Source organism: Citrobacter sp. Cpo147 (assembly GCF_030332405.1).
Classification (GTDB): Bacteria; Pseudomonadota; Gammaproteobacteria; order Enterobacterales; family Enterobacteriaceae; genus Citrobacter; species Citrobacter portucalensis.
Map to the genome: position 1 here is coordinate 345,393 of NZ_JAOWHX010000030.1, position 57,671 is coordinate 403,063.

General features: G+C 51.0%; 52 protein-coding genes and 2 tRNA genes (2 of these 54 cut by a window edge). 31 read left to right on the top strand and 23 right to left on the bottom strand.

Translation table 11 applies throughout. The features are described from left to right. From OGY06_RS04270 to OGY06_RS04290, 5 genes are all read left to right on the top strand, one after another. On the top strand, window positions 1-243 hold the 3' portion of the coding sequence (locus tag OGY06_RS04270; protein ID WP_003832744.1) for a RidA family protein. 153 nt of this gene lie to the left of the window's left edge; the window shows 243 of its 396 coding nt (coding positions 154-396); its start codon lies beyond the left edge, outside the window; the stop codon is at window positions 241-243. Window positions 244-270: 27 nt separating this feature from the next. After that, on the top strand, window positions 271-1,239 hold the full coding sequence (locus OGY06_RS04275; protein ID WP_003832743.1) for a threo-3-hydroxy-L-aspartate ammonia-lyase: 969 nt from the start codon (window positions 271-273) through the stop codon (window positions 1,237-1,239). A 127-nt stretch (window positions 1,240-1,366) separates the two neighbouring features. After that, window positions 1,367-2,008, top strand: coding sequence for a helix-turn-helix transcriptional regulator (locus tag OGY06_RS04280; protein WP_008784655.1), 642 nt, complete (start codon window positions 1,367-1,369; stop codon window positions 2,006-2,008). Between the two features lie 410 nt (window positions 2,009-2,418). Continuing rightward, window positions 2,419-2,913, top strand: a complete 495-nt coding sequence (locus OGY06_RS04285; protein WP_286604796.1) for a putative pterin-binding protein — start codon at window positions 2,419-2,421, stop codon at window positions 2,911-2,913. A 17-nt stretch (window positions 2,914-2,930) separates the two neighbouring features. Continuing rightward, window positions 2,931-4,859 (top strand): putative bifunctional diguanylate cyclase/phosphodiesterase, encoded by a 1,929-nt coding sequence (locus tag OGY06_RS04290; RefSeq protein ID WP_148362023.1) that lies wholly within the window; start codon window positions 2,931-2,933, stop codon window positions 4,857-4,859. A 12-nt stretch (window positions 4,860-4,871) separates the two neighbouring features. Here OGY06_RS04290 and OGY06_RS04295 read toward each other — a convergent pair whose 3' ends face one another. After that, window positions 4,872-5,831 (bottom strand): YbgA family protein, encoded by a 960-nt coding sequence (locus tag OGY06_RS04295; protein ID WP_003832735.1) that lies wholly within the window; start codon window positions 5,829-5,831, stop codon window positions 4,872-4,874. A gap of 288 nt (window positions 5,832-6,119) precedes the next feature. Between OGY06_RS04295 and OGY06_RS04300 the strand changes: the two genes are divergently transcribed. The 7 genes from OGY06_RS04300 (at window position 6,120) to OGY06_RS04330 (ending at window position 15,079) form a co-directional block, all read left to right on the top strand. Beyond that, complete coding sequence (locus OGY06_RS04300) at window positions 6,120-7,229, top strand: AI-2E family transporter (protein WP_003832733.1); 1,110 nt, start codon at window positions 6,120-6,122, stop codon at window positions 7,227-7,229. Window positions 7,230-7,347: 118 nt separating this feature from the next. Then, window positions 7,348-9,132 carry a diguanylate cyclase gene (locus OGY06_RS04305; RefSeq protein WP_286604802.1) on the top strand — a complete coding sequence of 595 codons (1,785 nt, stop codon included), beginning with the start codon at window positions 7,348-7,350 and terminating at the stop codon, window positions 9,130-9,132. A 219-nt stretch (window positions 9,133-9,351) separates the two neighbouring features. After that, window positions 9,352-10,356, top strand: a complete 1,005-nt coding sequence (gene trpS, locus OGY06_RS04310; RefSeq protein ID WP_032943285.1) for a tryptophan--tRNA ligase — start codon at window positions 9,352-9,354, stop codon at window positions 10,354-10,356. 255 nt (window positions 10,357-10,611) lie between these two features. After that, window positions 10,612-11,097: a Csu type fimbrial protein gene (locus OGY06_RS04315; protein WP_003832728.1), complete on the top strand. Its 486-nt coding sequence runs from the start codon at window positions 10,612-10,614 to the stop codon at window positions 11,095-11,097. Window positions 11,098-11,119: 22 nt separating this feature from the next. Further along, window positions 11,120-11,836, top strand: coding sequence for a fimbrial biogenesis chaperone (locus OGY06_RS04320; protein WP_003832727.1), 717 nt, complete (start codon window positions 11,120-11,122; stop codon window positions 11,834-11,836). A gap of 151 nt (window positions 11,837-11,987) precedes the next feature. Next, window positions 11,988-14,141 carry a fimbria/pilus outer membrane usher protein gene (locus tag OGY06_RS04325; RefSeq protein WP_286604805.1) on the top strand — a complete coding sequence of 718 codons (2,154 nt, stop codon included), beginning with the start codon at window positions 11,988-11,990 and terminating at the stop codon, window positions 14,139-14,141. Continuing rightward, window positions 14,132-15,079 carry a Csu type fimbrial protein gene (locus OGY06_RS04330; protein ID WP_267395382.1) on the top strand — a complete coding sequence of 316 codons (948 nt, stop codon included), beginning with the start codon at window positions 14,132-14,134 and terminating at the stop codon, window positions 15,077-15,079. Before OGY06_RS04325 ends, OGY06_RS04330 begins: the two co-directional genes overlap by 10 nt. 571 nt (window positions 15,080-15,650) lie before the next feature. On the opposite strand, the gene OGY06_RS04335 is transcribed toward OGY06_RS04330, so the two are convergent. After that, on the bottom strand, window positions 15,651-17,030 hold the full coding sequence (locus OGY06_RS04335) for an aminotransferase-like domain-containing protein (RefSeq protein WP_164562837.1): 1,380 nt from the start codon (window positions 17,028-17,030) through the stop codon (window positions 15,651-15,653). A gap of 101 nt (window positions 17,031-17,131) precedes the next feature. Between OGY06_RS04335 and OGY06_RS04340 the strand changes: the two genes are divergently transcribed. From OGY06_RS04340 to OGY06_RS04375, 8 genes are all read left to right on the top strand, one after another. Then, entirely contained in the window at window positions 17,132-17,887 is a 756-nt protein-coding gene (locus OGY06_RS04340) for an AzlC family ABC transporter permease (RefSeq protein ID WP_286604813.1), read from the top strand. Next, window positions 17,877-18,179 carry an AzlD family protein gene (locus tag OGY06_RS04345; protein ID WP_226804163.1) on the top strand — a complete coding sequence of 101 codons (303 nt, stop codon included), beginning with the start codon at window positions 17,877-17,879 and terminating at the stop codon, window positions 18,177-18,179. Before OGY06_RS04340 ends, OGY06_RS04345 begins: the two co-directional genes overlap by 11 nt. 401 nt (window positions 18,180-18,580) lie before the next feature. Continuing rightward, a complete protein-coding gene (locus tag OGY06_RS04350) occupies window positions 18,581-18,913 on the top strand; it encodes an EmrE family multidrug efflux SMR transporter (RefSeq protein ID WP_193133959.1) in 333 nt (110 codons plus the stop codon). 33 nt (window positions 18,914-18,946) lie between these two features. After that, window positions 18,947-19,495 (top strand): GNAT family N-acetyltransferase, encoded by a 549-nt coding sequence (locus OGY06_RS04355; protein WP_286604816.1) that lies wholly within the window; start codon window positions 18,947-18,949, stop codon window positions 19,493-19,495. Window positions 19,496-19,663: 168 nt separating this feature from the next. Then, complete coding sequence (locus OGY06_RS04360) at window positions 19,664-20,146, top strand: glutathione peroxidase (protein WP_206160228.1); 483 nt, start codon at window positions 19,664-19,666, stop codon at window positions 20,144-20,146. A gap of 199 nt (window positions 20,147-20,345) precedes the next feature. Continuing rightward, window positions 20,346-20,422: transfer RNA gene (locus tag OGY06_RS04365), tRNA-Val, on the top strand. Window positions 20,423-20,426: 4 nt separating this feature from the next. Then, window positions 20,427-20,503: transfer RNA gene (locus OGY06_RS04370), tRNA-Val, on the top strand. Window positions 20,504-20,689: 186 nt separating this feature from the next. Continuing rightward, complete coding sequence (locus tag OGY06_RS04375) at window positions 20,690-21,412, top strand: substrate-binding domain-containing protein (RefSeq protein WP_286604818.1); 723 nt, start codon at window positions 20,690-20,692, stop codon at window positions 21,410-21,412. On the opposite strand, the gene OGY06_RS04380 is transcribed toward OGY06_RS04375, so the two are convergent. The 6 genes from OGY06_RS04380 to puuE all read right to left on the bottom strand — a co-directional run bounded on the left by OGY06_RS04380 (window position 21,399) and on the right by puuE (window position 28,980). Further along, window positions 21,399-22,151 (bottom strand): ABC transporter ATP-binding protein, encoded by a 753-nt coding sequence (locus tag OGY06_RS04380; RefSeq protein WP_003832716.1) that lies wholly within the window; start codon window positions 22,149-22,151, stop codon window positions 21,399-21,401. The two genes, OGY06_RS04375 and OGY06_RS04380, sit on opposite strands and share 14 nt — an antisense overlap. Further along, window positions 22,148-23,152, bottom strand: coding sequence for a FecCD family ABC transporter permease (locus OGY06_RS04385; RefSeq protein ID WP_168978317.1), 1,005 nt, complete (start codon window positions 23,150-23,152; stop codon window positions 22,148-22,150). Before OGY06_RS04385 ends, OGY06_RS04380 begins: the two co-directional genes overlap by 4 nt. Beyond that, window positions 23,139-24,194 (bottom strand): ABC transporter substrate-binding protein, encoded by a 1,056-nt coding sequence (locus OGY06_RS04390; protein ID WP_286604821.1) that lies wholly within the window; start codon window positions 24,192-24,194, stop codon window positions 23,139-23,141. Before OGY06_RS04390 ends, OGY06_RS04385 begins: the two co-directional genes overlap by 14 nt. A gap of 157 nt (window positions 24,195-24,351) precedes the next feature. Then, the gene (locus OGY06_RS04395; protein ID WP_267395364.1) at window positions 24,352-25,362 is read right to left on the bottom strand and encodes an ABC transporter substrate-binding protein; all 1,011 of its coding nucleotides are present in this window, start codon (window positions 25,360-25,362) and stop codon (window positions 24,352-24,354) included. Window positions 25,363-25,371: 9 nt separating this feature from the next. Continuing rightward, a complete protein-coding gene (locus OGY06_RS04400) occupies window positions 25,372-27,504 on the bottom strand; it encodes a TonB-dependent receptor (RefSeq protein WP_200920466.1) in 2,133 nt (710 codons plus the stop codon). Window positions 27,505-27,717: 213 nt separating this feature from the next. Then, window positions 27,718-28,980 (bottom strand): 4-aminobutyrate transaminase, encoded by a 1,263-nt coding sequence (gene puuE / locus OGY06_RS04405; RefSeq protein WP_003832711.1) that lies wholly within the window; start codon window positions 28,978-28,980, stop codon window positions 27,718-27,720. Between the two features lie 105 nt (window positions 28,981-29,085). On the opposite strand from puuE, the gene pdxR reads away from it, so the two are divergent. After that, a complete protein-coding gene (gene pdxR, locus OGY06_RS04410) occupies window positions 29,086-30,561 on the top strand; it encodes a MocR-like pyridoxine biosynthesis transcription factor PdxR (RefSeq protein WP_003832710.1) in 1,476 nt (491 codons plus the stop codon). Between the two features lie 43 nt (window positions 30,562-30,604). Here the strand turns inward: pdxR and OGY06_RS04415 are convergent, their stop codons facing one another. The 4 genes from OGY06_RS04415 to OGY06_RS04430 form a co-directional block, all read right to left on the bottom strand. Continuing rightward, complete coding sequence (locus OGY06_RS04415; protein ID WP_003832707.1) at window positions 30,605-31,813, bottom strand: c-type cytochrome; 1,209 nt, start codon at window positions 31,811-31,813, stop codon at window positions 30,605-30,607. Between the two features lie 3 nt (window positions 31,814-31,816). Continuing rightward, window positions 31,817-33,709 (bottom strand): NAD(P)-binding protein, encoded by a 1,893-nt coding sequence (locus OGY06_RS04420; RefSeq protein ID WP_286604825.1) that lies wholly within the window; start codon window positions 33,707-33,709, stop codon window positions 31,817-31,819. 88 nt (window positions 33,710-33,797) lie between these two features. After that, entirely contained in the window at window positions 33,798-34,271 is a 474-nt protein-coding gene (locus OGY06_RS04425) for an ester cyclase (RefSeq protein WP_003832704.1), read from the bottom strand. A gap of 11 nt (window positions 34,272-34,282) precedes the next feature. Next, a complete protein-coding gene (locus OGY06_RS04430) occupies window positions 34,283-35,710 on the bottom strand; it encodes a gamma-aminobutyraldehyde dehydrogenase (protein WP_003832703.1) in 1,428 nt (475 codons plus the stop codon). Between the two features lie 315 nt (window positions 35,711-36,025). Between OGY06_RS04430 and OGY06_RS04435 the strand changes: the two genes are divergently transcribed. Both OGY06_RS04435 and OGY06_RS04440 read left to right on the top strand, forming a co-directional pair. Then, a complete protein-coding gene (locus tag OGY06_RS04435; protein ID WP_008784630.1) occupies window positions 36,026-36,751 on the top strand; it encodes a FadR/GntR family transcriptional regulator in 726 nt (241 codons plus the stop codon). Between the two features lie 24 nt (window positions 36,752-36,775). Continuing rightward, window positions 36,776-37,474: a cache domain-containing protein gene (locus OGY06_RS04440; protein WP_003832700.1), complete on the top strand. Its 699-nt coding sequence runs from the start codon at window positions 36,776-36,778 to the stop codon at window positions 37,472-37,474. Window positions 37,475-37,495: 21 nt separating this feature from the next. Here the strand turns inward: OGY06_RS04440 and OGY06_RS04445 are convergent, their stop codons facing one another. Further along, window positions 37,496-38,977: an APC family permease gene (locus OGY06_RS04445; RefSeq protein WP_003832697.1), complete on the bottom strand. Its 1,482-nt coding sequence runs from the start codon at window positions 38,975-38,977 to the stop codon at window positions 37,496-37,498. 332 nt (window positions 38,978-39,309) lie between these two features. Between OGY06_RS04445 and OGY06_RS04450 the strand changes: the two genes are divergently transcribed. Continuing rightward, window positions 39,310-39,450 (top strand): hypothetical protein, encoded by a 141-nt coding sequence (locus OGY06_RS04450; protein ID WP_003832695.1) that lies wholly within the window; start codon window positions 39,310-39,312, stop codon window positions 39,448-39,450. 51 nt (window positions 39,451-39,501) lie between these two features. On the opposite strand, the gene OGY06_RS04455 is transcribed toward OGY06_RS04450, so the two are convergent. Further along, window positions 39,502-40,395 (bottom strand): LysR family transcriptional regulator, encoded by an 894-nt coding sequence (locus OGY06_RS04455; RefSeq protein ID WP_003832693.1) that lies wholly within the window; start codon window positions 40,393-40,395, stop codon window positions 39,502-39,504. A 305-nt stretch (window positions 40,396-40,700) separates the two neighbouring features. Here OGY06_RS04455 and OGY06_RS04460 point away from each other — a divergent pair, with 305 nt between their 5' ends. Genes OGY06_RS04460 through OGY06_RS04475 form a run of 4 tightly spaced genes read left to right on the top strand, consistent with a single transcriptional unit; the run spans window position 40,701 to window position 43,806 of the window. Then, complete coding sequence (locus OGY06_RS04460; RefSeq protein ID WP_063941523.1) at window positions 40,701-41,534, top strand: ABC transporter substrate-binding protein; 834 nt, start codon at window positions 40,701-40,703, stop codon at window positions 41,532-41,534. Window position 41,535: 1 nt separating this feature from the next. Further along, on the top strand, window positions 41,536-42,354 hold the full coding sequence (locus tag OGY06_RS04465) for an amino acid ABC transporter ATP-binding protein (protein ID WP_003832690.1): 819 nt from the start codon (window positions 41,536-41,538) through the stop codon (window positions 42,352-42,354). Then, window positions 42,354-43,139 carry an amino acid ABC transporter permease gene (locus OGY06_RS04470; protein WP_164562847.1) on the top strand — a complete coding sequence of 262 codons (786 nt, stop codon included), beginning with the start codon at window positions 42,354-42,356 and terminating at the stop codon, window positions 43,137-43,139. The genes OGY06_RS04465 and OGY06_RS04470 overlap by 1 nt, the downstream gene beginning before the upstream one ends. Further along, window positions 43,129-43,806, top strand: a complete 678-nt coding sequence (locus OGY06_RS04475) for an amino acid ABC transporter permease (RefSeq protein ID WP_003832686.1) — start codon at window positions 43,129-43,131, stop codon at window positions 43,804-43,806. The genes OGY06_RS04470 and OGY06_RS04475 overlap by 11 nt, the downstream gene beginning before the upstream one ends. Before the next feature lie 9 nt (window positions 43,807-43,815). Here the strand turns inward: OGY06_RS04475 and ydhT are convergent, their stop codons facing one another. The 9 genes from ydhT to ttrS form a co-directional block, all read right to left on the bottom strand. Next, on the bottom strand, window positions 43,816-44,628 hold the full coding sequence (gene ydhT, locus OGY06_RS04480) for a protein YdhT (protein ID WP_003832684.1): 813 nt from the start codon (window positions 44,626-44,628) through the stop codon (window positions 43,816-43,818). Between the two features lie 3 nt (window positions 44,629-44,631). Beyond that, window positions 44,632-45,417 carry a thiosulfate reductase cytochrome B subunit gene (gene phsC, locus OGY06_RS04485; protein ID WP_003832682.1) on the bottom strand — a complete coding sequence of 262 codons (786 nt, stop codon included), beginning with the start codon at window positions 45,415-45,417 and terminating at the stop codon, window positions 44,632-44,634. Continuing rightward, entirely contained in the window at window positions 45,414-46,082 is a 669-nt protein-coding gene (locus tag OGY06_RS04490) for a 4Fe-4S dicluster domain-containing protein (protein ID WP_063941522.1), read from the bottom strand. Before OGY06_RS04490 ends, phsC begins: the two co-directional genes overlap by 4 nt. A 64-nt stretch (window positions 46,083-46,146) precedes the next feature. Beyond that, the gene (locus OGY06_RS04495) at window positions 46,147-46,812 is read right to left on the bottom strand and encodes a YdhW family putative oxidoreductase system protein (RefSeq protein WP_206160221.1); all 666 of its coding nucleotides are present in this window, start codon (window positions 46,810-46,812) and stop codon (window positions 46,147-46,149) included. A gap of 10 nt (window positions 46,813-46,822) precedes the next feature. Then, complete coding sequence (locus OGY06_RS04500) at window positions 46,823-48,925, bottom strand: aldehyde ferredoxin oxidoreductase (protein ID WP_003832676.1); 2,103 nt, start codon at window positions 48,923-48,925, stop codon at window positions 46,823-46,825. A 120-nt stretch (window positions 48,926-49,045) separates the two neighbouring features. Continuing rightward, complete coding sequence (locus OGY06_RS04505) at window positions 49,046-49,672, bottom strand: ferredoxin-like protein (protein WP_003029338.1); 627 nt, start codon at window positions 49,670-49,672, stop codon at window positions 49,046-49,048. A 494-nt stretch (window positions 49,673-50,166) separates the two neighbouring features. Next, window positions 50,167-50,376, bottom strand: a complete 210-nt coding sequence (gene fumD, locus OGY06_RS04510; RefSeq protein WP_003029345.1) for a fumarate hydratase FumD — start codon at window positions 50,374-50,376, stop codon at window positions 50,167-50,169. A gap of 92 nt (window positions 50,377-50,468) precedes the next feature. Then, window positions 50,469-51,053, bottom strand: a complete 585-nt coding sequence (ttrR, locus tag OGY06_RS04515) for a tetrathionate respiration response regulator TtrR (RefSeq protein WP_003832672.1) — start codon at window positions 51,051-51,053, stop codon at window positions 50,469-50,471. Further along, a complete protein-coding gene (ttrS, locus tag OGY06_RS04520) occupies window positions 51,028-52,809 on the bottom strand; it encodes a tetrathionate respiration histidine kinase TtrS (RefSeq protein ID WP_286604829.1) in 1,782 nt (593 codons plus the stop codon). The genes ttrR and ttrS overlap by 26 nt, the downstream gene beginning before the upstream one ends. Window positions 52,810-52,988: 179 nt before the next feature. On the opposite strand from ttrS, the gene ttrB reads away from it, so the two are divergent. The 3 genes in view from ttrB to ttrA are tightly spaced (each overlapping or abutting the next) and all read left to right on the top strand, a layout consistent with a single transcriptional unit that may run on beyond the window. Then, on the top strand, window positions 52,989-53,723 hold the full coding sequence (ttrB, locus tag OGY06_RS04525; protein WP_226804182.1) for a tetrathionate reductase subunit TtrB: 735 nt from the start codon (window positions 52,989-52,991) through the stop codon (window positions 53,721-53,723). After that, a complete protein-coding gene (gene ttrC / locus OGY06_RS04530; protein WP_003832669.1) occupies window positions 53,724-54,746 on the top strand; it encodes a tetrathionate reductase subunit TtrC in 1,023 nt (340 codons plus the stop codon). Next, window positions 54,739-57,671 carry the 5' portion of a tetrathionate reductase subunit TtrA gene (gene ttrA, locus OGY06_RS04535; protein ID WP_286604831.1) on the top strand. Its footprint extends 133 nt past the window's final position, so 2,933 of the gene's 3,066 nt are visible here — the first part of the coding sequence; its start codon is at window positions 54,739-54,741; its stop codon lies beyond the right edge, outside the window. The genes ttrC and ttrA overlap by 8 nt, the downstream gene beginning before the upstream one ends.

Sequence of the window (57,671 nt, forward strand, 5' to 3'; positions counted from 1 at the left end):
GATCAAACCCGGCTGGTACTCAAGAATATTGATGCTTGTCTGGCTGGTGCTGGGGCATCACGTCAGCATCTGGTGTCTGTTCGCGTCTATGTGACGGATATGAACCAGTGGCCGACGTTTAACAAAATCTATGGAGAGTGGATCGGCGATTTCCGTCCATCCCGTGCAGTAGCAGGTGTTGCGGAACTTCATTATGGTTTTGCGCTGGAAGTTGAAGCTATTGCGTTGGCCCCGCAAGCGTGACGTTTAAAAACATACAGGTGAACAACAATGACTGAAATGACACTGCCTGATTATAACGATGTTGCCGCTGCGGCAGAGCGCATCGCAGATTATGCTAACAAAACGCCGGTGATGACCTCCCGAACGGTTAACGAAGAATTTGGCGCGGAAGTCTTCTTTAAGTGCGAAAACTTCCAGAGAATGGGCGCCTTCAAATTTCGCGGCGCTATGAATGCGCTACGCCAGTTCACCCCACAACAACGCGCTGCGGGCGTCGTGACGTTTTCTTCCGGCAACCATGCACAGGCCATTGCCCTGTCGGCAAAGTTGTTGGGCATTCCAGCAACAATTATCATGCCGCATGATGCCCCGGCGGCCAAAGTTGCGGCGACGAAAGGCTATGGCGGAAAAGTGGTAACTTACGATCGCTATACTGAAGATCGTGAAAAAATTGGTCGGGACCTGGCAGAGAAACAGGGGTTAACGCTGATTCCCCCTTATGACCATCCGCACGTGATCGCAGGCCAGGGCACCGCCACAAAAGAGCTGATTGAAGAAGTGGGTCAGTTAGACGCCCTTTTCGTGTGTCTGGGCGGTGGCGGCCTGCTCTCAGGATCCGCCCTGGCGGCCAGACATCTGTCTCCTGACTGCATCATCTATGGTGTCGAACCTGAGGCGGGTAACGATGGTCAACAGTCGTTCCGAAGTGGAAAAATAGTTCATATCGATACGCCCAAAACCATTGCTGACGGTGCTCAGACTCAACATCTCGGGAACTATACGTTTCAGATTATCAAGCAAAACGTGAACGATATTCTGACTGTTTCAGACGCTGAGTTAGTTGCCTCAATGAAATTTATCGCTGAACGCATGAAAATCGTCGTAGAGCCGACCGGGTGTCTGGGTTTTGCTGCCGCCAGAGCGCGTAAAGCTGAACTTCGCGGCAAGAAAATCGGCATTATCATCAGCGGCGGAAACGTGGATATCAGTCGCTACAGTGAATTTCTGGCCGGATGATAAACAGGGTATCTGCCATGCAGATACCCTACTTTTACTGTCTGTACACTCCCGTCTGGAAAAACGCTCCCAGGTCACTGTAAACTGCTCGCAATCATGGCAACAGACATCACCGCAGGAGACTGGCATGCCAAAAACCGACAATAACTCGCTTCTCAGCCAAATTGATACTATCGCCAGGGGATTGAGTGAGACCTTCTCTCCGTTTTGCGAAGTGGTGGTTCATGACCTCAAAAATCCTGAACATGCCATTTTGTCCATCCATAATAATCTGTCCGGACGTCAACCCGGCCAGCCAGCAACCGAGCTTGGCCTGGCGAGAATCGCATCACCTGACTTTCCCAGCATCATTGCGAACTACAGTAATCAGTTTGCCGATGGCCGCCCGGTGAAAAGTACCTCCATTGGCATCAAGGACGAAGACGGCAAATACGTAGCGGCACTTTGCCTGAATGTCGATATGACGCTGTTCCGTGGTATGCAGAGTGCTCTTGCGCGTTTTACTGAAACTGAAAATTCCCCCATTAAGGAACATATCGATCCCGGCAGTAATGAAGTCATCCGCCAGCGTATTGATGACTTTGCCGCTAAACGCGCGACGACGGCCCGAGCACTTAAACCTCAAGACCGTAAGCTGCTGATTCAACAATTACGCCAGGACGGTTTGCTGAACGTACGCAAATCTATGGACACAGTAGCGCAGCATCTGGGCGTATCGAGGGCCACCGCCTATCTGTATGCCCGCCAGTCAGCTCAGGCGGGTGAATAAACGGGTTCAGATAGACCACACTTGCCGCGTATAGAATTTCTGTCCTTGATTACCGACACGAAGCGTTCCCGCTCCACTAAAGGCGGCTTCGTGCCCGATATGGTTACCTACCAGTAAACAACCAAATCCAGCCGCAGTGAAAAAATAAACCTTTATTTTCGTGCGTATTTATTGGCACTGAGTAAATAGATGATTTATTTTTGTACATACATAGTGAAATTTAGCTTTACTCAAATAACACACCAGCATTTTTAATGCACCACAGCAGAACAGACAACAAATAACCCACTGATTTAAAAGAGTTAAAAAGCCATTGAAGTTATTACACCAATAATACCCATGCAATATATATAAATAGCGTGATATCTAAATTATAATTCTTTAACATCCGGCTGATTGGTGAGGTAAGAATGCGGTTAATGGTCATGTTGGTAAGCTTTGTACTCTCCACCCAGCTATGGGCAGGTGAACTTTCCAGGCCCACCGGTAAAGTGCTTTTAACGCTGTCGGGTAATATTGAAAATACAAATGCAGACGGGAAAGCCGTTTTTGATACCGCCAGCCTTGAGAAGCTGGGCATGGTCAGTTTCCAGACCACCTCCCCCTGGTATAATGGGCGCACTACCTTTACGGGTATTCCGCTAAAAAAGCTCATGGATTATGTCGGGGCTAACGGCTCTGTTGTTAAGGTCACTGCACTCAATGACTACACCACCGTTATCCCTCTTAGTGATTTCAAAAAATACAATGCTATCCTTGCGTTAAAAATCAACGGAAAATATATGCGCATCCGTGACAAAGGCCCGTTATTCATTGTCTACCCCTATGACAGCATGCCAGAACTGAATAATCAGATTTATTATTCAAGGTCTGCATGGCAGGTCAGTAGTATGGATATTGAGTAAGCGTTCAGGGGAACATCATGAACAGAATACTGGCTGGCATCATCTTTTTTCTTTTTATATCTACCGGGTATATCTCTTTCCTCGTGCATGAACGGCAACAAGAGTTACAGAAACTGACTCACTACACCGATTCCTGGTCTGCTGCTCAGCTGGTATCACAATATTACCGATTTGAATCGTTGCTTGGTCTTTACACTATCGATGATACGATGAATCTCGATGATGTACGTATGCGCCTCGACATTATGCTTAGCCAGAGTGATTTGATAAAAGAAGGAGACCTGGGGCGCTACATCGAAAGCAATATAGCCCACCGTGAACTGGCGGTAAAACTTGAAAATACCCTTAGTTTTCTGGATGTTAATCTAGAGAAAATGAACCGTTTAGCACTCCAGGCTTATCTGAAAAAAATGCATACTCTGGATGCGCCACTGGGTCGTCTTTCATCTGGTGCGTTAAACAAAGATGTTAACTCGATCAATAACGCCAACCAAAAAATTCAGACGCTGTACTATATTTATTCTGCTACCTCTGTGCTGCTGATAATACTGAGTGCGATTCTGGGCGTGCTCATTTTCTATCAAAACAGAAATATTCTGCGGGCGCACCTGCAGGTCAAGAGTCTTGCCGAAGAACTGCAGAAATCTAAAGAAAAACTGCAAATGCAGAATGCTAAACTGGAATATGACGTCTATCATGACTCTCTTACCGAGATGAATAACCGTCAGCTATTCTGGAGCGATTTAAATAAAACAATTGAGAGAGCAGAAAAAAATCACGATTCTGTGACTGTGATGTTGTTTGATTTAGATCGATTCAAAGAAGTAAATGATACGTATGGTCATGATGCCGGTGATATGTTGCTACGCCAGATATCTGACCGACTGGTTTCGATGAGCCTTACCTCGGATACGCTGTATCGCCTGGGTGGAGATGAATTTGCGTTTCTCTCAAGCGGCCTGACAGAAAGCCACGCCGTTTCGCGCGCCCAGAAAATATGTGAATTTATCAGCCAGCCCTACACTATTTATAACACGATTATCAACATAACCACCTGTGTTGGCATTGTTATCTCAGACACTGAACGTCGTTCCGACTATCTTTATAAATTTGCCGATCTGGCCCTTTATGAAGCCAAAGGTGAAGGCTCTGGTAAGATAAAAGTCTTCCGACAACGAATGTTAGAAAAGCTACAAGAAAGCAGAACGCTTGAGCATGATATGGCATTGGCAATAGTGAACAAAGAATTCGTGGTTTATTATCAGCCCATTGTTGACTCCTTCAGCCAGGAAATTTATAGCTATGAAGCCCTAATTCGTTGGCTCCATCCTCTAAAGGGCCTCCTGTCGCCGGATAACTTTATTCCTGTTGCTGAAAAAACCGGAATGATTAATGAGATGGGGAAAGCTGTGCTTGAAATTGCCTGCCGGGAAGCGGCTTGTTGGGCGATTCCGGCTAAAATTTCAGTGAATGTCTCTCCTGTCCAGCTAAGCAGCAAAGCCTTTGTCGGTATCGTACTGTCTATTCTGAAAGAAACTGGACTACCAGCCGATCGTCTTGAACTGGAAGTAACAGAATCCTCTATCTTCACTGAGAGTACCACGCCGATGAACACACTTAACAAACTCAGAGCCATGGGTGTAAAAATCTCCATCGATGATTTTGGCACCGGATATTCTTCCCTTTCGCGCCTGAGCAGGCTTGCCTTCGATAAAATTAAAATAGACAAGTCGTTTGTCCATTCAATATCCACACAGGAAGATGCACTTAATATCATCAAACTGATCACCGGCATGGCGAAATCCCTCAATATGAAGGCTGTTGCTGAAGGTGTTGAAACGCAGGAACAACTAAAAAGCCTTCAGGCGCTGGGCTGCGATTTCGCCCAAGGATATCTGTTTGGTAAACCTCAGCCTTGTATCGATGAGAAAATCAGAAACGGTTGAATCGCTCTCAGACTATTTGATCATCAACCGTAGCGCTAAATCATTCGGATAAGGATCAAAATAGTTCTGGGTAAGCAGATAGCTGTCTGGGTATTCAGCCAGATAGTGCTTGAGTAGCGTCAGAGGCGCCAATATTGGCAGCAGCCCACCGCTATAGTTGAGGATAACGTCACGTAACTCTCCGCGCTGGCGGGTGTTCAACCGTTCGCGGAAGTAGCCCTGGATATGCATCAGTACGTTGGTGTGATTTTTCCGTGAGGCGGGCTTTTTGAGGATTGTCATGAGCTTTTCACGATAGACAACGAAAAAAGCGTCCAAATCATCCCACTGGTGAAGCGAGGCTACGAATGGGCCGATTTCCCGGTAACCGGCCTGGTGATGAGCCAGAAGCTGGAGCTTATAGCGACTGTGAAAGTTGAGTAAGCCATGGCGAGTAAGACCATTGGCCCGCAGCCTATTAAGCTCATGCAATGCGAACACGCGTTCGACAAAGTTCTCCCTCAGCACCGGATCGTGCAAGCGGCCATCTTCTTCGACTGGCAACCACGGGTAGGTTTCCATTAATGCACCAGTAAACAGACCAGTCCCTTCTTTTCGCCCACGATTTCCCTTCTCGTCATACAGTCTCACTCTTTCCATACCGCAACTCGGTGATTTAGCACAGACGATAAAACCCGAGAGGCCACCAAGTCCCTGAAGATATGAGTTGGCGAAATCGGACATTTTATCGGTTACATCCTCACCAGGCGCATGGCTAAAACAGATGCGGACATTCCCTTGGGCGGTTTGAACCAGACGCAACGCGGGACGTGGTACAGGCAAACCGATAGACATCTCAGGGCAGACAGGTTTGAAAGTCACCCACTGAGCCAGCTCGTCCATCACAAACCCCATCCGTTTATGCCCACCGTCGAATCGCACGGCTGAACCAGTTAAACATCCACTAATCCCGATGACAGGCTGATTGTTCATAACGCCCCCCTCGTTAATTGATGACCCTTTTCGGGAAAAAATGACGGTTTCACTATTAAATCATAGCGTACGTTATCTGCTGTGAGATGGAAGAAAGACCGGAGACTTCAGTTTAGACTGGTACTGTTTTCAGGGAGGAGATCAAGGATAGCTCTCCCGCCAGTGAAGCAAGGACAATAAGAATGTAGCCTTAGTGCAACATCTTTATTCTAAATATCTGCAGCTAAAGTTGGTAAATCCCCTGAACGGTTCTATAGTCGGGACTGCTTCTCATTACAGGGTTCACTAATGCGATTTAACGGACTGACTAAAGGCTTCTTCATTTTCATACTTGCCCTCGTGACCTGGGCGTTCTTCGATGTATTGTCCCCCTACTTTTCCGCCATTTTGTGGGCCGCGATATTAACGACTATCTTTAACCCGGTAAAAAACAGACTGCGTAGCGCGCTTGGCGAACGCAACGGGCTGGCATCGTTGATTACCATCGTCATTATCTGTCTGATTGTCTTTATCCCGCTGATGGTAATCCTGTCATCGCTGGCCATTGAACTGAACGTGGTGTACACCAAACTGCAACAGAATGACACGCAGTTCCCGGAAGTCGTCACTTCTATTCTTTCGTACCTTCCTGACTGGGCCAGAGGGTTTCTGGCAGAACACAATCTGGATGATGTCGCGCAGATCCAGAAAAAACTGTCCGATGTCGTGCTGCAAGGCGGGCAGTACCTTGCTGGCAGTGCATTTCTGATTGGGAAAGGGACATTCGGCTTTGCTATCAGTTTTGGCATCATGCTGTATCTGCTGTTCTTCTTACTGAAGGATGGACCGTATCTGGTGCGCCAGATTCTGGACTCATTACCCCTTTCTGATTTTGCCAAACAGCACCTGTTTGCCAAATTCGTCGGCGTGACGCGGGCAACCGTCAAGGGCACGGCGGTTGTCGCTTTGGTTCAGGGTATTCTTGGCGGCATCGCGTTTGCAATTGTGGATATCGACGGCAGCGTTCTGTGGGGTGCATTGATGGCGTTTCTCTCCCTCGTGCCTGCAGTGGGCTCAGCGATCGTCTGGGTACCTGCAGCAATATTCCTGTTCGCCACCCACCAGCTATGGCAAGGGCTGTTTATCGTTGGCTTCTTCGTGATTATCGTTGGGCTGGTGGACAATATCCTGCGCCCGCTGCTGGTAGGTAAAGACACCAAAATGCCGGACTATCTGATTTTGATTACCACTCTCGGCGGCATGGAGATCTACGGCATTAACGGCTTTGTGATTGGCCCCCTGATTGCTGCACTATTCATAACCTGCTGGAACCTGTTTTCCGGGCGTGACCATGAAGGTAACGTGGAAGGAATCGACGAAGCCTTTATGGAGGAAGGAAAAAATCCTCCAGATTTATGATTGCAGGACGATAACAGAAGGCGGTTTCGGGACCGCCTTTTTATTTTCACGCAAAATCATGTGTTTCCTATAATTGCAATCATGCGTATTCATTAATCGTCGCAGAAGGAACTAATCAGTGCGAATTGCCACAATCACCAACTGGGCCTATAGCGCGACGGTATGCCTGACCATCGCTTCAGGCGTTGTCATGCTGATGGCATCCAGCGCCGATAACACAGAACGCCAGGTGGTAGAACAGCGTTATCAGTTCGATCAACTTACCGAAGAAGTCGAACTCGATGCCTGGTCGCTGTCCGACCTGGCGCGCGACTATGTTATTGCAAAAGATCCTGAGGTGCTTAACGCCTACCGTCAGAAAGAAGCGACGCTGAAAGCTGTTGAGCATCGGCTGTCAAAGCTCAAAAACCTTGGGGCAACGGATGAAGAGCTGGCGCTATTGCACGAAGGGCTACAGATTGTTGATGCCCTGCAGGACGAGCAAGCTGCGGCGCTTGCCAGCGTCGCGCGCGCAGAAGAGTCGCAGGCTATTGCCCTGCTCTATGGGAAAAGCTATGAACAGGAACTGGAACGCGCCCAGGACCGGATAGATCATTTCCGCCAACTGCTCGATAACCGCGTACGCAATACAATTGAAGATGCAACCCAGTCATCTCGCATGCTGCGGACAGCCTCTGAAGTGATGGTCGGTCTGACAGCGCTGCTGTTTTTATTCGTTCTCGGTTTCATTTTAAAGCGTCGCGTCCTGCGCCCCGTCGTGCGTTTGAGCGATGTCGTAAACCGTCTCGCATCGCAGGATTATGCCGTTGAGACGCCCAGCTTTAACCAGATAGATGAAATAGGCGACATGGCGCAGGCGATCCGGATATTTCGCGAGAACGGTCTGGCTCGTCAGAGACTGGAGAAAGAGCGAGATGCCGACTGGGCAATCCGCGATCTGCTGGCACGTATGACGCAGCGTCTGCAGGGCTGCGAGAATTTTGCCGATGTCATCAATGTGGCGGAGCTGTTTGCACCGAATATTGCCCCAGGGATTGCCGGGCGGCTTTATATACTGGACCGGGAACCCTGGCAAATGCGCTGCGTTGCACAATGGCTTTCACCGCAGGGCAAAGCGGATGCGTTCCACCCGGATGAATGCTGGGCTGTGCGCCGCGGCCAGAGCCATCCTCCGGTACAAGGCGAACCCGATATCGCCTGCTACCATCTGCCGGAGTCATGCCAGCAGCATACCCTGTGCGTCCCGCTGATTGCCCAGGGCGAAGCCATCGGCCTGCTCTCATTCCAGAACCTTAGCGATGATTCCGCCCCCTCTCGTGCGTATCTGGAGCTAATGGCAGAAGCACTCGGCCTCGCATTAGCCAACCAGCGTCTGCGTGACGCCCTGCTGGAGAAAGCGCTCTACGACCCGCTAACCGGACTGCGCAACCGTCATCATCTTGAAGATACACTACGTACTCAGATGAGCCAGGCAGTGCGTAACAAAGAACCGATCAGTTGCCTGATGATCGATATCGATCATTTTAAAAGTATTAACGACCGCTTTGGCCATGAGGCAGGCGACAGCGTGATTAAAAGTATCGCCGCGACTATTCAGCGCGTGGTCCACGACAACGGCATGGCCTTCCGCTATGGCGGTGAAGAGTTTCTGGTGCTGCTGGCCAATACGGATGAACAGGCCGCTAACCGCTTTGCGACGGAAATCTACAACGGTGTACGCGAACTGTCGCTGCGCTTTGGCGTTTCCGATATTGGACACGTGGATGTCTCTATTGGCGTCGCCAGTTACCCGCAGCACGCCCAGAGCGACAACCTGTTACGCGCCGCAGATGTCGCACTGTACCGCGCGAAAGAGTTGGGACGTTCGCGCATTGTGAGCTTTGGCATGCTGGAAGCAAGCTGATATGTCCCATCACTTCGGGCATTGCTTTACCTCTGCGCCAGCGGGTGATATGTTAACAGGATGAACACAAAACACGATATCAACGGTTTTAATCACAACCTGTGGTGGCTGCCTTCTTAAAGGCGGTCAGAATGTGTTTTTCCCATTTTTAGATAACCGCCGAAAGGCGGTTATTTGCATTTAGAGACCCCTTTCGGTTTTATGACTAAGGAGTCTTACATGAACAATAAAACCATCATCCTCACTGGCGATCGTCCCACCGGCCCGCTGCATCTTGGCCATTATGTGGGGTCATTGCGCCAGCGCGCCACGCTGCAACACGATTATCAGCAGTTTATATTGGTGGCTGACCTACAAGGGTTAACCGATAACGGCAGCACACCGCAAAAGATCCGCAACAATATTCCCGAAGTACTTGCCGACTATCTTGCCGCAGGAATAGACCCGTCACTTACTACCATCTGTCTGCAATCGGCACTGCCTGCTCTCGCAGAGTTAACCGCGCTTTATATGAACATCGTTACCGTGGCTCGCGTGGAGCGTAATCCTACGGTCAAAAACGAAATTGCGCAGAAAGGGTTCGCCCGCTCGTTACCGGTTGGTTTTCTGGTTTATCCCATCAGTCAGGCGGCAGATATTACGGCCTTCAAAGCCGAAGTCGTTCCCGTCGGCGACGATCAGTTGCCAATGATTGAGCAGACTAACGAAATCGTGCATAAGATGAATAGCCTGTTACCGGCCCCCGTCCTATCGCACTGCAAAGCGCTGCTGAGTGAAACCAGCCGCCTTCCAGGGATCGACGGAAACGCTAAAATGTCAAAATCGCTTGGTAACACATTGCTCCTGTCAGCCAGCGAAGAAACCATTCACCGCGCGGTCAGCGCAATGTACACCGACCCTAATCATCTGAAAGTGTCCGACCCAGGGCAAATAGACGGCAATATGGTATTCACTTACCTCGATGCTTTTCATCCGGATAAAGCAAAAGTGGCGGAAATGAAAGCGCATTACCAACGGGGTGGACTGGGTGACCGGACATGCAAAAACGAGCTGGAAGTGTGCTTGCAAGAACTCATCGCGCCAATGCGCGAGCGGCGTGCAACCTACATTCAGGATAAAGGCATGCTGATGGCGATGCTCAAAAAAGGAAGCGAGCAGGCGCACGAGATTACGCAGCAGACATTAAGAGAAGTGAAGCAAGGGCTGGGTTTGCCGGTGTTCTAATCTGGATTGATGTCTCTCCCGGTGGGAAATAACCACCGGGAGGGGTGACTCTTTATGGCGCTAATTCAACTCATATCACGTGACACCCGAGGTTATGATTCAATGATACCCTGCTGAATGTAAATACCCTTTCCAGCCATTTACATGATTTACACATAGCACAATTACATAATCAAAATTAACCAGTAATCTCTATCCTTCCTCGCCTTTCCCCACCCTTATAAAATCGATTATATAACCTTAGCGAGTTTTAAAATGATTAACCGTAAAGCCACTGCATTATCTCTGACTGCGATTAGCATTTTATTTTCATCCGCTGTCTTTGCAGATGATTCAGGCAGCGTTAGCGACCAAATGACGGTAAAACTGACCGTCGAAAAATCATGCAAGGTCAGCGTTGATGATATGGATTTTGGCTCACACGGTAGTAATGATGGGGCTGTTACAGCCTCTGCCAAAGCTTATGTAACCTGTACAAACGGCACAGGGTATATGCTCGGAACGGATAAAACTCACGATTTCGAAATGAGTTCTAACGACACCGCCGATGCAAAAAAAGTAGCCTATACCCTTTCTACCGACCATCCTGGCGGCACTTCTCTGGCTGATAATGGTATTTCAGCTATCGGTACCGGTGAACAGCAAGCATTGCCCATCTTCGGGAAAGTAACGGCAAATGCCCTGAAACAGGCCTCTGCTGGGGACTATACCGATACCGTTACATTAACAGTTACATATTGATTTAATATTAAAGGTGCAGCATATGAAGCGATTTATTTTATGGGTTGGTGTTAGCGTCTTGAGCCTGGCCTGCACAATAAACTCATACGCTGCCACCTTGCAGGTGTACCCGGTCACTCTGGGATTCTGTGGTAAAGAATCCGCCCAGGCTATCTATGTACGTAACACAGGTAGCGCCACTATCGGGGCACAGATCCGTGTCTATGCGTGGAAACAGCAAAATAATAAAGACAACTTGACCGAGACCCAGGACGTAATGGTTAGCCCTCCTATGACCACAATCCCGGTCTCCCGCCAGCAATTGATCCGGGTTATCTTAACAACGCCAGGTAGTGGTGATAACGAGCAGGCCTACCGTATTATCGTTGATGAACTCCCTGGTGAAAATAATATGGCTGATAAAGATGGGGTTCGTTTCTTGCTGCGTTATTCCATCCCGGTATTTGTTAATTGTAAAGATACCCAACCCATCAGTAGTCAACTAGATGTATCAATCGATCGTTCAGTTCATCCATTAATGTTAAAAATAAAAAACAATGGCACACAGCATGTTAAATTAAGCGATGTTTTTATTTTTTCTGGCAAGAGAAGTGTTGCCATGAGCAATGGATTACTCGGGTATGTATTACCACATAGTGAAAAGGAATGGCCGTTACCGAATGGAATAACTACTGCGTCATCTTTATCACTTAATTTGAATGACAATGCTAAAACGCAGATCATTAACATTACACCTTAAATCCATTGTTGTTTTTTTATTGGTATGTCCCTCTGTCCAGTCAGCAGAAAATGAGACACTGTATCTGACTGCAACGATAAATGTTCAACCAGTTAAGGGGTTTATCAAAGCCAAAAATAGCAACAATAAGATTTATATTGCTGCTCAAGATATGGATAAGCTTAACCTGAAAGTGTCATCCCTGCCGAAACAAAAGGGGTATTTTGATATCAGTTCACAAGATGGCCTCAGTGTTACCTTCGACAACCTGAATCAAAGCTTGATTATTACTGCCAGTAAAAACTGGCTCGACAGAGAAAGCCATCTTTCCAATAGCAATAGCTCGCGCCTTATCCGTATGTCCGAGTTATCACCTGAAGTGCGGGGTTTGGCACTTAACTACGATTTATTTGCCAGCAATGAAGACGGCATACAAGAGACTTCAGCCTATAGCGAATTTCGCACCTTTGGCGTTGGCCCAGGCTTTTTCTCGACCTCTTTTAACACGCAGGAGTCGAGCAGCAACGAGGCACAAACTGGTACTCATCGCCTGATGAGCAGTTGGAACTACGAAAACGTGGATAAACTGCTCACACTCAGGATCGGCGATGGTTTTACATCCTCGCAATCATGGACGAATAGCGTTCGTTTTGGCGGCGTTAGCCTTGCGCATAACTACAGTACCCAACCCACCTTCAATACGTCATCGCAGGATATCCTGACCGATAGTGTTACGCTCCCATCCACGGTTGATCTGTACGTCAGAGGAATCAGAACCTCCTCGCAGAAAGTTCAGCCCGGACAATTTACGCTTAACACAGCGCCGATTTTTACCGGGAGCGAAGGTGCGCAGGTGGTCATCACCGATGTGAATGGTAAACAACGCGTGGTGGATTTGAATCTGTACGGCACCAACCAACTCCTTTCTGATGGTCTTACAACCTGGGGTATGAGCCTGGGCTGGGTGCGTGAAGACTATACCTATCGTTCTTTTGCCTATGATCCGCAACTGATAGGTGTGGGCGACTGGCGTCACGGACTGAACGACAGTACCACCATCGGCATGCATACCGAACAGAGTGGCAGTCTGCATAATCAGGGGATCGGTTGGGACTATTTGCTCTCTCCGTCACTGGGGACGCTACATGCCAACGCAGCCACCAGCCGTTATCAGGCCAATAGTGGCAACCAATGGGGTTCCGGCTGGCAGTGGAACAATCAGATTTTTAATTTCTCGCTCTCACACTCACGGGCCACCAGAGGGTTTCGCGATATTTCATCTATAGCAGATAATGATATTGCCACCCGTGAAGATTCTGCATTTGCCAGCGTGTCGTTTGATATGACGGGTACTTTCGGTGCGAGTTGGGTCAGCCAGACATTCCCTCAGTATGCAGAACGCTATCTGGGATTATCCTGGTCAAAAAGTTTTGATAACCAGATCAACATTTCATCCAGCGTCACACAAGCACTTGGCGACGATCACAGCACTACCGTGTATGTCACATTCAGTATTCCACTGTTCCGTCATCAGGATTACCTCTCAATCCAGGATAACCATGATAAAGACGGAAATTCCGTACAAGCTAACCTAACGCGCTCACTGGAATCTAATAAACCGGGCTGGGGTTGGAATCTCTCTGCACAACAAGGTAAAAATAGAAGCATCCATGCTAGCCTCCAGCGCCGCAACACCTGGAGCGATCTGGCGTTAGGCTATAATCGTGATGAACAACAAAATAACTACTACGGTTCAATGACCGGTGCCATAGGTTTGTTTATGAGGCACTTTTACGCCACCCGCGAATTAGGTAGCGCTTTCGCCCTCGTAGATACGGCTAAGGTACCGAATGTGCCGGTTTATCTCGAACATCGCCCGGTTGGCCATACGGATAGTAATGGCATGCTGTTTCTGAACAACCTTAATCCGTACCAGGCAAACCATATCGACATCGACCCTCTGAGTCTCGATGAAGATTATCGCGCCCCCTACACTAATGAAATCCTGATCCCGCAAACCGGGCGCGGTGCCGTCGCCAATTTTAACATTTATCGCACACATGCCGTTCTGCTAACCGTCACTACGCGTGATGGTAAAAATGTGCCCTTCTCCGCAAAAGTTAGCGTGCAGGATACTCATGGACAGACGCCCAGTCAGGGTACCCCACAAACCATTGTTGGTTATGAAGGTAAAATTTATCTGGAAGATCCCCCGACAGGCGGAACGCTGAACGTTCAGTGGGCATCTAACTCTTGTTCGCTAAAACTGCCATCACAATTTTACGCTTCTCATTCGGTGGAGAAAATTAACGCACTATGTCAGTAACTCGTTCCCTTTGGTTTATCGCCCTTTTTGTGGTGATGATGTTTAAATTCAGCCCAGTAGCCGAGGCCGCTAACTGCTGGAATGGTAGCCCTTCTGGACTGGATTTTGGTACCGTCACCCCCGGACAAACTGAGACAACCGCAACCCGACTTTCGTTTACCTGTAATAATTACGACGGTCAGGTCGAGTATGTCCGCGCCTGTCTAAAGGTTATGGCGAACAATCCGCTGGCGATGAGCCAGAACGAACCTTCAAGTACCCCGCTCTATTTTTCGGTCTACTCGATTTACAATCAACATTCACCGCTGAGTCAAAACAACAACGTGTATGCTCAAATCGATTTTGCTTTGTCTACAGGCGGAACCGCTGAACATGACATACCGCTTATCGGCAAGATAAACCCTGGTCAGACTAATGTCAGCGCCGGGATATACTATGATTACGCCACAGCAATCCAAATTGCATACACCTCAGCCAGTTCATTACAAGCGCTCCCGGCCTGTGGCGCCCTGAATGGTACAACAATTACTGACCAGATTAGCGCCTCTGCTACGGTGAAAAACGGCTGTGAAGTTGTCAACGTGGATGATATGGCATTCGGCAGCAAGAGCCCCGCTCAGAGCGATTTGCTACAGGCGGCATCCACGGCGAATATTACTGTCCAGTGCCCAACCGGGACGGATTATTCCATCAGCATCGGTCATGGTCTGCACCCCAAGGGGAACCAGCGTTCAATGTGTCATAACGGTGAGTGCGTAAACTATGCGCTGTATCAGGATGCAGCACACTCCATGGAATGGACGCAGGGCAATCCGGAAAAACAGTATTCCGCTGATGGGCAAGCGCAGAGCCTGGTGGTTTACGGTTCCGTCCCAGCACAGAAATGGCCATCACCAGGGGGTTATACTGACACTGTAGTGATTACGTTAACTTATTAACTCACAGATTTTTCGGTCAGTGAGCCAATGCGCTGGGTGTTTTTTGCAATGACGCCCTGTTACGCTATTTGCACGAAAAACACGCTGCAATTACACAGGAAAAAATCAATCAGCCACAAAATTAAATACATATAGATCAGTAAGATATTAAACTTAAGGGTCAGGGTATAGCAGCTATTAATGTGTCCCTGTTTATGCTCCAATCTACCTCCAAAATCACGCCTTCGAATATGGTAAAACTACTCCATAACCACACAGATCATTCATTCCTCTCATTAACATATTTCCATAGCTCATTTCGAGCCATCGCACATTGTTCAGTCTTTGAGTTGTTGTATGCCTGCCTTTTGCACATCTCATTCTCATCACCGATTTGATCATCCGTACTTATGACCTTCAACTAATCAAATCTTACGTGATAAACAGTGCCCTCTCTTACGACAGCTTAGTGCCAGGAACGGAAGTTGCCAAGAGCATTATCCATGCCTGGATGATGAGGAACAGAGAGGGCAGACTTATAAGACCAATACTAACCACCGTCATCGGTTTTTTATTTAAGGCCATCTGTCATTCATAACCTGAAAAGAGGGAAAGGGTCTGGTTGCTGTTTAAGCTGTTCGGCAATTCCCCTGAGCGTTAACAGAGCTTGAGTTAGCTGGTCAAACTCTGTTCCTCCGATACACAAACGGATCCCGGACTGATCCGACTGTTCACTCACTTCAGTAGACGCCGGTGCCGTCACTTTAATACCTGCCGCCAGCGCGGCTTTGTAGAACGACTGCGCTTCTTCTCGTGAAAACGGCATCCAGATATGAAAGCTGGGCTGTCCTGAACGATAGACATGCGCCCCCAGAATGTCTGTCGCAAGTTCGTAGCGACGCTTCGTTTCTTGTTCAATGGCCAGTGTGACAGTTTCTGCCGTGCCATCGACCAACCATTGCTCCATAATGGCACTGCTTAATGGGGAGACCATCATCGCCGTGGCTCTTAGCATGGATTCCGCACGTGAATATAACGCCTCCGGTACCAGCAGCCCACCAATCCGCAGTGCCGGATTTAAAATTTTAGATAAGCTGTTCACGTACAAAGTGATATCAGGGGCTAATCTGGCTATTTGCGGCAATCCGGCATCACGTTTCAGTCGGTACACGTCATCCTCAATGATCGTTATTCCTCTCTCCCGACAAACCCGGATCAGTTCCAGACGGCGGGCAAGGCTCATGATGCGCGTCGAAGGGCTTTGTAGCAGTGGCGTGACATACACCGCACCGCCTTTTTCTGCATGTTCATCCAGACTGCGTTCCAGAGCGGATACGTCCATGCCTTCGTCATCCATAGGGATCCCCACTAGCGTGAGCTTGAGTAACCGTGAAAGCTGGATCAGACCTGAATAGGTTTGGGCCTCCACGTACAGTCGGCCAAAGGGTTCGCAGACGGTCGAGAGTGCCACAGAAAGCGCGTGTTGAGCACCGTTGGTTAAAATGAGTTGTTGATAATCTGCCGGGATCCCCAACCCGTTAAACCACTGTGCAAGCAATCGCCGATGCTCGTCATGTCCTGCGGCCGGAGCGTAAGTATTAAACATATCCATGTCCGGTCGACGGGCGATGGTGGCTAACGTCGCGCTCAATGAGCGGGACGTTAATGCTGCTGGAGGCGTGTTCTGTGACAGGTCGATAAACGTTCTGTTCCGTGAATTGGCCAGGGCAACGAACATGCCGCTACCCTTAACGCTCCTGACGAGCCCGCGTTTCTCCAGGATACCGTACGCTTTCGTTACAGTACCCAGCCCTATGCCAAGCGTATCCGCTAAATTACGGTGTGCCGGTAAGCGCGCGCCGTGGCTCAGTAAGCCCGAAAGGATATCTTCTGACAACGCCTGTACCAACTGGTCAGTGGGAGATGTGCTGTTTTGTGCAAGTCTGGGCTGCCAAGGGGAGCGTTCACGCATAAAATCACCAAAAGTGTAATGTGACACTATTTATATTTACTCATAGTGTCACATAATTTATTCTGACGCCAGGTTTTGAAATGTTGAAATGAGCCAAAAGAATGAGTGAACAGCAAGTTGATGTAAGGACAGACATCGCCTTTCAGGATGAGGCTGGTAGTACGGCAAAAGAGTTTCGTCGCGGCCTGAAAGATGGCCTGCCAGTCCTGCTGGGTGTGGTCCCCTTTGCTCTGGTGCTGGGCGCTCAGGCAAGCCATAAGGGACTCAGTAATCTGGAAGTCCCGCTGATGACAGGACTGAATTTTGCGGGAGGATCGGAGTTTGCTGCGATACAAATCTGGACATCTCCACCCTCTTTTCTACTGATTATGGCGGTGACACTGTTGGTTAACAGTCGCCATATTTTAATGGGCGCAACGCTGGTCCCGCTGCTTTCTCGCTTTCCGAAACGAAAAGTCTTACCGGCGCTTTTTTTAATGACGGATGAGAGTTGGGCGTTGAGTTATAATGACGCACACAGCAAAAAATATAAAAACACAGTGTATTTTAGCATGCCCTATTATCTGGGCGTTTCGTTGTCTTTTTATTCGATGTGGGTTTTCTGCACCACCGTCGGGGCGTTAATTGGCCCAGTACTCGGCGACGTTCATCAGTATGGTTTTGATATGGCCTTCCCGGCTGTCTTTCTTGTATTGGTCAGAGGTATGTGGAATGGCTGGCGAAAAGCCGTGCCATGGATAATCAGTTTGCTCGTCTCAGTTGCGGTGTGCCATTTTGTTTCCGGCCTTTGGTATGTCATTGCCGGTCCACTGGCAGGGCTAATGACGGCTGCCTTAATGGGAGGTGATGATGCTTAATTATCAGACCGTTATTGCTATTGTACTGATGGCATTGACCACCTATGCAACCCGTGTGACAGCCTACCTGATATTACACAACAGGGTTCTCACCCCGAGGGCGATGGTGGTGCTGAAATCCTCACCAGGCTGCGTCATGCTGGCATTTATCGCTCCTTTTTTTGCATCCGGAGCACCTGCCGACCTGATCGCGTTAGGCATAACGTTATTTATCGCAATGCGATTTTCAATGCCTATAACGGTAATCAGTGGCGTTTTAGCTGCGTTTATATTACGTCATTATTTTGGGTGAAGTTTCTGATTAATTAATTTGCAAAGATGTCAAAAACATTATTAGACTTCATTTTCCTCTGAGGGGATTAATCGTGTCGATACCAATCAAGAACGAGCGCCTGACTGTTATTTTAACTACTATATTTATAACGATTTTATTTCTTCTGGATATTATATTTACGCTAACTCAAAAATAAATACTCTTTCCTTCCTGAATGATTAGGGTTTTATGGACGCTCTTATTTGCATTACAGCATATCTGGCATGGAGTGAGCGTCAGCTTCTCGCTCACAGCGGACCTTGCGGCGCTTCACTAGATGCCATGAAACGGGCATTTCAGTAGTAGTTTGGGCTGTGTTCAAACTCACCCACCCCTTTGTGATACGATATTTGCTTTAAATTGTCACATGGGGTCAGATTTTGAATTCATACATTTTCCTTGCCGGGGCCATCGTAGCTGAAGTCGTAGGTACAACCCTGATGAAGTTCTCTGACGGATTCACACGCCTATGGCCATCTGTAGCAACTATTATGTGCTACTGTGCAGCCTTTTATCTTCTCTCCCAAACTCTGTCGACCATTCCAACGGGTATCGCATACGCAATTTGGTCAGGTGCTGGAATCGTATTAATCAGTCTTTTGGGCTGGTTGGTAAGTGGGCAAAAGCTAGATTTTCCGGCGATCGCAGGTATGCTTCTTATTTGTGCTGGGGTTCTGGTTATTAATATTTTTTCAAAATCCTCCCCACATTGATCCTCTTATCTTGATCGAGCAGGAAAAGTGCATATGAAAATACCAATACTCCATACAGAACGCTTGCTGTTAAAACCATTAGAAGCCGAAGATGCCTCGCAGATTCAGGTGCTTTATCCCCGCTGGAAGATAGTTCGCTATATGGTCTCCTCAGTACCCTGGCCCTATCCTGATAACGGTGCGGAGAATTACGTCAACAACGTTGCCCTGCCTGATATGGAAAAAGGGATTGCGTGGATCTGGACTATCAGACTCCGTGAGGCCCCTGACGCTCTCATAGGTTTAATTTGCCTTTATGACGTTGAGGATAATAACCGTGGATTTTGGTTAGCTCCGGAATATCAGGGGCAGGGTTTTATGCGTGAAGCCAGTAATGTCGCTACGGATTACTGGTTTAATACGTTAAATAAGACAGTATTGCGTGCGCCGAAAGCCTCTCTCAATATCCGCTCCAGACGTATTTCAGACAGTAGCGGCATGCGACTTATCAAAACGGATAAGAAAGAGTATGTCAGCGGTTTGCTGGATTCTGAACTTTGGGAAATCACGCGCGACGAATGGAACGATCGTCAGGTTGGTTAAAATAAATTATGGAATGTCCATAACCGAACCGCAGAGAATTTCTATTTTTGCCCTGCACCAATGGCAAGTTTATTAAAACTGCAGTTGCGATCATAATAAATAGATACGCAGCGAAGCCTGTCACTCGCGGGCAACATGAGTAATGCTATCTTATTTGAGGATTCTGGCATGGCCCCCTTTCATCAACTGACTGCCACCAGTTTGCATGGCCAGCCCATCTGTATGGCCGACTACGTAGGCAAACTGGTTCTGGTGGTTAATACCGCCAGCCATTGTGGTTTCACTCCACAATATGCAGGCCTCGAAGCGCTCTACAAGAAGTACGCCGCGCAGGGTCTGGTGGTGCTTGGTTTTCCCTGCAACCAGTTCGGTAACCAGGAGCCCGGTGGAGCCGACGAAATCGCGCAAACCTGTCACATCAACTACGGTGTGAGCTTCCCGATGTTTGAGAAAGTGGAAGTCAACGGTGCTGCTACGCACCCGGTATTTCGTTACCTGAAAGACGAATTACCCGGCGTGCTGGGTGGGCGGATCAAGTGGAATTTTACTAAGTTCCTGATCGGGCGTGACGGCAAGCCGCTTAAGCGATTTGCACCCTTCACTACCCCAGAGAAAATAGAAACCACCATCCTTACAGTGCTTAAAGTCTGAGCGCCTCTGTAATTCAAACCGACCCTGGTATGATCCAGTTCGCTGTCTGAATAAAAAACACGCTGCAAAATCAACAAAATATAATCAACTTGCTTAATTACTCTGCAATCGCGTGAGATCGGGAAGAAAAATGCTATTTCCCTCTTGCCTCATTCGGTCTGTGCCGCTAATATTCGTCCCCGTTGTCACCTACAACGTTGCGTTCATAGCTCAGTTGGTTAGAGCACCACCTTGACATGGTGGGGGTCGTTGGTTCGAGTCCAATTGAACGCACCATCTTGCGTCCGTAGCTCAGTTGGTTAGAGCACCACCTTGACATGGTGGGGGTCGGTGGTTCGAGTCCACTCGGACGCACCAAATCATATCCCTTTGATTTGGTGCTATTTCACTTCAAAACTATCTTTTTATCTTCAGTTTGTATCCGTCAGTTTTATCATTTCCCTTGATGATTCAATAGCACTGCGCTAAATCATTCTAAATTCCATGCTCAACGCGTATCATTCATCTTCTTCGTATAATGTCTTTCGTCAGAGCCAGGATACTATGCCCTCTTCCATCCTCCTGTTCGCCGCGGGCAGTTTACGCCCGGCATTTACCCCGCTGATAAACCAGTTCACGCACATGAGTGGAATAGACGTCAAGGTTGAATATGGTCCGGCCGGTTTATTGCGTGAGCGTATTGAAGCGGGAGAACCGTGTGCGCTCTTTGCCTCGGCCAATAGGGAACATCCGCAAAACCTGTTAGCACGTAATAAAGCCGTCTCTACGCACACTTTTTGCTGGAACAAACTGAGCCTTGTCAGCAACCGAACCGGTGTCTGGCTGGATTTACTCCGCGACCCAACGCTGCGACCAGGTACATCAACGCCCGGCTGCGATCCTTCCGGAGACTATACCTGGGCATTTTTCGACAATATGGATGTACTGGAACCAGGACTCGGGCAACAGCTTCGGACGCGCGCAATCCCACTGGTGGGTGGTCGTGATACGGTAAAAATCCCGCAAGGAGAACTGGCGAGTACCTGGATCCTGCGCCAGGGACTGGCCGATCTGTTTATCGGTTACGCGCATTACGCACACGCGCTGCGCGCGATGCCCGACGTACATTACGTGGCTATTCCCGATGAGCACAATATTCGCTGCGAATACCAACTGGCGGTGCTTGATGCTTCCAATGAAGTCATGGCGCTGGTTGAATTCATACTCTCCCGCGGCGGACAGGAATTTCTTAGCGCCGCAGGATTCTTACCGCTTAACGACGAATAGAAAACAACGGTGCGATAAACGGCGTCTGATAGTTCTCCACGCTGAGTTTTCGCAGCGTTAAGCCATAAGCCAGGAATAAATTCTCCTCCGTCACAATGCTGTTCGTGGGCCCAGCCCGCCATTTCCCTTCAGGGAGTAGCAGCAAAGTATGGGAAGCAACCTGTAACGCATGCAGCGGATCGTGGGTCGAAAAGACAATACTGCATCCCTGTTGATGGGCCAGATCGCTGATTAGCTGCAGCACCACCTGCTGATTGGCGAGATCCAGCGCGGAACACGGTTCATCCAGTAACAGCGTTTGACACTCCGTCACCAGAGCCCGGGCAATCATCACCAACTGTTGCTGACCGCCAGAAAGTGAGCCAAATGAGCTGGAGGCGAGATGCGTGATATTCAACTGCTCTAACGCCTGCATTGCTCTTTTTTGATCCTGCGGACTGGGTTGCGCAAAAAGCTTCACGTGCTGTGCTCGCCCCATCAACACCACGTCGCTGACCGTGTACGGAAACGGCAGATGGCTATGCTGTGCCACAATCCCTATCCCACCGTTATTTTCAATACTCCCGCCTATAGCAGGCAGCGTGCCGGTTAACGTATCGAGCAGTGTACTTTTACCCAGGCCGTTGCGTCCCAGCACGGCCCAGATCTCACCTTTCTGGCAACAGAACGTTAGCGGCTCAAATAACGGCGCGCGATACCCATAAGTAAGCTGATGTACACGCAGTGCGGCAGGTATCATGATTTCTCCCGACGGCTGGTACGAATGAGTAAGAAAGCAAACAACGGCGCGCCGAACAATGCGGTAATGATCCCCAACGGTATCTCCGCGTGCATCAGGGTACGGGCAATATCATCCACCACAATCATAAAACCGCCCCCCAACCAGAAGGCGCACGGTAGTAAACGACGATGATCAACCCCCACCAGCAAACGCGCCAGATGAGGAATCACTAATCCAACCCAGGCAATACTGCCGCTGACCGCCACCTGAGCAGCGACTAAAAATGCGCAACATACCAAAACGCTGCGTCGCAGAGGAACCACCGCCACACCCAGTGCTCTGGCATCTTTGTCATTAAGCGACAACAGGTTTATCCGCCAGCGTAGCTGGTACAAAACCGTCGCGGCGATACCGACCGGAACCGCCAACAGCAGCACTTTATGCCAGTTGGCCGTCGCGAAGCTGCCCAGCAACCAGAACACAATATTAGGTAACGTCTCTTCGGTATCAGCCTGATACTGGATCAGGCTCACCAGCGCGGCAAAAAACCCACTCAAAATGATACCCGACAGGATCAATACCAGCGTATTCTCCAGCCCCTGTAACGCAGCAATGGCATACACCAGGATCAACGCTGTCAGACCAAAGAAAAACGTTGATCCCATCATCAGCCAGGGCGAAAAACCGAGCAGGATGGCCAGTGTTCCACCAAAGGCCGCCCCCGACGTCACGCCGATAATATGCGGGTCGACCAGAGGGTTATGAAATACCCCTTGCAGCGTCGCGCCGCATAACCCAAGCGCGCCCCCCGCCAGCAGTGCCATCAGAATACGCGGTAGCCTGACTGTCCAGATAACCTGGCTGCCTATTCCCTCAGCGTCGCTATAGTGCGTCAGGTGATAAAACACTTCGCTTAACGACAGCGGATACTGTCCGAGGCATAGCGAACTGACGCCCAGCAACAGGACCACAACGATTAAGAGCGGTTGCTGGGGCAAAATACGGTTACTTAGCTGCATCAGGCTGCCAGTTCACACGATAAAAACGTTGATAGTAGTCATGGGCCTGCGCATCAACGTCCACGTTTTTATAGGCATCCGGATACAGTTTTTTGGCCATCCAAAGTTCACCGATCGCCAACGCTTCCGGCATCGGATAGCCCCAGGCTTTGGCATATTCAGGCATCAACCAGACGCGATGATTTTTCACCGCATCAATCCCCTGCCAGTTTGGATCGTTTTGGATCTGAGTTACCACCTGCGGATAGCGATCCTGGACAAAAATCACCTGCGGGTTCCACGCTAATACCTGCTCCAGCGCAACCTGATGGGCACCTTTCACACTGGCAGCCGCCACGTTTAATCCCCCCGCGTGCTGCATCATCAGTCCCGTGTACTTCCCGGAGCCGTAGGTCATCAGGTCGGGGTTAGCCATATAAATACGGACTTTTTGCGCATCCGGGATTGTTGCAACCGGCGCATTGAATTTTGCCCGCGCGGCAAAAACGTAGTCGATTAACGTTTCGGCCTGCGGTTTGCGCCCAACCACGTCAGCGATCAGGCGAATACCCTGCTTCAACCCTTCGTTGTAGACCTGCTCTTCATCGGCCATGGTCGGGTTCATTTTATTCTGTTGCCCGGTGGCATCCTTACGTAACGAGATAGCCACGACCGGAATACCGGCGTTCTGAATCTGCTGGATCATCTCCGCGGGCGCATAGTTGGCGACAAAAACCACCTGCGGATGAATCGCCAACAGGCTTTCGATGTTCACGCTGGTGAGATCGCCTGGCGTCGGCAATGTAGTAATCGTCGGCATAAAGCGCGCAAATTCAGGCCCGAGCTGCTTTTTCCAGCTCGACATCACACCAACAATGTCCTGCTGGGCATTGAGCTGAACCAGAATATTCAACGTCTGGTGTTGCAGCACGACCACTTTGTCCACGTGGTCAGGAATCGTGACCTGTCGACCAAGCTGATCGGTGATCGTGCGGTCGGCCTGAGCAGAAAACGCAAACAACATGCTGGCGCAAACCAGCACAAAAGAGCGGAAAGTTAACATGGGATACCATCTGAATAGAGGAGTAAAAACGATATGCATTAAATTATATAACGAGAGGCCTGGCAAACCATTTTCATCATGAGCGCACCAAACCCCACATTTCAGAGGGGAAAAAATGGCGTGCAATCCTTATCACGCCTGTCTTTATACGTGAGCGCTACTCCTGTGGGGGTAACGCGTTTAAAACTCGCATCGCCTGCTCCTGAGTGAGCGAATAATCGAAGAACTGGCGATAAAAATCTCGCGTTACGCTGACCATATCCAGGCCGCTAAACAGCGCAGGATGCAGTTTTGATGCGGCCCACTGCAGCTGCAACGCGCTTTCAGTGCCGTAACGGTCCCAGGGGAACACGCCCGCCGGATTGCGCCAGACGTTACCCTGTTTCACTGCGTTAAGTTCTTTGAACAATGCCGCATATGGCGAACTGGCGATATCACCGCACCCCGCACCGAGAATAATGACCTGCGGTTGCCAGTAAAGCACCCTCTCGGGCGACACCTCTTTCATGTTGCCGTCAACTTCACCTGCCGCATTCCGTCCACCCGCCAGCGTAATCCAGGTATTGATCAACGTGTTCCTGCCGTCGACTTTAAGCGGATTTAGCGATTGAATATGAAGTACCCGAGGGCGCTGATTTTCCGTCAGCTCCGCAGTTTTAGCCTGCACATCCGCGAGCACACGGTTGAGATACTGATTGTAAGCCGTTGCCCGGACGCGAGCCTGCTCGGTACCCAGAACCTCTGCGGTCGTTGTGACCGATTTTTCCATCGAAGCATAGTCAGTAAATGCCATTTCAAGGACCGGAATACCCGCCTGACTGTAGCTTTGAGCATCCCCTTTTCCTTTTGCCACAAACACCACGTCGACGTGCCGGGCCAGCAAATCCTCACTATTAAATGATGTTCCCCGTATCTGTAAGGCTTGCCTCAGAGAAGGATTGATTTTAAACATCCATGGCTGGTTTTCCTCATGGTTGACCGTCGCAACAATGTTACGACCTACGCCCAGCGTCATCAGCACCGAATGATGTGCAAACCAGCCATCCGCAATACGTTCAACATGCGTGGGAACGGTAACTTTGTGACCAGCATCATCCACAACCTGGCGTGTTGCCAGGGCAGGAAACGCCAGCCACACACAAAGCAGCCATGTGTGGCACGTTTTCATAAGCAACCCCTAAAAATCAACTTGAACAGAAAACTGAGCCTGGCGCGGTGCGCCAAGTTGAGCGCTGGCAGCCCCTGCCCCCGTGTAACCAGTCAATGCGCCCGGAACAATATTGGTCCAATAGTGACGGTCGGTGAGATTGGTGATATCAAACCGGAAAGTGGTTGGCGTGTTCCACAGTCTGGTGGCATAACGCGTACCGATGTCCACCGTGGTGTAACTCCCGACCCAGCTGTCGTTGGCATTATCGGTAGCCCGACGTCCGACGTAATGCACGTTCGTGTCGACATCCAGTCCCGGAACCCGTTCGATGGTGTAGATTGCGAGGATATTCGAGGCGAAGCGCGGCAAACCAACTACTTGCTTACCATCCGCATTGCTGGCCGCGGTATTATGAAGTGTTGGATCAAGCCAGGCTCCCCCGCCTAACACGCGCAAATTACGGGTGATATGCCCATCAGCCATCAGTTCCAGCCCACGGTTCTTCTGCGTACCATCCTGAGCAAAATCGCCATTGTCGTTGGTATAGGCAAAGGGGCGTTTGGCTTCAAAAAGCGCAGCGGTAAGCAGCAGATCTTTTACTGGCGCATATTTTGCGCCCACCTCCAGTTGATGGCTACGGTAGGGATCTAACACCTGCCCGGCATTGCGCGCTCCGGCGGGCGCGGTATCGCCCTGCTGCAAACTGTCCGCCCAGGTGGTATACAGCGTGACGTTCTCCACCGGTTTATACATAAGGCTGGTAGAACCGCTCATGCCATTGTCCTGCTGACGGCTGCTTTCATGTCCAGCTTTGTTGTAGTTACTGACGGTAAAGAGGTTCTCACTGCCGGAAAGCAGCAAACTCCACTGTGGGGAAAAATGCAGCGTATCGCTGAGCAAAAATGCATGCTGAGTGGTGGTCGCTGAATGATAGCGATCGTTAAAATCTGGATACGGTGGTCGTGGATAGTCGGGATGTTGATCGAGAGAAGAATGCCCCAGAGTGAAAGTGCCGCCGTTTCTTGGATTATAGTTTTTCCACACAAATCCACGCATTCCGGTAGCAATATCCTGCGTCAGCCAGCCGGTATCAACGCTACCGGTCAGGTTCGCTAAATAACTGTTGATGGTAAAGCGACTGGCCGCCGAATTAGAGGTTGTGGTGGTGTAATCGCCCCGGTTATCCGTCAGGGTGTTGGTCACGGCAGTCGACTCGCGGTCTGCAACCTGGTGCAGCGCCCCCAGGTCCAGCATCCAGTTGCCGTCAAAATCATGCTTAATATGCATATCGACGGTAGTTGTTTCGTCATCATGACCCGCATAAGATTGACCATATTTACTGTCCGTAGGATCAAATGCCGCGGGAAAGTGAACGCCTTTCGCCAGGGCAAAGCTACCCGGCATGCCTTTTTCGTAATAATGGTAATAGCTGAAATTACTCTCCAGCACCGTTTGATCTGTCAGTTGAAAGTCCAGCCCCATGCCAGCGTACTGTCGACGGACATGGCTATCGGTGGTGTAGCTATGGCCCTCATCGTTCAGCAAGTTGAGGCGATATTTCACCCGGTCTCCCGCATCGATTGGGCCGCTGAAATCCATCGATGCCAACGTTCCCGACCCTGTACCTTGCCCTACTGTGACGCGATGCAACGGTGTATCGACAGGTCGTTTAGACACCAAATTAAACATCCCTGCTGGATTAGCAGGGCCATACAGCGATCCAGCGATGCCGCTCAACACCTCAATGTTCTGGAACTGTTCGGTCGAATATTCCGTCGTGGAGACGGCGTTCAGGCCATCAATCATATGGTTTTGTACCACGCTCCCCTGCATGCCGCGGGTTTGTGGGCGGACGCCGTCACCCTGAACGGACGGTAGGTAGCGATAGGCGTCTTTCACATCTTTGATTTGTTGCTGATCCAGCACTTTTTTCGACAACGTCTGCACCGACCAGGGAACGTCTATCAACTCTCGCTCGCCGAGGCTACCTAACGTTGCTTTTTTTTCGCTCGCCGGAGGTTCATGTTCCGATAACGAGGATTGTGACGTGGCTGGCGCCGAAACGATGACGGTATCTTCAGCATGAGCCGTGACGGCAGTGGAAAAACAGGCAAAGGTTAACAACCCAGAGGCCACTGGGGTAAATTTGTTATTTAACATTCGTTAATTCAATTCGTTAGATAGAAAGACTGGAGGCCGCTAACGCAAGCGCCTTCTCTTGAAGAGTACAGTTATTATATTTGTATGATGAATAGGATAGACCCAATCGATATATATGTAAATATATAACGACGTGTTGTTGATAAATCCACGACAACAAAAAAGCCGACGGTGATGACGACCGTCGGCTTTGAGTAAATGACAATTAACGAATTACTTGGTTGCTGCTTTGATAATATCGAGCGCTTTGGCGAACTGATCCTGCGGAATTGTCAGCGGGTAAAGGAAACGAATAACGTTGCCATACTGACCGCAGGTCAACAGCAGTAATCCTTGCTCAAGGGCTTTCTTCTGCACGCGTTGCGCGGCTGCGGCGTTGGGTTCTCCTGTCGCTGCATCACAGAATTCAGCGGCGATCATAGAGCCTAAGCCACGCACTTCGGCCAGTTCAGGACACCCTGCTTGTGCGTCTGTCAGAGCAGCGCGTAGCTGTTCACCGAGAGCCGCCGCACGCTGGCATAGCTGCTCATCACGAATGATATCCAGCACCGCATGGGCCGCTGCGATCGACAGCGGGTTTCCAGCGTAGGTTCCCCCCAGACCACCCGGCGCAGGCGCATCCATAATTTCGGCTTTGCCCACGACGCCTGACAGCGGCATGCCGCCCGCAAGGCTTTTCGCCATGGTCATCAGGTCCGCTTTATCGGCGTAATGATCCATCGCAAACAGCTGACCCGTACGGGCAAACCCGCTTTGTACTTCATCAGCTATCATCACGATGCCATGCTCGTCGCAAATACGGCGGATGGCAGCCACAAACTCTGGCGGTGCCACCACGAAGCCCCCTTCTCCCTGGACGGGTTCGAAGATAATCGCCGCAACCTGGGTTGGATCGATATCGGCTTTAAACAGGCGCTCAATCGCTTTTAGGGAATCCGCTGTGGAAATGCCCTGCAATTCAGAAGGATACGGCGCATGGTAAACAGAGCCTGGGAACGGGCCGAACCCTTTTTTATAGGGTGCCACCTTACCGGTTAACGCCATCGTCATGTAAGTTCGCCCATGAAAACCACCGCCAAATGCGATAACGCCAGGACGGCCGGTATGCGCGCGCGCAATTTTCACCGCGTTTTCTACCGCTTCAGCCCCGGTAGTGAAGAATGTGGTTTTACGCTTGCCGTCGATTGGCGCAACGGCGTTGATTTTCTCAGCCAAAGACACATAGCTTTCGTACGGGACAATCTGATAAGCCGTATGGGTAAAAGCCTGAAGTTGCGCTTCGACTGCCTGCACCAGGCGAGGATGGCGGTGTCCTGTGTTCAGCACGGCGATCCCGGCGGCAAAATCAATGTACTGATTGCCTTCGATATCGGTAATAGTGCTGTTTTCTGCCGACTGGGCATAAAAATCACACATTACACCCACGCCACGCGGGGTGGCATCCAGACGACGTTGTTGCAGGTTTTTATTGTTCATTCTTACACCTTGTCCATTAATACATTTAGGTTGAATTACCCTTTAAATTTAGACGCCGTCTGGTACTTTAATCGAGAGCCAAATCGTTTTATTTTAAGGATCCAAATGCGTTCACTTGCCGGAGATGTGATCAAGCATGCATTTAATCAGCAGACTGACGAAAAACTACATCGCCGCCTGTATGCCGCCATTTGTAGTTGCATCCTCGAAGGTAGCCTGAAACCGGCTACCCGAATGCCTCCGTCGCGTGACCTGGCAGGAGAACTGACGCTATCGCGCAATACCGTCCTGCGGGTGTACGAACAGTTACAAGCTGAAGGGTATATTTCCGCGCGCACCAGCAGCGGCACATTTGTCACCGACAGCGTGCTGGACAATCTCGACCTGCGTCCTGACAAAGAGCCTGTTACTGCCGCTCAGGAAGATCACACCCGTTTATCCGCCCGCTGCCTTGAGCTGTTAGGTAATGCCAGCGCCAGTCCCCGTCAGTGGGGGGCATTTATTCCAGGCGTACCTGATGTAGAGCATTTCCCGCACCGGGTGCTCAAGAAAATTCAGGACAGGCTGGCAAGACGACTGCGCCCGGAGTTTCTCACTTACGATGCAGCAGGCGGTATGAATGAGTTGAAAGAAGCTCTGGCAGACTATCTGCGCACCGCTCGCGGCGTACGGTGCTCACCGGAGCAAATTCTGATTACTGAAGGTATTCACCAGGCCTTGGATCTGGTGACCCGGACTTTATGCAACCCCGGCGATCACGCCTGGATTGAGGAGCCGGGTTACTGGGGAATCAAAAATATTCTTCGCATCAATGCCGTTAATTTTTCTGCTATTCCGGTTGATGAACAAGGCATGGTCCCGCCGGATGCAGGTGAAACACCGCCAAAACTTATTTTTGTGACACCGTCACATCAATACCCACTCGGTTCGGTAATGAGTCTGAGTCGCCGCCGGCAACTTCTCTTTCGCGCACGTGAAACGCGAAGTTGGATAGTGGAAGATGATTACGACAGTGAGTTCCGCTTTTCCGGCCAGCCGATTCCCTCTTTGCAGGGGCTGGAAGAAGAGACACCGGTCATTTACATCGGGACATTCAGTAAGACCCTCTATCCCGCACTGCGACTCGGGTATGTCGTGCTACCTAAATCGCTAGCCGCTCCGCTGAAAAAGGTTCATAACGACCTTTATCGTGGTGGACATCTGTTGATTCAGGCCGCACTGGCGGAGTTTATTCGCGAGGGTTATTACGCGGCACACATTCGGAAAATGCGTCAGCTATACAGTCGTCGTCGCCAGATGCTGGTAGAGCTTATCAGCCGCCAACTTGGTGAACATTTTCTTGGTTCTTTCAGCAGCAACGCCGGGCTGCATATGATCTTACAGTTACCCGCCGGGAGTGATGATGCGGTCATTGCCCAACAGGCGAATGCGCAAGGGTTGCTGGTGCGCCCACTGTCACGCTACTACGTGAATGAAGAGAAACGCAGCGGCCTGTTGCTGGGGTTTGCCAGCATTGAAGAGCATGAAATGACGGCGGCGTTTACCCGACTCGCGGATATTATCAGAGTAAACACCGTGTAAGCACTGCCGGATGGCGGAGCAAGCACCTTACCCGGCATACGATTTAATGTGACGCTTTTTTAACGCCAGCCAGGTCTTCCTGGCTTACTTCGCTATTCCCTTCACCCCAGCTCTTACGCACGTAGTTGATCACGTCGCGCATTTCGTTGTCGCTTAACAAGCCACCGTAGGCAGGCATCTTAAAGGAGACGCTGCCACGCGTTGTCGGTGTTTCTGCGCCGTGGGCAATCACTCTGAACAGCGGTGTCGGGTCATCAACCATCACCAGTGGATTGTTCACTAAAGAAGGCGCGTTATCATCCGTACCTTTCCCTTCCAGACCGTGACAAGTTGAACAGTAGCGGTTATAGGTCACTTTGCCCGCCTCAGGTGAATTCGACCAGGATGCTGTAGTCGCCGCAGCACGTACCGTTTCAGGCTTCCCACTTTTCAGGCTCAACAGATATTGGGCGATCGCCGTGGCATCTTCGTCGGTCAGATACTGTGTACTCTGCGTGACGACTTCAGCCATCGAACCTGAAACCGCGGCATGCTTGCTTTTACCGGTCAGCAACAGCGATTTTAACTCCTGCTCAGACATACCGGTACCGCGCAGCGACGGTGCATACCAGCCGTCAATCATCGCGCCGCTCAGGTATTCGGCATCAGCATTAGTATACGCTTTTTCGTTCATCGCCATGCCTCTCGGGGTATGGCATGAACCGCAGTGTCCGGGGCCTTCCACCAGATAAGCGCCTCGTTTTACCAGGGCAGCATTATCATCCGTTTTCGCGCCCTCTACAGCCATCACTGGCGCATCGGTAAATAGCCAGTTCCAGATATGCAGCGGCCAGCGGGCGGAGAGTAGCCACGGAATGGCATTCTCTTTATTGGGCTGTGCTGACGGCGTGACGTCATGCATAAAATAGCTATACAGCGCCTTAACATCCTCGTCAGAAAGTTTTGCATACGAGGGATAAGGCATCGCCGGATAGAGCGGATGACCATCTTTGGCAATCCCCTGCCGTACGGCTTTTTCAAAATCCTCGTAAGAATAATTTCCAATACCCTGCGTTTTGTCTGGGGTAATGTTGGTCGAATAAATATCCCCCACCGGAGTAGGAAACTTTTTGCCCCCCGCCATCGCCGCACCACCTTCAGCGGTGTGACAGGCGACGCAGTCTGAAATTCGCGCGATGTATTCACCGTTAGATTCAGCAGCGCTTACCGAAGCGGTAAATAAACAGGCGGCGAGAATGGTTACGTTACGCATAGATCACCCCATATCCTTGAGTTCATTAACCGCACGCCATGCCTGATCGATTGCCGTGTGGGCATAAGCACTCCAGTCAGAATCGGAGTTAGCGATGGCAATGCGACCGACTGGCTTACGCGCCCGCTCGATGATTTCTGGCATTTTATCCATATCATCGAACAGCGAGTTGGCGTAGTACGCATAGCCATGTGCCCAGCGGTTAACGGTAATGGCGGAGATATCGCGTTGATTATCAAATCCGGTTGAGCCAAACATCTCCTGCAACTGGGAGCGAATCATCTCCTCATGCGCCGCAAAGGTGGTCCCCAGCAGATAGGCTCGTCCCAGACGGAACTGCTCTCTGGCCGACAGGTTACTGCCCGGATAGGTCGGCACATAGACCATATGAATGACCATCGGATCGTCCGGCGAGGCCGGATGTTGATACCCACCAATACTGACCGGATAGTCGAGCTTGACCCTGCTATAAGGTGCCGCCGGAGAGTAAAACTCATGTACGCCAAGCTGTTTGAACGCCTGCCAGTTTTTGACCACCACGTTGGTGTACACCAGCGGTGCTTTCACGTTCAGTTTAAGATCCGCCTGCTGCTGTTCCGGCATCTCAGGCACCAGATACGGGATCATCATGTTATAGCCTGCCATGATGGTGTTCTTACCGCGCACACGGTGCATTTTACCGTCACGCAGATAGGTCACCGCCACGCCATCCTGCACGTTGGCCGCATTAATCACCGTGCTGTTCAGGCGCAGGCGCGTAGTGTTTTCCGGCAGATCCAGCTTTTCGTAATGTAGTCTGGCGAGGACAGAGTCTTCCATCGTGTTGCCCGGTAGCGCATCCGGCAGCATATATCTGACTAACAGGCGGGCTAACCCGGCGTTACCGTCCGGGAAGTGGTAAACATACGGCTCTTCGAGGTCGGCCAGCGACTCTCCGTCCAGCGGCGGTAACCCCATCCCTTCCATGCCGGGTAAGGCGCACGCCCTGGCATCACTACAAGAAATACCTTCAATACCAATAGCAAAGAAGTCGTTGGAACGCTGCTGGAAATAGAGCAGCGCCATTTTGCTCAAACCGACTTTTGTTGCCAAAAGTTCACTGTAGCTGTGGGTATCCAGCCATTCCATTTTCTCATCGACCGTCATTCCCGGCAGGTAATCACCGGGCCGGACGTGCAGGTCGATCAGCGCTTTTCTGTCATTTTCACTTAGCGGAAAATCATTGATAAAGTCTTCAATTTTACGCCCATTGAGCCTGTCCGGCGGAATATCATCAGATACCGCGCGGCCCGGATCGCCGCTGACGATTTTTGTTTCGCCAAAATTCTTCTTATCGAAGAAAACGCCGCGACTGAGCTGCCAGTCGGGGTAGAAGTTTACGTCAAAACTCTCTTTCAACCGCGTGACGCTGACGCCCACGGTTTCCATCAACTTTTGTACTTCAGGGCTGAAATTATGCGCAGGGGACTGGAATGCTTCGCTGCCACCATAACCGAGTAATTTCTTACCCGAGCTGGTAAATTCATTGCGTTTGGCGTGTCCACCAAAGTCGTCATGGTTATCGAGGATCAGGATCCGGCTATTTTGCCCGGCAACTTGACGCCAAAAACAACCGGCAGCTAACCCGCTAATACCGCCGCCCACAATCACCAGATCGTACTCTTCCTCAACGGGCAGAGCGTTTAAATCAAAATGTTTATGCTCGCGACCTAGCGCATGCGCCATTTCAAACGATCCAGGATGATTACCTCGCAGCCCCGTCAGCGCAGGAGGATAATAATTTCCATCTATAAATGCGTTTCCCTTTCCTGCCGCCCTGACCCACTCCAGCGGGGTAAGTCCCGCCGCAATAGTCACCGCGACGCCGTTGAGAAAATCACGTCTGGTAATTGCCATTAACTTTTTTCCTTATTGCTACACACTGCCTTTAATACGACACAAATAAGAGAGATACCCCTTCTTATTTATAAAGGGGTACAACCGACTACTTCACTGGCTTTAACTCTTCATCCAGTTTTTTAGAATCATAATAATCACCCTGCCAGGTGATTTTTCCTGCTTTAACATGAATATAGCTGACGCCTTCAAATTTGATCGGATTATTTGTCGGCGGACTCCCTGCCCATTCACCACTATTTTTACCTGAAAATTCCCAACGAAAGGCCACGGTGTCTTCGTCGTAGACGGGCTTGCCGACCATTTTCCAGCTAAGATCTGGAACCGCCTTAATAAAAGCGCCGATAACCTCTTTTTCTGCTTTTTCCCTGCCGTTTATCGGTTCTCCCGCGGCGGCATCATAATAGACCGCATCATCAGCAAGAAATTGAGCGGCTCGCGAAGCATCATGCGCATTCCACGCCGCCATATACTCTTTTACGGTATTCAGCGATGTACTTTCTGCCAGGCTATAGCCCGAGAACATCACTAATGAAAGCACCGCGAGTTTTAATGTTTTCATCGTAATCCTCTCTATTCAGAAATGTCGCACATGATATGTTTCACCCGAGTGTATTCCTCGAGCGAATAAGATGAGAGATCTTTGCCATAACCCGATTTTTTGAACCCGCCGTGCGGCATTTCGGCGCACAGAGGAATGTGATTGTTAATCCACACCGTGCCAAAATCGAGGTCAATGCTGAAGCGTTGGGCGCGACCATGATTACTGGTCCAGACGCTGGCGGCAAGACCATACTCCACATCATTCGCTTTGTGTAGTACCTCTTCGTCAGTAGTAAACGACTGAATAGTCATCACTGGGCCAAATACTTCATGTTGAATAGCTTCATCATTTTGATGCACTCCGGAGACGATCGTCGGCTCAAAATAGAAGCCTGGACCAGGCCCGACGCGCCCACCGGTTTCAATTTTCGCATGTGCCGGTAAACGCTCAATAAAGCCTTTCACCTGCTCCAGCTGATTCCGGCTATTCAATGCACCGTACAGTGCATTTTGATCTTCTGGCGGCCCAAATTTGATTCTTTTTGTTTTCTGGATCAGTTTTTCCAGAAACTCAGCGTAGATAGATTGTTCTACCAGAATCCGCGTAGCCGCTGTGCAATCCTGCCCGGCATTGAAAAAGCCTGCCGTGGTGATCGTCGCAATCGCCTTGTCTATATCCGCATCGGCGAACACGATTGCGGGCGCTTTCCCGCCCAATTCCAGGTGTGCTCGGGTCAGGTTTGCCGCCGCCGAAGCCGCAACCTGCAAACCCGCACGGACCGAACCGGTAATAGAAACCAATGAAGCCTTCGGGTTTGAAACCACCAGCGAACCAGTGCTGGCTTTGCCCAACACAACGTTAAATGCCCCTCTCGGGAACAACGGTGCGGCCAGTTCAGCCAACAGCAGCGTACTAACTGGCGTGGTGTCGCTTGGTTTTAACACCACAGTGTTGCCTGCCGCCAGCGCTGGTGCAATCTTCCACACCGCCATCATGAACGGGTAGTTCCACGGCGTCACTTGCCCAACAATACCCAGCGGTTCACGACGAATGGTTGAAGTAAATCCTGCGGAATATTCTCCAGCCGCCTTTCCTTCAAGACAGCGCGCCGCACCAGCAAAAAAGCGGATGGCATCGCAAGATGCCGCGATCTCCTCTTTCTCAATAAAATGGCGAAGCTGACCGGTTTCCTGGCTCTGCGCGGTTACCAGTCGCTCAACGTTACGTTCAATCTCATCGGCCAGCCGCAACAATGCTTTTTGCCGCTGTGCCGGCGTCGATTTTCTCCAGATGCTAAACGCCGCCTCCGCTGCTGAGTAAGCCTGCTCTACCTCCGCCTCGTTAGCGTTGGGAGATATTGCGTACGTTTCACCGTCAACCGGACTCACCAGTTCGAAGCTATCTTCGCTACTGCCTGCTACATAGTGCCCATTAATAAAATGCTTCAGGGTTTTCATGTTTGTCTCCTGTCAATTAATACATAAAGAATCTTATGTAATATATATATTGTAAAATTTTTTCAAATGCGCAACATTGACACTATGATAAGCCTCGCATTTTTAACTTAATTTTTACATTTTCAGGATGAGGCTTTTTATTGCCAGCTGACGCGTTACGCCCAGCTCATCATAAGGTTATCGGGACACACATCCGCTTGTGCAGTGACGTTGCGCCCAGGCATGTAAAATAACTCGGCCATTCTTACCTTCCTTGCCCGACGGGCATGTGTTAAAAATGGTCGTTGTTTCAGGGAATTGAGTACAGAAAAGATTATGATTACTCACGCGGTCATATTTGCGCCTATCGGGCAGGTCAGTCGTTCAGACCAGATAGTCCAACGCCTTTCAAATGCCATTATCACGGGGTTGCTAGAGCCAAAAGAACAGCTCCCCAACGAAACTGATCTGGCAAAGATGATGGGTGTCTCACATATCACTATCAGAGAAGCGCTAAACACGCTTCGGGCTAATAATCTTATCCATACGGTTCGTGGTCGTAATGGCGGGAGTTTCGTTTGCGAAAATATTGATGGCAAAAATAGCGCCCTGCATCCGTTCAAGGCGATCAGTACGGATTATCTGTCTGATCTGGGTGAAATGCATTGCGCCATTATTAGCCATAGCGCGAGGCTGGCTTCCCGACGGATGACCGGTGCGGATATCGCCAAATTTCGCGAGTTTGTCGAGGTGCTCAGAAAGGCAAACTCACCTGAGCTGATGACCCAGGCCGATATGCGTTGTCTGCTGGCGATTGCCGCCAGTTCGCATTCAGCGCGACTGGCCAATCAGGAGCTGCAGGTTCAGGCTGAATGGGCATCGCTGGTGGCGATACTTTATCGCACAGACAGTATTCATGCAGAAATTATCGCGCTTTATTCGGCGCTGGCCGATGCGCTGGCTGCTCACAACGAGGCAGAGTCAGTACAGTTTGCCACGCAGATCATCGACACGTTTACCTACTACCTTATTGAAAAAAAGCTGAAATATAACTCGAACTGACAATCAGTGAAGGCAGGACAGACAATGAGCTCTTCGACATCCCTAAGCGCATTAATTCGTAAAATTGATGACATTACTGTTTCTACCGTAGATTCTACCGTTGCGCTGGCGAGGAGCATCCATGAGGCGATTTCAGGGGTACAAAAGGCCTCAGCCGAGGTCGTTCTCGACCCCTCAGTCAGATCCACCGTTCAACAGCACATCAAGCGCACGCTCAATAACAACCATTACTGCTCAGGGGCGGGATTCGCCAGCCATATTGAGAGCACCGCAACCACAAAAGAGTATTGGTTGCTGGAGTGGTGGTATAAGAAAGATAATGGTTTGAGCCAGGCGCATCTGGATTTGGATCAGGCCACGCAACAACGACTGGACTTCAGAACCTTTGAGTGGTTTAAGCATTCTCCTCCGGCTGGCAAAGCCTATATCCACGGTCCCTACGTCGACTATATTTGCAATATCTCCTATACCCTGACGTCAGCCGTCCCGGTCTACTACAACGATCAGTTTCTCGGTGTTGCCGCGGTCGATCTGCTGGTCAGTCAGATAGAAGCCGAACTGCTTTCCTGTGCCCATCCTGACTATGTGATTCTGACTAATCTGGAAAACAGGATCATTTTCTCCAGTTGGCCACGTTTTCGCGTGGGTGAATTGCTGTCACCTGCAAACAGTACAGTGGTGTATCAGAGCGACTACTTTATCCTTTATCACTATCAAAACTAAGGGCCCGAAGGCCCTGAGTTTTTAGTTATCCTGCCCCATATTGAGCTTATTGGCGTAGGCAATGGCGTCGTTTTCCGGCGCCGCTGAACGACCAAACGGACGGGTCAGGAACATATAAATAAGCCCCGAGCCAACAACAATCGCCAGGCCGAACAGGACCGTCCAACGGTCGATGAAGTCGCTGCTGTCTGCCGGTTGCGCCAGTAACCAGATCCCGCACAATCCGTAAGCTAACGCCAGCACATTCACGATTACGCCCCAACCGCCAATGGTCCACTCCCCCGCCGGTTTCCAGCCTTTCAGACGCTGACGCAGCGCGGCCAGCACAACCATCTGGAACGAGATGTATATCCCGATTACAGCAAACGCGGTGATACGCGACAGGTTATCTGGCTGGAAATAAACCCAAACGCAGATAATCACTGGCAGCAGGCAACTGACGACCATGGCATTATCCGGAACACCATTTTTAGAGATTTTGGCCATCCATTCACTTCCCGGCAGCATTCTGTCGCGGGAGAAAGAAAAGATAAGACGGCTTAACGCAGCCTGCAGAGACAAAATGCACGACAACATGGCGATAATTGCGACGACGATAAAGACAGTTGCGCCAGTTTCGCCCAGAGCTTCATTAAGGATTGCAGGGATAGGATCGGACGTTTTCCCATTCACGATGCTGACCAGATTCGGTGAAGCCAGCAAATAACCCATAACAGAAATAATGGCGGAAATCGCGCCGAATACGATGCTTAAAATCATCGCCACCGGGATCTTTTTACTCGGATTCTGCACCTCTTCCGCAACGTTACCGCAGGCCTCAAAGCCAAAGAACATAAACAGCCCCATCAGCGCAGCGGACATAAATGCGGTGGAGTAGCTGCCGTCATGCGCCAGCACGCCCATCGAGTCAAAAATCACAGAGAACGGCTGCGAACGGTGGAAAATCAGCAGATAAATCCCCAGCGCGATCACGCTGACAATTTCACACCAGAAACCAATTTTTGCCACCCGGGCCAGATTTTTAGTCCCGGACATATTAACGGCCATCATCAACAGCAGCAGCAGGACAGAAGTCACCAACATCGTGGCCGGCGTCTGACCATAGTGGAAGAGTGATTCAACAAACGTTGATGTATATTCCGCGATCGACGTAATGGTGACCACCAGCGCCCACAGGTAGATCCAGGCGGCGATCCACGCATACTTCTTGCCCCACAACCTTCTGGCCCAGGGGTAAAGCCCGCCGGTTATCGGATACTGGGAAGCAACCTCACCAAACACCAATGCCACCAAAAGTTGCCCACATGCGACGATTAAAATCCACCATACTGCGGGCGGCCCCGCCAGCGTTACGGCCAGCGCAAACAGCGAATAGACGGCAGTAAGCGGCGACAGGTAGGTAAAACCCAACGCAAAGTTTGAAATAAGACCTATCGATCTATTGAACTGTTCTTTGCCATCTTTTTGAAAATTATCGTTTTTCTTATCAGGTGTCTGTTCCATATAGCTTTCTCTTTTGTGGAATAGTCGCAGGGTTGAACGATTAATGTATAAAAGATATTAAGTTATATGTATAGTGATTTTGTCGCAGATTTGTTAAAAATGATCGCGCATCACGTTAATGAAAAAGTGGAGATAAAACGGTAGAGAGAGCGAGAATTTTGCGGTATTTACAACCAACGATTCTTTAGCAATTGCGAACCATAGGCTATTTTGGCGGATAAATACGCACAGCGGATTGCGTTCGATGCTAAGTAGCAAGAATCGCTGCTGTTAAGCAACATTTTTGCAATATAATAACGTGATGTTAAACGCTGAACCTGAGCAGGTGAATGATGGAAATTGATCTCGATAATCTGGTCTTTGATGGACTGGAAGAAGCGCAAGAGCGTAACGCTGAACGTCTGGAAGATGCAGACAAGAAAGCGCAGGAAATTATTGCTGATAATGACTGCGGCGACGCCTGCAAAATCTGATTTCCAAACCGGCGTAATGCCGGTTTTTATTGCCTGTTTAAGCCACCCGTTTCAGCCCGTATACCGCAACGCCTCAATCAGTTGCGCAAAAGCGGCGGTATGCTGTTTTCGGCTGGGATAGTACATATAATAGCCAGGAAAAGGTTCACACCAGTCCTCTAACACTTTTTCCAATGCCCCCTCAGCAACAGCCTGTTCGACGGTGTCTTCCGGCACAAAAGCCAGCCCCATTCCCGCCATCGCTGCACTAATTCGCGGAGGTAGATTGTTAAAAATAAGCTGCCCTTCCACCCGTACGCGCAAATCTTGCCCGTCTTTAGCAAACTCCCAGGCGTATAATCCGCCCAACGTCGGCATGCGCATGTTAATACAGCTGTGATTTTGCAGGTCGTGAGGGGTTTGCGGTTTGCCATGACGAGCAAAATACGCCGGTGACCCCACCACTACCATGCGCCAGTCCGGGCCAATTCTTATGGCGACCATGTCTTTTGCCACCTGCTCACCGAGCCGAATACCCGCGTCATAGCGGCCAGTCACAATATCCGTCAGACTATTGTCGATGGTCATTTCCACATTCACATCAGGGTAAGCCTGCAAAAACGGCTCCAGCGCGGGCCAGACGGTAGATTGCAATGCATGTTCGCCCAGCGTCAGGCGAATGTTACCGGCCACGCGCTGACGGACATCGGTTAATGCCAGCAGCTCTGTTTCAATGTCATCAAAACGCGGGCTGATACTGTTGATAAGCCGTTCTCCGGCTTCGGTCGGCGCAACGCTGCGCGTGGTGCGGGTCAGAAGCCGTACATCCAGCCTCTCTTCAAGCCCACGAATCGCATGGCTTAGCGCGGATTGCGAAACCCCAAGTTTTGCCGCTGCCCGGGTAAAACTACGCTCGCGGGCAACGATAATGAGATAATAGAGATCGTTAAAATTATCACGCAGCATGCTTATCCCCACTCCAGACCTGTTGTGACATATGGTACAGGTCCGGAGGGTATTCCAGTAGCATTTCTGGACATTAGCACAACTCAATCTTATTCAAGCGTGCTCTCTCACAAAAACAAAATGCGAATTATTACCAGGCTTATGCACGATTTTACCTTTCACTCATGCATTATTTTCACCCGCTATTAACACATCCTTCACTAATAACATTTTGTATATAGATAAGAATTTTTTCTTATTTTGTCCCAACCGTAAGTTATGGGAGCGTAAAAAGCACAAACCAAAAACTACAGGGATTTCATACAATGATGGCAACGAAAACGTACCGCGCTAAAAAAACACTGCTGGCATTGGGCGTGCTGCTGGCCTCAGGACTTACCGTCTCGCAGGTTCAGGCTGACCAACTGGCCGATATCAAAGCCGCAGGCGTCGTAAAAGTCGCGACATTTGACGCGAATCCTCCGTTTGGCTCCGTCGATGCCAAAACCCATAAGATTGTCGGCTACGACGTTGATTTTGCCGAAGCGCTGGCCAAATCCCTTGGTGTAAAACTGGAACTGGTGGCGACCAATCCGGCAAACCGCATTCCGTTATTACAATCCGGTAAAGCTGATTTAATCGTCGCGGATATCACGATTACACCTGAACGGGCGCAGGTAATAAATTTCTCCGTCCCTTATTTTGTTACCGGCCAGCAGTTCCTTGTGCCAGCAAAATCTCCGGATAAGCTCGATGAATACAGCAAGGCACGCATCGGCGCGGTAAAAGGCACTACTGGTGAACAGGCACTGCATCAGCGCTTCCCGCAGTCGCGCGTGGTGGCCTACGACGACATCCCGCTGGCGTTAACCGCGCTACGCAACGGCAATGTTCAGGCCATTACCCAGGACAGTACAATTCTGGCCGGTTTATTAGGCGGTGCGCCGGATAAAGCCGATTTCAAAATTCTGCCGGACCTGCTGAGCAAAGAAGAGATCGGCGTGGGGGTGAAAAAAGGTGAGCCAGCGTTGTTAAAAGCCGTCAACGATGAACTTTTGAAGCTGGAATCTACCGGGCAGGCGGCCAAAATTTATGATGTCTGGTTTGGTCCTGAAACCAAAAATCCGCAACCCCGCGCCTTTAAAATAGAAGCCAAGTAATATGCTCTCAGCCCTTTTTCATCGCTCCGCAGCTTCGGCTGCGGATTTTACCCATTTGCGCCAGGCGAGCGTCGAACTGCGCAATGTGATTAAACAGTATGACGCTCATTCTGTCCTTAACGGCGTTAGTTTGGCGGTTGAACCCGGTGAAGTGGTGACCATTCTGGGGCCTTCCGGCTCAGGAAAGTCCACTCTTATACGTCTTATCAACCAGCTTGAGTCGCTCAGCGGTGGCGAAATCTTCATTGATGGTAAACCGATTAGCCAGTTGCGTGGGGCGGCGTTACGCCAGCTACGTAGCCGTATCGGTTTCGTATTTCAGCAATTCAATCTTTATTCGCACCTGACTGCGCTGCAGAACATCGCGCTGGCGCTGGAATATGTTCACGGCTGGAACAAGACGGAAGCGGAACGTCGGGCACTCGAGTTACTGGAAAAGGTAGGACTGGCGGAAAAAGCCAACGCCTATGCCGCGCAGTTGTCCGGAGGGCAGCAGCAGCGCGTGGCCATCGCCCGCGCACTGGCTTCATCACCGCAAATTATTCTGTTTGATGAGCCCACTTCCGCGCTGGATCCGGAAATGATCGGCGAGGTACTGCAGGTGATGAAAAATTTGGCCCACAGCGGTATCACCATGATCGTCGTGACCCACGAAATGCATTTTGCCCGCGAGATTGCCGATCGGGTGGTTTTCATCGATGGTGGCGATATTCTTGAAGTGGCCCCGCCGGAGGATTTTTTCGTCCGACCACAGCACCCAAGAACCCAGCGTTTCCTGAAAAAAGTGCTCGACCCGTTACACCAGGAGTCATCATCATAATGCATGCAATGGACTGGCAGGGAGTGCTGAGCGGGCAACCCCTGCAATGGATAATTTCCGGTTTTCTCACCACGCTCTGGGTGACGCTGGCAGGTATCGTGCTCGCCACGCTCATTGCCATCTCACTGCTCGGCCTGCGCCTGACGGGCAATCGTCTCGCTAAAGCGATGGTCGGGGTGTGGGTCTCGGTGTTTCGTAATACACCTTTACTGGTGCAACTGATGTTCTGGTATTTTGCCGCCTGGAACTGGCTACCCCGTGACGTCATTAGCTTTATCAATGCCGATCATCCATGGTCAATTTTGCCGGGTGATGTCTGGTGGTTAACACCGGAGTTTATCTGTTCAGCATGGGGGCTTGGCGTATTTACCTCAGCATTTTTGGTTGAAGAGATCGCCTCTGGTTTACAAGCTGTTTCTGCCGGACAACGCGAGGCTGCCGTAGCGCAGGGGTTTTCATCCTGGGCGATATTTCGTCATATTCTGCTGCCTCAGGGGCTGGCAAACGCCTGGCAACCGATTGTTGGGCAATATCTCAACCTGTTGAAGCTTTCCTCGCTTGCCAGCGGTATTGGATTTGCTGAGCTCACCTACCAGGTACGGCAAATTGAGAGCTACAACGCGCACGCGCTGGAAGCCTTTGCCGTTGGCACCGCACTCTATCTGTTTACCGGCATCGTTCTGGGTATGCTGCTTACCCGTCTTGGCCCGCAGTCTGCGTCGGATAAATCGTCAAAGATAAGAATGCGCATCTTCAGCGTCAGGAGCATACTGCATGATCGCTAATGTTTCGGTCATTACCGACAATCTTGACTATCTCCTGTGGGGACGTGTAGCTGAGGGGCAACCCGGTGGCGTCCTGCTCACTTTGCTGATGGCTATCGGTGCGGCTTTGCTGGCGCTGCCTGGCGGGATCGTTCTTGCCTGTTGTGCCTGGCGATTTCCGGGCGCGGTTCGCAACGGATTGTTTATCTGGGCGGAATTTATTCGCGGCATTCCGCTCATCTTTGTGATTTTCTGGATGTGGTATTTGCTACCCATGCTGACCGGAAGCGATCTGCCCGGTGCCGTTACCGTGACACTGGCGCTGGCATGGTTCACCGCCGCCTCGGTGATGCACTCGGTGTATGCTGGAATTAGCGCACTGCCTGGCGGGCAATATGAAGCGGCAGTTGTTCAGGGTTTTCGCCCGGATCAGGCCCTATGGCTTATCTTGCTGCCGCAGGTGCTGCGTAACGTACTGCCGTCGCTGACAGGGATTTTTATTGGGCTACTGAAGGACACGTCACTGGCGTTTATTGTTAACGTGCCGGAACTCACGACGGTTGCCGGTCAGGTTAACAGCCGGGTGCAAATTTACCCCGCAGCCATTTTTATCTTTACCGGGCTGGTTTATTACCTGCTGTGCTTTAGCCTTGAAAAAATCACCCAGCGCCGATTCGCACTAAAATGACCTCTCGGCTCAACATTCCACGAACTGATGGTCTTCGTTGAGCCGATATTTCACGCCTGCCCGAATGTTATTTTCCCCTTCAACGGCAAGCGCAAAACGCATTCTTTCGCCATCGTGATAAGCCAGCGCCGCACATCCGCCGGGACCAAGAATTATCGAGTCGACAGCACCGGTACTGGCAACAACGGCGTTCTCTCCGCTGGCAATAATGTGGATATTGTCCGCGCAGTTAGCGATTTTCGCCTCTGCGCCAAAACAGGCCAGCTGGGTTAAATCACCGCTACTGGCAATCCGGTTTCGGTCGCCGAGCGAACTGATACGTACGCGCATGCCGGTACTGGCAATACGCGTTCCGTCGCCCACGCTGCTGATACGCGCCGAGTTTCCCGCAATCGCTATTCGCCCGCGATCGCCTGAACTGCCGATATGCGTGTTATAGCCTACACTGCCAATCCGTGCGCTGTAACCGGCACAGGCGATCTGCGCAGCATACCCGGCGCTGGCAATTTTAACGTTGTCACCCGCACTGCTAAACCGGGCATAATCTTCCGCACTCGCCAACGGACGGCTGGTTTCCCCCGCGGCTTGCTCACAGGAAATATTCCCCATTGCGTCAATATCCTGCTGAGCAAAACTCGCCTCTTCCCGCCATTTTGACCAGCCGTATTCCACCAGGCTATTTGCCCAATCGGTATACCCTTCCCGCTGGAGCGCGCGATGAACATCGGCATAGCTTCCTCCTGCGGGAAACGCGCGTAGAAACCAGCGGTACATGACGGGCCCAACACGCCAGGCCCGTAAGTCACTTCGCGTAATCATCATCGCTTAATGTCGGTGGTAGCCATCCACCATACACTTAAAGGTTTCGCCCGGTGTGCGACCCGTAGTGCAGAGATAAAGATGCCCAAAAATGAAAAACAGACTGACTATTGCCAGCGCAAAGTGCGCCTGAAGTAGCCAGTAACGCACCCCGGGGAACAGATCGCCGACGGCCGTCGGGTAAAGCGATAACAATCCAGTGATCAGTAGCAGTGGCAACAAACCATACATCACGCCAACATAGGCCGCCTGCTGTAACGGATTAAACTTAGAGCGAGGTGAGGCCGGAAATGGGTGTGACTCGCCCTGCATAATGCCAAACAGGTAAAAACGAGTTTGTCTTTGCGCGCGTGCGATCCAGCCCTGACGTTGAATAATATAGTGATGTCCGTTGCCGCCAATCAGGTTGATCAGCACAAAACCAATCCAGCAGGCAAGTAGCAAAAAGCCACAAACCTCATGAACGGTAAGCAGGCTTTTCATTACCGGTGCGCTGACGGCAGAGAAGTGATTGACCAGGCCACTGACCAAAAGTAGCAGAAACAGCAGCGCATTCGACCAGTGCCACAAACGAACAGCCTTCGAATATAAATAGACCTTCTCACCGTGCCCTGCCGACGCTTTATGTGCCGCCCGAAAGCGCAGCATGGCGTGAAGCGCCAGCACCAGCCACATTCCCACCAGCATTAACCCGGCAACGACTAACCACACAGGCCAGTAGTCCGGTGAAAACAGGGGAACATACTGTGCAAGCTGGGCGTGAAACTGTTCGGCATTCTGCGACGCGTTCATACATTTTCCTTTTTAATCAAATGTTGACCGAACCGACGATACAGATGGGGTTTACCGGCGCCTGCAAGTTGATATTCGTAATACTTGTTTTCTCGCAACCAGGTCTGAATTTCCGGGCTATCTTCACGACCGAAAATCAGCGCATGTTCCGGGCAAGCGTTAACACAGATCGGAGGGAAACCTTTCGCCAGCCGAGATTCTGCACAGAAGTCGCATTTATCAGCCACTTTGGTTTGCGGGTTTAGATAGCGAACCTGATAAGGACACGCACCAATACAGTAACTGCAGCCAATACAGGAAGACGTATCTACTCGCACAATACCGTTCTCATCTCGCCAGGAGGCACCGGTCGGACACACCTCAATACAAGGCGCATCATCACAATGCTGGCAGGACTGACGGAAGTAGTGATACAGCGTTTCGTTGTCGTTGTCCGAGACTGGAATATGCGCTATCGACAAACGGCTGCCCTGGGCAGGAACATGGTTGGTTTTCCTGCAAGCCCGGGCGCAGATATTACATCCGTTACACAGTGATTCATCGTGAATCATGACGTAACGAACGGCTTTAGGGCTCCTGGTACTCGCTAACAGATTTTGACCTGGACCGGTGAAAAAAATCACCGTCCCCATGCCAATGACAAATTTTCGTCGGGTGAAGGACATCGGGTTATCCTCTAATACTGTGACAGTGGTCGTCCACACGTTCCATGACATCAACCTGAATAATTCAGGGGTTCTGATACTGCTCAACCTCAAGCCATTCACACAGGCCGTACGCTTTGCCATAACTCATAAAACGTTCGCTAAACAGATAAGGCTCCGCATTTGACGATTCCACAGTACGTATATCCGCGTAATCGGGATGCGTTTCCATGGCCGTGAGCGCCGCTGTAATCTGTTGAGACTCAAAGCTGTACGGCGGTTGCGTCAACATGGCGACCTTATAGGGGCGAGGATACGTTCGACAGTCGAAGCGTACCGCCTCGGCAATCGCACGGCAGATGTCGTTTTCCACCACCTGCACGCACATGTCGGCGTAGTTTGCCGTCATGGTTTGCGTTGAGTAGAAATAGACATCTTCCGCACCCTGCACACGGGTGATATCCGCGTTATTCGCGTCCTGGCACAGCACATCCAGCAGCGCGGAGAGATCGGCTTCAGGGACCGAATAAGGTGGCTGCAGAAACACGCTGCGCGCTACCAGGTGCCCCGATGCCGAATGCTGGCGGATAAAATCTGCCACAATCGACTCCGGGCTGGCGGCTTCCTGAACCTGCGGCGCAGTCACCTGCTCGACCGGCGGGTGAAACGCCTGTAGCCAGTGTCTCTTTTGGCTATCAACCTCGTCAGGAAGCGCCCCAACGGGTGCCTGAACGTTGCTCACGTTAGTCATCTCGCGTTCCTTACGCTGGCAACAGATCCTGCGCAGCCAAATCGGCTGCCACGTCTTCAAGTCCGAGTCGGTTCAGGGTTTCGCGCGTTGGGCAACCCAACTCGGGATCCCAGCCCATTTCCTGATAGAACATCGTCAGTGACTGACGCATATCCTCCCTGTCCATCTTGTCGGTGCCTTCGGTGAAGACCGGAATTTTCGGATCTTTATCAAACACCCAGGAGCAGATGAGATCGTGTTCATTACGCATATCTTTGGTTTGCATCAGTTTGACCGTATAGGCACGATGCAGGGTAAAGATGCGTTCAGCGGCCAGGTCCAGACTCGCCTGCGTGGTTTCATCACCGGTGACTGCCTGGAAGAATTTCGCTTCCAGATCCAAATCTCCGCGATAGTTGCGGCTCTTAAGTGGTGAAACCGTCATCGGCCAAACCCAGTTACACAGCGTAACCGCGTTATGCAGGCAGACTTTCAGCAGCGTCCATTTGGCATATTTGATCTTGGCGGCATTGATTGGGGTATAGTTTTTGGTCTCGTCGTAGGCGTCCTGCGACCCAAATAACTCGCCCGCCACTTCGCGCTGTAATTTCAGCGGCAAACCGGAACCGATGAAGTTGATATGGGTGTGCGCCATACAGTCACGGTTAAACATACAGTTGGTGATCGCCCCCACCTGCGCCGAGGCTTCGTTTGCATGATGGACCGGAAAACCAAACGGCGACCACAGTTTATTTTTGGCATAACCCCAGTACTCTTCGCCCAAATCCCAGCGTTCAGCAATGGCATACGAACCGTCCGCAAGATGACTGAGTTCCCCCACGCGATGCGCCAGTCGATAGTAAAAATCTTTGATAAAGTTAGGATCGCCCGCCTCCAGTTGATCCCAACGGATCTCCGCGTACTCTTCGGCTGGCAGCACGCGTTTAAAGACGCCTTTCGAATAACAGTAGGTAAAGTCACGGTGCAGCTGGCCGTAGTTACACCAGATACCGTAATCGTCAAACAGGTTCAGTCCGATCAGGTTCCCTACGACTCGCCCATCGTCTTTATCGTCAAAATCTTTCGGGCCATTGGGGAAAATGGTGGTGTGAACAAAGTTCGCCACGCAGGTGTTGCCGCCGGTACTCGGCACGCCAAAATCCTTCACCCGCGGGACATTGAGCTGCGACATACAACGAATAGGGCATGAATGGCAGCCGCTCATTTTGACCGTGTATTTTTCTGCGGCTGGACCCAGATCGAACACCGATTTATAGGTACGGAAACCCACCGTATTTTGGTTGCCCGGCGGGATTTCACCGGTTTCGATTGGCCCCCCTTCTGCCGCGCCCCAGAAAAGTCCCTTACGGGCTGTCCAGCGCGAGTTTGGCGAAGAGTATTCTGCCCAGGCCTGCGGGGTGCTTGGCACAACGTGGTTGTTGTTGGCGCCGATAAGCTCGGTCATCATGTAGTCATTGAGCCGCTTCATCTCTTTACGATCGGCAATGTTGACGCCTTTAGTCCCTTCTACTGCAATGGCCTTCAGGTTTTTCGAACCCATCACCGCACCCGTACCGGCACCGCCGCTGTGGTTGCGGCTGTTGATCATGCAGGACAGTGGCACCAGATTCTCACCCGCCTGCCCAATAGCGGCAACGCAGGTTTCCGGGCTGGTAATCCGGCAAATCTCTTCGGTTGTGGCGCGAGTCCCCTTGCCCCACAAGAAATCGGCTTTTTCGATGCTGACTTTATCGTCTTTGATGTTGATCCAGACCGGTGATGCAGACTTGCCTTCAATAATAATGGCGTCGTAACCGGCGAATTTCATTTGTGCAGCAAAGAAACCGCCCATATGGGCATCTACGACTAAGTTACCTTTGGTAAACGTCGATAAGGAGGTGATATTGACGCGGGAGCTACAGGGAGCGCCAGACCCCGTCAATGGTCCGGTGGCAAAAACCAGTTTATTCCCTTCATCAAAAGGCATGGTGCCTGGCGGGACTTCGTCGTACATAATTTTATAACCAAAGCCCATCCCACCGACAAATTTTTTAAATTTACTGGAATCTTCAAGGGTGATATTACCCGTAGTGAGATTGACCCGTAAAATATTACCTGTCCAACCATTAGCCATCATGTTTTCCTTTGCAAGAAGGTTTAATAGATATACCCGCCATTCTTCAGGCAGCTTTTTTATCCAAAACTGCAGTATTTTTGGCAATTAATGGCGCGAATCAGGCATGCCTGTTATCTATCAAACAGTAATATCTTTCCACTCGATAATTTTTAATGCTCCAGTCGGACAAGCATTGGCGCATTCCCCGCATAACACACATTTTGAGGACTTTTTCGTTTCGGTATTTACGGTCGCCATCATCCACGGGCAGGCTGTGGTACACGCGCTACAGCCAATACAGCGTTTGTGGTCCACCGCAATACAACCGTCTTCCTGTTTCCAGGTAATTGCACCAATTGGGCAGACCTTCATGCACTGCGGATCTTTGCATTGCCGGCAGGTATCAGCGGTATAGTTTAAATCGCCATACAGCCCACCACCGGACCCGACGCCATCATCGCCAAAGAAGAAATTGCGATGGATTTTTATCCGGGAAAAGAAGGTCCCTACGGCACCATCGTTATAATTGGTACAGGATATTTCACAGCGGTGACAGCCCGTACAGCGGGCTCGCTGGGTCACCAGAACCCCTTTCGGCGTATTGATAAGCCCCACGGTCCCACTATCGACATCTTCCTGCTTACAACCAAATAGGGATAACAGCGCGGGGGCAATCGTTAATCCCGCCAGTCCTTTCCCTGATATCCGCAGGAATTCTAGTCGCGTTAAACCACAATCTAAAAATGGACGATCAACCTGGTTCATTTATTTCGCATCCTCTTCGCAAATGCTGTGGTAGCAACACATCCAGGCTAATTTAAACCAGCGCAGCTCAAGCCATATCGGGCGGTTAATGTTGCCAACAACACGTAAATTTTTGCCCTAACCTGATCGCGTAAATGACGGTGGTTAAACTGAATAAATCTAATCCTTTAGGGTTAGGCGTAGAAATAATGTGGTTATTCAGCATGCATAGTCTTGATCGTCATCAATTAAAAAACGGAAGGGATATAATTAATGCGGAGTGAGATTTATTATCATTAAGAAATGGAGTGTAATAGCAGCCCATTTAAATTACAAATATTTGTGAAGCCTCTCACAAATATAATACTGCACGACCATCGGTATATAAATAAATATATATCGATTTATAATTCTCTACAAGAATTTATTAACGAAGATAAATTATATAGATTGATAGATTAACGTATCGAGAATAAGAGGACGGCAAAAAATTTCTGCGGTCCTCTTTTTATGAATTAACCGGCCAATGCTTTAATTACGGTCTCAATAGCCTGTTTTTCTAACTCACTGCGCTTCACGCGCTGGTTAGCAAGGGTGGTTCTCAGTACTCCCGCAATGACGATATGCTTAGGTTCTTGTCCCAGATCGCGCATTTCCAGCACTACTTTACCGACTACTCTGCACATTTCACGGTACAACTCGTCGTCTTTCGTCTGATTTCCCATTTTTGCCCGCTCGTCATTAACTCAAACCAACAGCATATATCACTCTGACGATTTAGACAAAATTCAATGAAAATCAAATAAATGTCATCATTCTACTGAATTCTCTGAAGTCGATTAACGAGCTCAGCAAGACTTCCTGCCTGCATTTTTTCCATCACCCGCGCCCGGTGCACTTCAACTGTACGCACGGCAATATTCATGGCATCAGCAATTTCCCGATTCATTAACCCTTTTGCTACCAGATGCGCCAGTTCCCGTTCTTTTGGCGTAAGTTGTTGATAGCAGCAGATGATCTCTTGTCGCGAGAACGCCGCTGCCGAGACCTGCAATGCATGTTCTAATGCCGCCTGCAGCGGCACGGCTGACACCGGTTTTTGCAAAAAATCGACCGCGCCACGTTTCATTTGCTCAACCGCCATCGGCACGTCGCCGTGCCCGGTGAGAAAGACCACCGCCAGCGTGCTTGCTTTCTGACGCATGATTTCATGCACAGCGTGCCCATCCAGGACCGGCATACGCATATCCAGCAGTAGTACACCCACCTGGTGCAGATTTGCCTCGGCGAGGAATTTCTCGCCTTGCTCCCAGCAAGACACCTCATATCCCAGACTTTCCAATAAAAACGCACAGGCCTGGGTGACGGCAATGTCGTCATCCAGCAGATGAATTATCGCCACTACGGCCTCCTTCCTGATTTGGTTTAAAATACAATGTCACTCTCGCCCCCGCTTTGCCGTCCGGAGCCTGCTGATTTTTGATCTCAATATCCCCGTTTGCGTAGCGCACCAATCGCTGACAAATGGCCAGTCCTAGTCCCATACCTTCTTTGCGGGTGGTCATAAACGGCTGAAACGCCTGATACAACTGAGCCTCGTCAATGCCTCCGGCATTATCCTGCACCTGAATACGCACGCCACCATCCTTGTGCAGGGCGCTAAACCATACTGTCGTAGCGCCTGCCTGGGCGGCATTAAGTACCAGATTAGCCAGCACCTGCTCAAGAAGAACGCTTGGCAGCATCAACGTTAACGCCTTACTAACCTGCGTGTGCAGCGCTATCGCCGGGAATTGCTGGGGCATGCGCAGTAATTGCCAGACGTGATGGATAGCATCGTGAACGTTGATGGCTTGCCAGTCATCGGTGAGTACCGGATTGCCCTGTGCCTGGCTGACCCACTGCCGGAGATTGCGCAGCGTATCGGCTCCCCGTTGTGCCTGGGTGTCTATGTGCTCAAGCGCGGGCAACAACGGATGCTGCTCATCCTGACCACGCAGGCGAATCAGACAGCCTTGGGCATAATGGCGGATAGCCGACAACGGCTGATTGAGTTCATGGGCAAAACCGGAGGTCATCTCCCCCAGCACACTCATTTGGCGGGCAGTCTCCAGCGCCTGTTCCTGTTTGTGCAACAGTACGTTGTTCCGCTCCAGCTGCCTGCCACGTCGGCGAACCAACAGCATTACCCAGATGTAATTGAGAGTAAGCAACAGCAATATGATGACCACGCCCCCCATTGCCAGTCGGTGTTGAATAAACCAGCTTTTGACATCCAGCCACAGCTGACGCTGCTGCGGATGCTGACGGACGTCGCGCAGCAACGCTTCTACTTCGCGGGTCGAGGCGGGCGCGCCCCAGCGAAATGTCGCGTTTTGCGGTGCATTGAACAGTACCCGCGTGACGCGATCGGCCAGCTCGTCACTCACTGCAGGTAATGCGGCAAATGACCAGTCAGGATAGAGCGGTGTACTGGTCAGGCAGGGAATCGAGGCCGGATGGTTCAACACGGTCATAAAATCGGTTTTACGGATGAGGCCTTCTTCATCCATTTTTTCCAGCAGGCACACCGGCACAATCACCGCCTGCACGGCTTTTTCACGTAATAAATAGAGTAAGGCATCGGCGGGAAATCCGGTGAACGTCAGACGCAAATCGCGCTCCGGGCGCAGACCGGCATCGCTGAGCGCTTTATATCCCAGCAAATAGCCGCCAAACGCCTGTGCATCAATGGCACCAACCGTTTTGCCGATCAGATCGTGTGCGGAGGTTATACCGCTGTCGCGCCTGACGAGAATGGCGCTGCCAATCACGTTACTGGTGGCTTTCCCACCACGGGTGGAGCGTAACGACGCCAGCCAGCGTAGCGCTGAGCGGCTGTTAAGCTGGACAAACTGCGCCGGATTGGTGACCACAAAGTGTACCGTGCCACGATTCACCGCCTCCTGCATCTGGTGCAGGTCCAGCGGTTGAATATGAAACTGCTCACCGGGGATTTGCTGATTCAACAAGGTTTCCAGCGGCTGCCAGTGATTACGTGTAGAAACCTCCCCGCGCATCGCCAAAACGCCAATGTTCCATGTCTGCGCCCTGACCGCGCCGCTTAGCACCCACAGCGACACCAGCACCGTCAGACATCTTACTACGTTACGTCCCACTCAATTAACCCTGTCAATTATGTTGTTTTAGATCAACAACAAGCCGGGTATGTGGTTAACCACAATAGAGTATACCCCGTCACGATTTTTACACTGTAAATCATTGAGATTCTTTATTCATCACACGCAAATCAACGGCGTGACCAATGTTTCGTTGTTGCATCGTGACGGGAGAAAATATGGACAGCAGTAAACGGCAGTTTCTCCAGCAACTGGGCGTCCTGACCGCTGGGGCATCACTGGTTCCGCTGGCTCAGGCGCAATTTCCCTATTCGCCTGAACGCCGGGAAGGCTCACAACAGCATCGCTACGCCATGCTGGTTGACCTGCGACGCTGTATCGGCTGCCAGGCCTGTACCGTCAGTTGCGCCATTGAAAACCAAACGCCACAGGGCGAATTTCGTACCCTCGTCAACCAGTATCAAGTACAGATTGAAGGTCAGCAAAGCGTCACCAACGTCCTGCTGCCGCGACTGTGCAACCATTGTGATAATCCCCCTTGCGTGCCCGTTTGCCCGGTGCAGGCCACTTTCCAACGCGAAGACGGCATTGTGGTGGTCGACAACACACGCTGCGTGGGCTGCGCCTATTGCGTGCAGGCCTGCCCTTATGATGCGCGATTCATCAATCATGAAACGCAAACCGCCGATAAATGTACCTTTTGCGTTCACCGCCTAGAAGCAGGGCTGCTCCCGGCCTGTGTGGAATCCTGCGTCGGCGGCGCGCGCATCATTGGCGATATTAAAGATCCGCACAGCCGCATTTCACAAATGCTGCATGAACACCATGACGCCATCAAAGTCCTGAAGCCGGAAAGCGGTACGTCTCCTCACGTGTTCTATCTGGGACTGGATGAGGCGTTTGTCACCCCATTGATGGGACGAGCTCAACCCGCTCTCTGGCAGGAGGTTTAAATGAGCCATTCACTGATTATCGACGAGGTTCTGGCCCATCCCCAGGACGTAAGCTGGTTACCCTGGGCCGTACAATATTTCTTTTTCATCGGCATTGCCGCCTGCGCCGCGCTGTTCGCCTGCGTTCTCCACTGGCGCAAAAAAGAAACGGCAAACCTGGAGAATCTGACGCTGTTAATCGCCCTGACCTGTGCGATTACCGCGCCGCTGGCGCTGACCGCTGATCTACACCAAACCGCCCGCGTCTGGCACTTCTATGCGTATCCGACGCCATGGTCCTGGATGCCGTGGGGCGCGCTGTTTTTACCGCTGTTTACCGGTTTTTTAGGTCTGTGGTTTCTGGCGCAGCATGTGAAACGACTAACGCTAAAAAGTTACAGCGTCACAAAATGGTTAGCACTTGGTAGCGCGCTGTCCGCCATCGGATTGCTGGTTTACACCGGCCGTGAAGTGTCGGTGGTACAGGCGCGTCCCATTTGGTTCAGTTACGCCTTTCCGGTTGCGATGTTCCTCAGCGCGCTGCAAACATTTCTTGCCCTGCTTATTGCCACGACAAATAGCAAGGACGCACTACCGCGTAAGCTAGCGTGGGGGCAAATGGTCACGTTGATCGCGCTGGCTATCGTGGTGGTGATCTGGGCGAGTGGTAATACGCTTTCCGGTTCGGCTATCCGTCAGTGGCTGGATGTTGCCTCTTCAGCACAACACTACGCTATCGGTTGGGTTGCGCTATGGCTTGTTTCGCTTGCTCTTTGCGGGTTGGTTGTACGTTACCCCTTGTCGCTACCGCTGCGCATATTACTCGCTTTTAGCGCTATGGCGCTGTGCTGGCTAATGCGCTGGACGTTACTCATCCAGGTGCAGACCGTACCGAAATTTAACGCGCAGTTTAATCCCTATACCCTGCCCGGCGGCACCGATGGCTGGCTGGCTATTGTGGGTACCTTCGGCCTGTGGATAGCACTGATTATTATTGTTCGTGAAGCCCTGAACGCGATCGCAAGGAGAATGCAACATGGCTAATTTAACCCGTCGTCAGTGGCTTAAAGTGGGCCTTGCCGTAGGTGGCATGGTGACTTTTGGCCTGAGTTATCGGGATGTGGCAAAGCGCGCAATAGACGGTTTGTTGGACGGAACCTCGGGCAAAATTACCCGTGACCGCATTTTTGCCAACGCTCTCATCCCCGAAGCCAACGCCCGGCCTCACTGGCAGCAAAACCCGCAGCAGGTGATCTCGATGACGCAGTGCTTTGGTTGCTGGACGCAGTGTGGTGTACGGGTTCGCGTTGACACTGAGCAAGGCAAAGTGCTGCGCATTGCGGGCAACCCTTATCATCCGTTGTCGCACGAGCACCATATAGACGCCTCTGTCCCCTTTGCCACGGCATTGGAACAGCTGGCCGGGGAGTCAGGTCTTGACGCACGTTCTACCGCCTGCGCCCGTGGCGCAACCTTACTCGAAGGTCTGTACAGCCCGCTACGTATACTGGAGCCCATGAAGCGCGTCGGTAAACGCGGTGAAGGAAAATGGCAGCGCATCAGCTTCGAACAGCTGATCAAAGAGGTGGTGGAAGGTGGCGATTTGTTTGGTGAAGGCCACGTTGATGGTCTGAGAGCCATCCACGATCCCACTACACCGCTTGATGCGAAACATCCCGGCTTTGGCCCAAAATCCAATCAACTGCTGGTCACCAATACCAGCGATGAAGGACGTGATACCTTTTTACGTCGCTTCGCGCTGAACAGTTTCGGCAGTAAAAACTTCGGTGCTCATGGCGCTTACTGCGGCCTGGCCTATCGGGCCGGTTCCGGCGCGTTAATGGGCGATCTGGATAAAAATACCCACGTGAAACCCGACTGGGATAACGTCGAATTCGCGCTGTTTATGGGCACCTCTCCGGCGCAATCCGGCAACCCGTTTAAGCGCCAGGCCCGCCAATTGGCCAGCGCCCGTTTACGTGACGACTTCCGCTATGTTGTGGTGGCGCCAGCCCTGCCATTAACCACGGTGCTGGCTGACGATCGCGGTCACTGGCAGCCCGTACGACCGGGAAGCGACTCCGCGCTGGCTATGGGGATGATAAGCTGGATTATCGATAAACAACGCTATAACGCTGATTATCTCGCCATTCCCGGCGTGCAGGCCATGCAGCAGGCTGGAGAAAAAAGCTGGACTAACGCTACGCATCTGGTGATTACCGATGAAATTCCAACGCTTGCCGGACAACACCTGACCCTCGCCCATCTGAGTGCAAACGCCGCCCAGGAGCCGGTGGTCGTCAACGAGGCCGGTGAGATTGTCGCCGCCAGCAGTTGCCCGCGCGCTCAGCTGTTTGTTACCCGTGAAGTGACGCTGGCCGACGGGCAGACAGTAACGGTAAAAAGCAGCTTCCAGTGTCTGCGTGAGTCCGCAGAGAAACTGTCGCTAACGCAGTACAGCCAGCAGTGTGGGGTGTCAGAAGCAGACATTGCCGCTCTGGCCGACGCATTCACCCGCCACGGGCGTAAAGCGGCAGTGATCACGCACGGCGGTATGATGGCAGGTAATGGATTTTATAACGCCTGGTCGGTGATGATGCTCAATGCGTTGATTGGCAACCTCAGCCTTGAAGGCGGCGTGTTTGTTGGTGGCGGCAAATTCAATGGTGCCACCGACGGTCCGCGCTACAACATGGACAGCTTCGCCGGGAAGGTAAAACCGAAAGGATTAAGCATCGCGCGCAGTAAAACCGCTTATGAGTCTTCCGAAGAGTACCGCAATAAGGTCGCAGCCGGACAATCCCCCTTCCCGGCTAAAGCCCCCTGGTATCCGTTTGTCGCCGGTCAGCTTACCGAACTCCTCGTCTCGGCGCTTGAAGGTTACCCTTATCCGCTGAAAGCCTGGATCTCCAACATGACCAACCCGTTTTACGGCATTGCGGGATTACGCGGCGTGGCGGAAGAAAAGCTCAAGGATCCTGCTCGCTTGCCGCTGTTTATTGCCATTGACGCCTTTATGAACGAAACCACGGCGCTGGCAGATTACATCGTGCCGGATACCCACAACTTCGAAAGCTGGGGATTCAGCGCTCCGTGGGCGGGCGTGGCCAGCAAAGCTACCACCGCGCGTTGGCCAGTTGTCAGATCGGCGACCAGCCTCACGGCTGACGGTCAACCGGCCTCAATGGAGTCTTTCTGTATCGCAGTGGCAAAACGCATCGGGCTACCCGGTTTCGGCGACAATGCGATTACCGACCCGCAAGGTAATCACTATCCGTTGAATCGTGCGGAAGATTACTACCTGCGCCTCGCCGCCAATATTGCGTTTATGGGCAAAGCCCCGGTTGCAGAGGCACAGCCGGAAGACATTGCACTGACCGGAGTCCAACGGATCATGCCTGTGATGACCCAAACGCTGAAAGCCGATGAAATCAGCCGAGTGGCGTTTATCTACTCCCGCGGCGGACGCTTTGCACCGGACAACAGTGGGCGAGTTGATAACCGCGTCGGCAATGCCTGGGAAAAACCGCTCCAAATCTGGAATGCGAACGTCGCCGCGCACCGCCATGCGATTACCGGCGAGCGCTACAGCGGCTGCCCGGCCTGGTATCCATCACGTCTGTCAGATGGACGTGCAATCGAGGAGTTGTTCCCGGAACAAGAGTGGCCGTTGAAACTGATTTCCTTCAAATCCAATACCATGTCCAGCGCCACAGCGGTGATCCCACGCCTTCATCATCTGAAGCCGGTTAATCTGGTGGCGCTCAATCCACAGGATGGTCAGCGGTATGGTTTAGCACACGGCGATATCGTGCGTATCACTACCCCAGGCGGTCAGGCGCAAGCGCAGATAAGCCTGCTGCATGGCGTCATGCCGGGTGTCATCGCCATTGAACATGGTTACGGACATAAAGAAATGGGCGCGGCACGGCATACCCTCGACGGTGAGCCGATGGCGTTTGATGAGCA

Coding starts and splice junctions, on each gene's coding strand:
- OGY06_RS04275 (WP_003832743.1), top strand. CDS start 271: ATGACTGAAATGACACTGCCTGATTATAACGATGTTGCCGCTGCGGCA.
- OGY06_RS04280 (WP_008784655.1), top strand. CDS start 1,367: ATGCCAAAAACCGACAATAACTCGCTTCTCAGCCAAATTGATACTATC.
- OGY06_RS04285 (WP_286604796.1), top strand. CDS start 2,419: ATGCGGTTAATGGTCATGTTGGTAAGCTTTGTACTCTCCACCCAGCTA.
- OGY06_RS04290 (WP_148362023.1), top strand. CDS start 2,931: ATGAACAGAATACTGGCTGGCATCATCTTTTTTCTTTTTATATCTACC.
- OGY06_RS04295 (WP_003832735.1), bottom strand. CDS start 5,831: ATGAACAATCAGCCTGTCATCGGGATTAGTGGATGTTTAACTGGTTCA.
- OGY06_RS04300 (WP_003832733.1), top strand. CDS start 6,120: ATGCGATTTAACGGACTGACTAAAGGCTTCTTCATTTTCATACTTGCC.
- trpS (WP_032943285.1), top strand. CDS start 9,352: ATGAACAATAAAACCATCATCCTCACTGGCGATCGTCCCACCGGCCCG.
- OGY06_RS04315 (WP_003832728.1), top strand. CDS start 10,612: ATGATTAACCGTAAAGCCACTGCATTATCTCTGACTGCGATTAGCATT.
- OGY06_RS04320 (WP_003832727.1), top strand. CDS start 11,120: ATGAAGCGATTTATTTTATGGGTTGGTGTTAGCGTCTTGAGCCTGGCC.
- OGY06_RS04325 (WP_286604805.1), top strand. CDS start 11,988: ATGGATAAGCTTAACCTGAAAGTGTCATCCCTGCCGAAACAAAAGGGG.
- OGY06_RS04330 (WP_267395382.1), top strand. CDS start 14,132: ATGTCAGTAACTCGTTCCCTTTGGTTTATCGCCCTTTTTGTGGTGATG.
- OGY06_RS04335 (WP_164562837.1), bottom strand. CDS start 17,030: ATGCGTGAACGCTCCCCTTGGCAGCCCAGACTTGCACAAAACAGCACA.
- OGY06_RS04340 (WP_286604813.1), top strand. CDS start 17,132: ATGAGTGAACAGCAAGTTGATGTAAGGACAGACATCGCCTTTCAGGAT.
- OGY06_RS04345 (WP_226804163.1), top strand. CDS start 17,877: ATGATGCTTAATTATCAGACCGTTATTGCTATTGTACTGATGGCATTG.
- OGY06_RS04355 (WP_286604816.1), top strand. CDS start 18,947: ATGAAAATACCAATACTCCATACAGAACGCTTGCTGTTAAAACCATTA.
- OGY06_RS04360 (WP_206160228.1), top strand. CDS start 19,664: ATGGCCCCCTTTCATCAACTGACTGCCACCAGTTTGCATGGCCAGCCC.
- OGY06_RS04375 (WP_286604818.1), top strand. CDS start 20,690: ATGCCCTCTTCCATCCTCCTGTTCGCCGCGGGCAGTTTACGCCCGGCA.
- OGY06_RS04380 (WP_003832716.1), bottom strand. CDS start 22,151: ATGATACCTGCCGCACTGCGTGTACATCAGCTTACTTATGGGTATCGC.
- OGY06_RS04385 (WP_168978317.1), bottom strand. CDS start 23,152: ATGCAGCTAAGTAACCGTATTTTGCCCCAGCAACCGCTCTTAATCGTT.
- OGY06_RS04390 (WP_286604821.1), bottom strand. CDS start 24,194: ATGTTAACTTTCCGCTCTTTTGTGCTGGTTTGCGCCAGCATGTTGTTT.
- OGY06_RS04395 (WP_267395364.1), bottom strand. CDS start 25,362: ATGAAAACGTGCCACACATGGCTGCTTTGTGTGTGGCTGGCGTTTCCT.
- OGY06_RS04400 (WP_200920466.1), bottom strand. CDS start 27,504: ATGTTAAATAACAAATTTACCCCAGTGGCCTCTGGGTTGTTAACCTTT.
- puuE (WP_003832711.1), bottom strand. CDS start 28,980: ATGAACAATAAAAACCTGCAACAACGTCGTCTGGATGCCACCCCGCGT.
- pdxR (WP_003832710.1), top strand. CDS start 29,086: ATGCGTTCACTTGCCGGAGATGTGATCAAGCATGCATTTAATCAGCAG.
- OGY06_RS04415 (WP_003832707.1), bottom strand. CDS start 31,813: ATGCGTAACGTAACCATTCTCGCCGCCTGTTTATTTACCGCTTCGGTA.
- OGY06_RS04420 (WP_286604825.1), bottom strand. CDS start 33,709: ATGGCAATTACCAGACGTGATTTTCTCAACGGCGTCGCGGTGACTATT.
- OGY06_RS04425 (WP_003832704.1), bottom strand. CDS start 34,271: ATGAAAACATTAAAACTCGCGGTGCTTTCATTAGTGATGTTCTCGGGC.
- OGY06_RS04430 (WP_003832703.1), bottom strand. CDS start 35,710: ATGAAAACCCTGAAGCATTTTATTAATGGGCACTATGTAGCAGGCAGT.
- OGY06_RS04435 (WP_008784630.1), top strand. CDS start 36,026: ATGATTACTCACGCGGTCATATTTGCGCCTATCGGGCAGGTCAGTCGT.
- OGY06_RS04440 (WP_003832700.1), top strand. CDS start 36,776: ATGAGCTCTTCGACATCCCTAAGCGCATTAATTCGTAAAATTGATGAC.
- OGY06_RS04445 (WP_003832697.1), bottom strand. CDS start 38,977: ATGGAACAGACACCTGATAAGAAAAACGATAATTTTCAAAAAGATGGC.
- OGY06_RS04450 (WP_003832695.1), top strand. CDS start 39,310: ATGGAAATTGATCTCGATAATCTGGTCTTTGATGGACTGGAAGAAGCG.
- OGY06_RS04455 (WP_003832693.1), bottom strand. CDS start 40,395: ATGCTGCGTGATAATTTTAACGATCTCTATTATCTCATTATCGTTGCC.
- OGY06_RS04460 (WP_063941523.1), top strand. CDS start 40,701: ATGATGGCAACGAAAACGTACCGCGCTAAAAAAACACTGCTGGCATTG.
- OGY06_RS04465 (WP_003832690.1), top strand. CDS start 41,536: ATGCTCTCAGCCCTTTTTCATCGCTCCGCAGCTTCGGCTGCGGATTTT.
- OGY06_RS04470 (WP_164562847.1), top strand. CDS start 42,354: ATGCATGCAATGGACTGGCAGGGAGTGCTGAGCGGGCAACCCCTGCAA.
- OGY06_RS04475 (WP_003832686.1), top strand. CDS start 43,129: ATGATCGCTAATGTTTCGGTCATTACCGACAATCTTGACTATCTCCTG.
- ydhT (WP_003832684.1), bottom strand. CDS start 44,628: ATGATGATTACGCGAAGTGACTTACGGGCCTGGCGTGTTGGGCCCGTC.
- phsC (WP_003832682.1), bottom strand. CDS start 45,417: ATGAACGCGTCGCAGAATGCCGAACAGTTTCACGCCCAGCTTGCACAG.
- OGY06_RS04490 (WP_063941522.1), bottom strand. CDS start 46,082: ATGTCCTTCACCCGACGAAAATTTGTCATTGGCATGGGGACGGTGATT.
- OGY06_RS04495 (WP_206160221.1), bottom strand. CDS start 46,812: ATGACTAACGTGAGCAACGTTCAGGCACCCGTTGGGGCGCTTCCTGAC.
- OGY06_RS04500 (WP_003832676.1), bottom strand. CDS start 48,925: ATGGCTAATGGTTGGACAGGTAATATTTTACGGGTCAATCTCACTACG.
- OGY06_RS04505 (WP_003029338.1), bottom strand. CDS start 49,672: ATGAACCAGGTTGATCGTCCATTTTTAGATTGTGGTTTAACGCGACTA.
- fumD (WP_003029345.1), bottom strand. CDS start 50,376: ATGGGAAATCAGACGAAAGACGACGAGTTGTACCGTGAAATGTGCAGA.
- ttrB (WP_226804182.1), top strand. CDS start 52,989: ATGGACAGCAGTAAACGGCAGTTTCTCCAGCAACTGGGCGTCCTGACC.
- ttrC (WP_003832669.1), top strand. CDS start 53,724: ATGAGCCATTCACTGATTATCGACGAGGTTCTGGCCCATCCCCAGGAC.